This window comes from Jiangella alkaliphila, from assembly GCF_900105925.1.
GTDB classification, from domain to species: domain Bacteria; phylum Actinomycetota; class Actinomycetes; order Jiangellales; family Jiangellaceae; genus Jiangella; species Jiangella alkaliphila.
In genome coordinates this window covers 3,573,290-3,630,522 of sequence record NZ_LT629791.1, presented here as the reverse complement: position 1 = coordinate 3,630,522, position 57,233 = coordinate 3,573,290, and the positions used below count along the sequence as shown (strand labels likewise).

50 protein-coding genes (2 of these 50 running past the window's edge) are annotated in these 57,233 nt (G+C 72.3%); 25 read left to right on the top strand and 25 right to left on the bottom strand.

What is annotated here, in order from left to right; translation table 11 throughout:
* Both BLV05_RS16545 and BLV05_RS16540 read right to left on the bottom strand, forming a co-directional pair.
* A protein-coding gene (locus BLV05_RS16545) for a family 78 glycoside hydrolase catalytic domain (protein WP_046768093.1) crosses the window boundary here: on the bottom strand, positions 1-560 show its 5' portion. 2,143 nt of this gene lie to the left of the window's left edge; the window shows 560 of its 2,703 coding nt (coding positions 1-560); its start codon is at positions 558-560; the stop codon falls past the left edge of the window.
* Positions 561-836: 276 nt separating this feature from the next.
* Complete coding sequence (locus tag BLV05_RS16540; RefSeq protein WP_046768092.1) at positions 837-1,910, bottom strand: sugar phosphate nucleotidyltransferase; 1,074 nt, start codon at positions 1,908-1,910, stop codon at positions 837-839.
* A 160-nt stretch (positions 1,911-2,070) separates the two neighbouring features.
* On the opposite strand from BLV05_RS16540, the gene BLV05_RS16535 reads away from it, so the two are divergent.
* Positions 2,071-3,534, top strand: a complete 1,464-nt coding sequence (locus BLV05_RS16535; protein WP_197683689.1) for a transcriptional regulator — start codon at positions 2,071-2,073, stop codon at positions 3,532-3,534.
* A 36-nt stretch (positions 3,535-3,570) separates the two neighbouring features.
* On the opposite strand, the gene BLV05_RS38220 is transcribed toward BLV05_RS16535, so the two are convergent.
* Together BLV05_RS38220 and BLV05_RS38215 are read right to left on the bottom strand one after the other, a co-directional pair.
* Positions 3,571-4,314 (bottom strand): AraC family transcriptional regulator, encoded by a 744-nt coding sequence (locus BLV05_RS38220; protein ID WP_052762326.1) that lies wholly within the window; start codon positions 4,312-4,314, stop codon positions 3,571-3,573.
* Positions 4,305-4,553, bottom strand: coding sequence for an AraC-like ligand-binding domain-containing protein (locus BLV05_RS38215; protein WP_052762325.1), 249 nt, complete (start codon positions 4,551-4,553; stop codon positions 4,305-4,307). The genes BLV05_RS38220 and BLV05_RS38215 overlap by 10 nt, the downstream gene beginning before the upstream one ends.
* Positions 4,554-4,807: 254 nt before the next feature.
* Between BLV05_RS38215 and BLV05_RS16520 the strand changes: the two genes are divergently transcribed.
* On the top strand, positions 4,808-6,217 hold the full coding sequence (locus BLV05_RS16520; RefSeq protein ID WP_197683688.1) for a tryptophanase: 1,410 nt from the start codon (positions 4,808-4,810) through the stop codon (positions 6,215-6,217).
* On the opposite strand, the gene BLV05_RS37035 is transcribed toward BLV05_RS16520, so the two are convergent.
* Entirely contained in the window at positions 6,150-6,626 is a 477-nt protein-coding gene (locus BLV05_RS37035; RefSeq protein ID WP_197683687.1) for a helix-turn-helix domain-containing protein, read from the bottom strand. The genes BLV05_RS16520 and BLV05_RS37035 overlap by 68 nt on opposite strands.
* 16 nt (positions 6,627-6,642) lie before the next feature.
* Here BLV05_RS37035 and tsrT point away from each other — a divergent pair, with 16 nt between their 5' ends.
* Complete coding sequence (gene tsrT, locus BLV05_RS16510; RefSeq protein WP_046768189.1) at positions 6,643-8,301, top strand: tryptophan 2-C-methyltransferase; 1,659 nt, start codon at positions 6,643-6,645, stop codon at positions 8,299-8,301.
* An 88-nt stretch (positions 8,302-8,389) separates the two neighbouring features.
* On the top strand, positions 8,390-9,934 hold the full coding sequence (locus tag BLV05_RS16505) for an MFS transporter (RefSeq protein WP_046768090.1): 1,545 nt from the start codon (positions 8,390-8,392) through the stop codon (positions 9,932-9,934).
* Positions 9,935-9,943: 9 nt separating this feature from the next.
* On the opposite strand, the gene BLV05_RS16500 is transcribed toward BLV05_RS16505, so the two are convergent.
* The 3 genes from BLV05_RS16500 to BLV05_RS16490 all read right to left on the bottom strand — a co-directional run bounded on the left by BLV05_RS16500 (position 9,944) and on the right by BLV05_RS16490 (position 12,168).
* A complete protein-coding gene (locus BLV05_RS16500) occupies positions 9,944-10,147 on the bottom strand; it encodes a cold-shock protein (protein ID WP_046768089.1) in 204 nt (67 codons plus the stop codon).
* A gap of 109 nt (positions 10,148-10,256) precedes the next feature.
* Entirely contained in the window at positions 10,257-11,213 is a 957-nt protein-coding gene (locus BLV05_RS16495; RefSeq protein WP_046768188.1) for a DNA polymerase domain-containing protein, read from the bottom strand.
* Between the two features lie 28 nt (positions 11,214-11,241).
* A complete protein-coding gene (locus BLV05_RS16490) occupies positions 11,242-12,168 on the bottom strand; it encodes an aldose 1-epimerase family protein (protein ID WP_046768088.1) in 927 nt (308 codons plus the stop codon).
* 154 nt (positions 12,169-12,322) lie between these two features.
* Between BLV05_RS16490 and BLV05_RS16485 the strand changes: the two genes are divergently transcribed.
* The 5 genes from BLV05_RS16485 to BLV05_RS16465 are packed head-to-tail and all read left to right on the top strand — an operon-like array spanning position 12,323 to position 20,288.
* Positions 12,323-13,015, top strand: a complete 693-nt coding sequence (locus BLV05_RS16485) for a ThuA domain-containing protein (protein ID WP_046768087.1) — start codon at positions 12,323-12,325, stop codon at positions 13,013-13,015.
* The gene (locus BLV05_RS16480) at positions 13,000-14,118 is read left to right on the top strand and encodes a Gfo/Idh/MocA family protein (protein WP_046768086.1); all 1,119 of its coding nucleotides are present in this window, start codon (positions 13,000-13,002) and stop codon (positions 14,116-14,118) included. Before BLV05_RS16485 ends, BLV05_RS16480 begins: the two co-directional genes overlap by 16 nt.
* Before the next feature lie 9 nt (positions 14,119-14,127).
* Entirely contained in the window at positions 14,128-16,173 is a 2,046-nt protein-coding gene (locus BLV05_RS16475) for a M3 family metallopeptidase (RefSeq protein ID WP_046768085.1), read from the top strand.
* 39 nt (positions 16,174-16,212) lie between these two features.
* Positions 16,213-17,028, top strand: a complete 816-nt coding sequence (locus BLV05_RS16470; RefSeq protein WP_046768084.1) for a serine hydrolase domain-containing protein — start codon at positions 16,213-16,215, stop codon at positions 17,026-17,028.
* Between the two features lie 35 nt (positions 17,029-17,063).
* Entirely contained in the window at positions 17,064-20,288 is a 3,225-nt protein-coding gene (locus BLV05_RS16465; protein ID WP_063932525.1) for a BTAD domain-containing putative transcriptional regulator, read from the top strand.
* Here BLV05_RS16465 and BLV05_RS16460 read toward each other — a convergent pair.
* Positions 20,278-21,072, bottom strand: coding sequence for an ABC transporter permease (locus BLV05_RS16460; protein WP_046768083.1), 795 nt, complete (start codon positions 21,070-21,072; stop codon positions 20,278-20,280). The two genes, BLV05_RS16465 and BLV05_RS16460, sit on opposite strands and share 11 nt — an antisense overlap.
* Entirely contained in the window at positions 21,069-22,079 is a 1,011-nt protein-coding gene (locus BLV05_RS16455; protein ID WP_046768082.1) for an ATP-binding cassette domain-containing protein, read from the bottom strand. The genes BLV05_RS16460 and BLV05_RS16455 overlap by 4 nt, the downstream gene beginning before the upstream one ends.
* 146 nt (positions 22,080-22,225) lie before the next feature.
* Between BLV05_RS16455 and BLV05_RS16450 the strand changes: the two genes are divergently transcribed.
* Genes BLV05_RS16450 through BLV05_RS16440 form a run of 3 tightly spaced genes read left to right on the top strand, consistent with a single transcriptional unit; the run spans position 22,226 to position 25,217 of the window.
* On the top strand, positions 22,226-23,446 hold the full coding sequence (locus tag BLV05_RS16450; protein WP_152690685.1) for a hypothetical protein: 1,221 nt from the start codon (positions 22,226-22,228) through the stop codon (positions 23,444-23,446).
* Entirely contained in the window at positions 23,443-24,087 is a 645-nt protein-coding gene (locus BLV05_RS16445; RefSeq protein WP_046768080.1) for a hypothetical protein, read from the top strand. Before BLV05_RS16450 ends, BLV05_RS16445 begins: the two co-directional genes overlap by 4 nt.
* Positions 24,084-25,217 carry a hypothetical protein gene (locus tag BLV05_RS16440; RefSeq protein ID WP_152690684.1) on the top strand — a complete coding sequence of 378 codons (1,134 nt, stop codon included), beginning with the start codon at positions 24,084-24,086 and terminating at the stop codon, positions 25,215-25,217. The genes BLV05_RS16445 and BLV05_RS16440 overlap by 4 nt, the downstream gene beginning before the upstream one ends.
* Before the next feature lie 46 nt (positions 25,218-25,263).
* On the opposite strand, the gene BLV05_RS16435 is transcribed toward BLV05_RS16440, so the two are convergent.
* The 3 genes from BLV05_RS16435 to BLV05_RS16425 all read right to left on the bottom strand — a co-directional run bounded on the left by BLV05_RS16435 (position 25,264) and on the right by BLV05_RS16425 (position 26,762).
* Complete coding sequence (locus BLV05_RS16435; RefSeq protein ID WP_046768078.1) at positions 25,264-25,677, bottom strand: hypothetical protein; 414 nt, start codon at positions 25,675-25,677, stop codon at positions 25,264-25,266.
* Positions 25,674-25,931, bottom strand: a complete 258-nt coding sequence (locus BLV05_RS16430; protein ID WP_046768077.1) for a hypothetical protein — start codon at positions 25,929-25,931, stop codon at positions 25,674-25,676. Before BLV05_RS16430 ends, BLV05_RS16435 begins: the two co-directional genes overlap by 4 nt.
* 87 nt (positions 25,932-26,018) lie before the next feature.
* Positions 26,019-26,762: a GntR family transcriptional regulator gene (locus BLV05_RS16425; protein WP_046768076.1), complete on the bottom strand. Its 744-nt coding sequence runs from the start codon at positions 26,760-26,762 to the stop codon at positions 26,019-26,021.
* Between the two features lie 181 nt (positions 26,763-26,943).
* Here BLV05_RS16425 and BLV05_RS16420 point away from each other — a divergent pair, with 181 nt between their 5' ends.
* From BLV05_RS16420 to BLV05_RS16400, 5 genes are read left to right on the top strand one after another with little or no spacing between them, the layout of a single operon-like run.
* Positions 26,944-28,365 carry an extracellular solute-binding protein gene (locus tag BLV05_RS16420; RefSeq protein WP_046768075.1) on the top strand — a complete coding sequence of 474 codons (1,422 nt, stop codon included), beginning with the start codon at positions 26,944-26,946 and terminating at the stop codon, positions 28,363-28,365.
* Positions 28,340-29,299: a carbohydrate ABC transporter permease gene (locus BLV05_RS16415; RefSeq protein ID WP_082155112.1), complete on the top strand. Its 960-nt coding sequence runs from the start codon at positions 28,340-28,342 to the stop codon at positions 29,297-29,299. Before BLV05_RS16420 ends, BLV05_RS16415 begins: the two co-directional genes overlap by 26 nt.
* Positions 29,296-30,117, top strand: coding sequence for a carbohydrate ABC transporter permease (locus BLV05_RS16410; protein WP_046768074.1), 822 nt, complete (start codon positions 29,296-29,298; stop codon positions 30,115-30,117). The genes BLV05_RS16415 and BLV05_RS16410 overlap by 4 nt, the downstream gene beginning before the upstream one ends.
* Positions 30,117-31,211: an ABC transporter ATP-binding protein gene (locus tag BLV05_RS16405; RefSeq protein WP_046768073.1), complete on the top strand. Its 1,095-nt coding sequence runs from the start codon at positions 30,117-30,119 to the stop codon at positions 31,209-31,211. Before BLV05_RS16410 ends, BLV05_RS16405 begins: the two co-directional genes overlap by 1 nt.
* Positions 31,208-32,416, top strand: coding sequence for a CehA/McbA family metallohydrolase (locus BLV05_RS16400; protein ID WP_046768072.1), 1,209 nt, complete (start codon positions 31,208-31,210; stop codon positions 32,414-32,416). Before BLV05_RS16405 ends, BLV05_RS16400 begins: the two co-directional genes overlap by 4 nt.
* Positions 32,417-32,424: 8 nt before the next feature.
* On the opposite strand, the gene BLV05_RS16395 is transcribed toward BLV05_RS16400, so the two are convergent.
* Both BLV05_RS16395 and BLV05_RS16390 read right to left on the bottom strand, forming a co-directional pair.
* Positions 32,425-33,147 carry a hypothetical protein gene (locus BLV05_RS16395; protein ID WP_046768071.1) on the bottom strand — a complete coding sequence of 241 codons (723 nt, stop codon included), beginning with the start codon at positions 33,145-33,147 and terminating at the stop codon, positions 32,425-32,427.
* 182 nt (positions 33,148-33,329) lie between these two features.
* Complete coding sequence (locus BLV05_RS16390; RefSeq protein ID WP_046768070.1) at positions 33,330-33,893, bottom strand: TetR/AcrR family transcriptional regulator; 564 nt, start codon at positions 33,891-33,893, stop codon at positions 33,330-33,332.
* Between the two features lie 79 nt (positions 33,894-33,972).
* Here BLV05_RS16390 and BLV05_RS16385 point away from each other — a divergent pair, with 79 nt between their 5' ends.
* Positions 33,973-35,769, top strand: coding sequence for an ABC transporter ATP-binding protein (locus tag BLV05_RS16385; protein WP_046768069.1), 1,797 nt, complete (start codon positions 33,973-33,975; stop codon positions 35,767-35,769).
* A 238-nt stretch (positions 35,770-36,007) separates the two neighbouring features.
* Entirely contained in the window at positions 36,008-37,270 is a 1,263-nt protein-coding gene (locus BLV05_RS16380; protein ID WP_152690683.1) for a trypsin-like serine protease, read from the top strand.
* 4 nt (positions 37,271-37,274) lie between these two features.
* Here the strand turns inward: BLV05_RS16380 and BLV05_RS16375 are convergent, their stop codons facing one another.
* From BLV05_RS16375 to BLV05_RS16365, 3 genes are read right to left on the bottom strand one after another with little or no spacing between them, the layout of a single operon-like run.
* Positions 37,275-39,983 (bottom strand): glycoside hydrolase family 38 N-terminal domain-containing protein, encoded by a 2,709-nt coding sequence (locus tag BLV05_RS16375; RefSeq protein ID WP_046768067.1) that lies wholly within the window; start codon positions 39,981-39,983, stop codon positions 37,275-37,277.
* Positions 39,980-41,140 (bottom strand): Gfo/Idh/MocA family protein, encoded by a 1,161-nt coding sequence (locus tag BLV05_RS16370; RefSeq protein WP_160312727.1) that lies wholly within the window; start codon positions 41,138-41,140, stop codon positions 39,980-39,982. Before BLV05_RS16370 ends, BLV05_RS16375 begins: the two co-directional genes overlap by 4 nt.
* Positions 41,137-42,048: a sugar phosphate isomerase/epimerase family protein gene (locus tag BLV05_RS16365; RefSeq protein ID WP_197683686.1), complete on the bottom strand. Its 912-nt coding sequence runs from the start codon at positions 42,046-42,048 to the stop codon at positions 41,137-41,139. Before BLV05_RS16365 ends, BLV05_RS16370 begins: the two co-directional genes overlap by 4 nt.
* A gap of 240 nt (positions 42,049-42,288) precedes the next feature.
* On the opposite strand from BLV05_RS16365, the gene BLV05_RS16360 reads away from it, so the two are divergent.
* Both BLV05_RS16360 and BLV05_RS16355 read left to right on the top strand, forming a co-directional pair.
* Entirely contained in the window at positions 42,289-43,269 is a 981-nt protein-coding gene (locus BLV05_RS16360) for a sigma-70 family RNA polymerase sigma factor (protein ID WP_046768065.1), read from the top strand.
* Positions 43,270-43,347: 78 nt separating this feature from the next.
* Entirely contained in the window at positions 43,348-44,328 is a 981-nt protein-coding gene (locus BLV05_RS16355; protein WP_152690682.1) for a fibronectin type III domain-containing protein, read from the top strand.
* Here BLV05_RS16355 and BLV05_RS16350 read toward each other — a convergent pair.
* Genes BLV05_RS16350 through BLV05_RS16320 form a run of 7 tightly spaced genes read right to left on the bottom strand, consistent with a single transcriptional unit; the run spans position 44,309 to position 52,869 of the window.
* Positions 44,309-45,748 (bottom strand): mannitol dehydrogenase family protein, encoded by a 1,440-nt coding sequence (locus tag BLV05_RS16350; protein ID WP_046768063.1) that lies wholly within the window; start codon positions 45,746-45,748, stop codon positions 44,309-44,311. The genes BLV05_RS16355 and BLV05_RS16350 overlap by 20 nt on opposite strands.
* A gap of 5 nt (positions 45,749-45,753) precedes the next feature.
* Complete coding sequence (locus tag BLV05_RS16345; protein ID WP_046768062.1) at positions 45,754-47,256, bottom strand: CoA-acylating methylmalonate-semialdehyde dehydrogenase; 1,503 nt, start codon at positions 47,254-47,256, stop codon at positions 45,754-45,756.
* Entirely contained in the window at positions 47,253-49,160 is a 1,908-nt protein-coding gene (gene iolD, locus BLV05_RS16340) for a 3D-(3,5/4)-trihydroxycyclohexane-1,2-dione acylhydrolase (decyclizing) (RefSeq protein WP_197683685.1), read from the bottom strand. Before iolD ends, BLV05_RS16345 begins: the two co-directional genes overlap by 4 nt.
* On the bottom strand, positions 49,160-50,035 hold the full coding sequence (gene iolB, locus BLV05_RS16335; protein ID WP_046768060.1) for a 5-deoxy-glucuronate isomerase: 876 nt from the start codon (positions 50,033-50,035) through the stop codon (positions 49,160-49,162). Before iolB ends, iolD begins: the two co-directional genes overlap by 1 nt.
* A complete protein-coding gene (locus tag BLV05_RS16330; protein ID WP_046768059.1) occupies positions 50,032-50,919 on the bottom strand; it encodes a Cgl0159 family (beta/alpha)8-fold protein in 888 nt (295 codons plus the stop codon). Before BLV05_RS16330 ends, iolB begins: the two co-directional genes overlap by 4 nt.
* Positions 50,909-51,874, bottom strand: a complete 966-nt coding sequence (gene iolC / locus BLV05_RS16325) for a 5-dehydro-2-deoxygluconokinase (RefSeq protein ID WP_046768058.1) — start codon at positions 51,872-51,874, stop codon at positions 50,909-50,911. The genes BLV05_RS16330 and iolC overlap by 11 nt, the downstream gene beginning before the upstream one ends.
* Complete coding sequence (locus BLV05_RS16320) at positions 51,871-52,869, bottom strand: Gfo/Idh/MocA family protein (protein WP_046768057.1); 999 nt, start codon at positions 52,867-52,869, stop codon at positions 51,871-51,873. Before BLV05_RS16320 ends, iolC begins: the two co-directional genes overlap by 4 nt.
* Before the next feature lie 127 nt (positions 52,870-52,996).
* On the opposite strand from BLV05_RS16320, the gene BLV05_RS16315 reads away from it, so the two are divergent.
* The 4 genes from BLV05_RS16315 to BLV05_RS16300 form a co-directional block, all read left to right on the top strand.
* A complete protein-coding gene (locus BLV05_RS16315; RefSeq protein ID WP_046768056.1) occupies positions 52,997-54,040 on the top strand; it encodes a LacI family DNA-binding transcriptional regulator in 1,044 nt (347 codons plus the stop codon).
* 312 nt (positions 54,041-54,352) lie between these two features.
* A complete protein-coding gene (locus BLV05_RS16310) occupies positions 54,353-55,504 on the top strand; it encodes a Gfo/Idh/MocA family protein (RefSeq protein WP_046768055.1) in 1,152 nt (383 codons plus the stop codon).
* A gap of 56 nt (positions 55,505-55,560) precedes the next feature.
* Positions 55,561-56,655: a DUF993 family protein gene (locus tag BLV05_RS16305; protein WP_046768184.1), complete on the top strand. Its 1,095-nt coding sequence runs from the start codon at positions 55,561-55,563 to the stop codon at positions 56,653-56,655.
* Positions 56,655-57,233 carry the 5' portion of a sugar phosphate isomerase/epimerase family protein gene (locus BLV05_RS16300; protein ID WP_046768054.1) on the top strand. 240 nt of this gene lie beyond the right edge of the window, so 579 of the gene's 819 nt are visible here — the first part of the coding sequence; it begins with the start codon at positions 56,655-56,657; its stop codon lies beyond the right edge, outside the window. Before BLV05_RS16305 ends, BLV05_RS16300 begins: the two co-directional genes overlap by 1 nt.

Below are 57,233 nucleotides of genomic sequence, written 5' to 3'. Positions count from 1 at the left end.
CGGAGCATCGCGCCGACGTCGAACGTCTGGACCTGCACCGTCGAGGAGTAGCTGGTGAAACCGGGTGTCAGCTCGACGTCACCGACCCGGCGACCGTTGAGGTACACCTCGTAGAGGCCGTGCGCGGTGACGTGCAACCGCGCCGTTTCGACCGGCGCGTCCAGCGTGAACTCGCGCCGGAGCAGGTAGGCCGGATGAAGGATCTGGGCCCGTACGGATGCGGCTTCGGCCGGCTCGATCCAGTCCGCTGTCCAGTCGCCCTCGTCGAGCAGGCCCATCTCCCAGATCGCCGGGCCGGACCAACGGCTCTCACCGGCGTCGGTCCAGACCTTGACGCGCCAGGTCACCCGCTGGCCGGAGGCGAGCTCGGGTCCGCCGTACGGCACCAGCACCGACTGCCGCGACTCGACTCTGCCTGAGTCCCAGGCCCCGGCGCGGATGCGGTACGCCACCTGCTCGGCCGCGTCCAGCGGCAGCAGCCAGGACAATCGCGGCCTTCGCACGTCGAGACCGAGGGGTTCACTGAGGTGTTCGACACGAAGCTGGGTCGGCTCGTTCATAGAGGCTCCTCGCAACGCGTATCGGCCGAGGAGTGCACGGCCGATCTCAGTACGCGTCAAGCCACGTGACCACCGACAACGAATTCATCAAATGGCGACGGTGGGAAGCCACGGTAAGACAAGGGTCGCACATGCCTCCGCCAGGACGCTATGCGGAAGTCTTCAACAGCAACGACGTCACAGCATGCGAATACTGATAGATCAACAGGTCAACTGTGGCTGAAGACTATGAGTATCAGCTGCCGGCGTCAAGCTGTTCGGTGCGCGCGGCTCCGCTCAGGCGGATTCCCGTGACAGACCCCTGGCCTGAGCCAGCTCGTGCGGACGGCCGATGTCCTGCCATCGATCGGAGATCGGCCAGAGCCCGACCGACTCACCACGGCTCAGGCAGTCGTCGAACAGCTCGGTGATCGGATACAGCACCCCCTGCGGCACCCGCGGCAGGAGTTTCGGCGACAGCACGTAGATTCCGGCGTTCACCGGCCAGGACCTCGTCGGCTTCTCGATCATGCGAACCAGTCGCCCGTCGCGCGACTCCAGGACCCCGAAGGGCACCTGGTGCTCGTACTCGCTCGTCGCGATCGTCGCGGCGGCGCCGCTGCCGGCATGTGCGGCCAGCAGCTCCCCGACCGAGAAGCCGGTGACGAGGTCTCCGTTCATCACCAGGACGGGGTGCGTCGCCCGCCCGCCCACGGCACCCAGCAGGCCGAGAGCACCACCCGTACCCAGTGGCCGATCCGGAGTCTCGCGCAGATATTCGATGGCGCATCCATACGCGGAACCGTCACCGAAGTAGTGCTCGATCAGCTCGCCCAGATAGTTGACCGAAAGGAAGATGCGCCTGATTCCGGAGCCGACCAGATGCAGGACGATGCGCTCCAGAATCGGCCGTCCCGCCACCGGCAACATCGGCTTCGGAATGTCATCGGTCAACGGTGCGAGTCGCGTGCCGCGACCGCCGGCCATCACGACCGCCCAGTTCTCCAGCGGCTCCGCTCCGACGATCTCTCGCTCGATGTGAACGCCGACGACACGACCGTCGCCGTCGACGATCGGGATCTCGGCGACGCCGAGGGCATGCATGACGTCCAGCACCTCGGCCCTGCCTTCGCCTGGCGACGCGGTCGCGGCCGGCGCGGCGATCAGCTCACCGATGGTGTCGTCGACCCCGGCGCCGCTGACCAGAGCCCTCCTGATGGCCCGGTCGCTCACGGCGCCGTCCAGGCGGCCACCGGCGTCGACGACGAAGATCGTCGAGACCGCGTGCTTGTCGATGATCGTCAGACATTCACGAATCGACGAATCCATGGTCGTCAGCATGTCTTCGAGTCGCATGTACTGCCCGGACATAGTCACACTCCATGCAATGGACGTTTCACATGACGACACTGACAGATCGCAATCCGTCGCACCAGGGGGCGACTTTCCGGATCGCGGATTCGCAAAGTGGACAAGGACTGTCGCACAATGCACCGACTTTGGGACATAGGCCGACGTACGCTCATTGAGAGTGCCGTCGAAAACCCCCGGACGACGGCATGGAAAGAGGTGTCCAAAAGTGAATCGTGAATTTCACGAGAGCGCCGGTCAGCCCCCCATCGGTCAGCTCATTCGCTCAGCCCGCCAGCAGCTCCACCTCAGCCAGTACGCCCTCGCGGACCGTCTCGCCCGGGTCTCCGGCCGGCCCACTGTCGGCCGTGACCGGGTCGCCCGCTGGGAGCGCGGCCGCCAGGTGCCGCGACGTGAATGGCGACGATGGCTCGCGGTGGTCCTCGAGATACCGCCGGACCGCCTGGACGCCGGTGCCGTGGCGGCACGTCAGCAGAACCGCCTGGGCCAGGCGGTCGCCACGACGCGCGGAACGGAGCACTCGGGCACCCGGCGCCAGCAGGGCACACCAGCGCTGTTGCCCGTCTTCCGCTCACGGGTCCAAGCAGGGATCCTGGCCGCCACCCTCCTCAATCCGCATCGGGCCTTCAGCCTGACGGAACTGGCCGACCACGCCGGCGGTTCGCTGGCGTCGGTCTCCAAGGAGGCGAAGCTGCTGGAGGAGGCCGGCATCCTGGTCACGCGCCACGAGGGCGCCATCCGGCTGATGCGTGCGGCGAGCGACAAGCCGACCATTGGACCGCTGACCGAGCTCATCCGTGTGACCTACGGAGTACCGCAGATCATCGGCGAGGAGTTCAGCCGGGTCGCGGCGGTGGCCCGCATCGCACTGGTCGGCACGTGGGCCGAGCGGTTCGCCGGCGTGCTCGGACCGGAGCCCGACGCCATCCAGTTGCGGCTCACCGCGCGGCCGGACGCGACTCCCGACCCGGCCGAGCTGCACGCCGCCGCCACGCGGGCGCGACGCCGCCTTCATCGTCCCGTGCAGTTCAGCGTGGCGCCCACCCGCGACCACACGCGGCTACCGCACCGCAGGGCGGCAACGGGCACGCTGGCGCTGCCGCGGCAGCGCAGCGCCACCGCCGTCGTGCGCATCGCGCCGTTCGAGGAGTCGGCCGCCCCTGTGGGTGATGCCTGGAAGGCGGGCGCCGACGTCATCGCCCGGCTGCTGTCCAGCGGGCAGCTCGAGCTGTTCAGCGGACCCGGAGCCGACGGCCGTCCCTACTTCGACGCGGCCCAGCGCCATCTGACCGCCGCCGTGGAGGTCGCGCCCGGCTCGCCGAGGTCCGCGTTCATCCTCGTGTGCCAGGCGGCGCACACCATCGGCTGCGGGCTGCTGGCCGCGCAGGGACTGCGTCCAGCTGCCGGCAGCAGCGGCGACGTCGTGAGCCAGAGCACGATCGCACAGTTCGGCGAGCAGTTCGAGCATCTCGAACTGCTCCGGCAGCGCCAGGCCACCCTGAACTACCCCACCGGGCGCGACAACACCGTCACCGCCGAAGACGTGGACGGTGCGCTCCCCGCGATCGAGGCGCTTCTGTCCACGGCACGCGACATCGCCCTCAGGCTCGATCTGTTCGTGTGACGCCGGGTGACCCGGCCCGCTGGCGCAGTGATGCGGTCAGCGGGCCAGGGTCTCCGACGGCAGCTCGCCGTATCGCTCGCGATAGAGAGCAGCGAACCGGCCGGGGTGACCGAGGCCCCATCTCGAGACCACCTGGCTCACGGTGAGCGTGTCGCGCTGCGCGGCCAGGAGCTCCTGCCGGGCGCGCTGGATCCGGACCGACTGCAGGTACTCGCGGGGCGTGGTGTCGAGATGCTGCCGGAACCCCAGTTGCAGGGTGCGCACAGCCACCTGCGCCGCCGCGGCCAGACTGCGGACCGTGTGCTCCCACTCAGGATGGTTCTCGATCATCTCGCGCACCAGCGTGACGGCTCGGTTCGGGATGGCGGACTGCTCGGAGTCGTCCAGCATGTGCGAGTAGTTGTGTGGTTGCGCGAGCAGCAACGCCGTCATGAGCCCGTCCTCGAACTCAGTGGCGAACAGCCGATTGTTGATCAAGCTGCCATCGGTCCGGTCCAGCTCCCTGACCAGCCCACGGAGATACCTCGCCCAGCTGCGCGCGTAGTCGCTGCGCAGGTCCATGCCCAGTTCGAACCGCACCGGTTCGGGCAGCGGCGCACCGATGAGGTCGCGTAGATGCGCCTCCAGCGCCGGCCGTTCCAGCCGGAGGATCAGCTGACCACAGTCCGCCGACCAGCGCTGGGTCAACGCGATCGTGGGCGAGACCACCGAGGCCATCTCAGGGGTGGAGAGCAGCTCCTGGCCGCCGTAGCTGACCATGCTGCGACCGGTCAGCGGCACCTGGACGACGAAGAACGAGCCCAGTTCGCCGCGGGCTCGATCAATACTTCGCCGCCATAGGCGACGTAGTTAGCCGCTATGCGCTCGATCCGTTTGGTGTTCATGCGAGCGTGTAGTTCGGTAGAGCCGCCGACCAGGTTCAACCGATGAGGAACGAACACCTGGCCGACAAGGTCCCGCGCGTCGTCCAGATCGTCGGTGTGGAACAGCTCGTACCGCTCGAGTGGTGTAGTCGTCATCAGGCGGTTTCCTCCGCGGATGCGGCCCGGCCTCTCTGCGACCTCGGTAGCGCCAACGACGCCTCGGGGGTTTCTGACCGGGGAAGATCAACCACGATAGCGCCGGCACGTGCAACGATCACCCCCGCGAATGTCACAGAAGCCCGCCGATTGTCACAATCTGGTTCAGCCCGGCGAAACTGGCCCCTGCCTGCGGCCATGCCCTGCGCACAGACTTGATGACATCGAGTCGCATTGCCGGAAGGGAGCCGCTCGTGCCGGCCTTCATGGAGCCGTTCCGCATCAAGGCCGTCGAGCCGATCCCATTTCCGGTGCCGCTGGAGCGCCGACGCGCGCTCGCCGACGCCGGGTACAACCTCTTCCGAGTGCCGGCGCGAGCGATCACCATCGACCTGCTCACCGACTCGGGCACCAGCGCGATGTCGGCCGCTCAGTGGTCGGCGCTGCTCTCGGGCGACGAGTCCTACGCCGGCGCCGCGTCGTTCGAGCGGTTCGAGGCCGTGGTGCGCGAGCTCACCGGGTACGACCACGTCATCCCCGTCCACCAGGGTCGTGCGGCGGAGCGCATCCTCCTCGGGAGTCTCCTGCAGCCCGGTGACGTCTCCGTCTCCAACACGCACTTCGACACGACGCGAGCCAGCGTCGAGGCGGCCGGCGCCTCTGCCCTCGACCTGCCCGTCGACCTCCCGGCAGCCGCGCCGGCGCCGTTCGGCGGCGACATCTCCCTCCCGCAGTTGCAGAACCTGCTCCAGGGTCCCGACGGCAGCAGCGTGCGGTGTGTGATCCTCACCATCACCAACAATGCCGGCGGCGGCCAGCCGGTCTCCTTGGACAACATCGCGGCCACCCGCGAGCTGTGCGACCGCCACGGCGTGACGCTGCTGCTGGACGCGTCGAGATTCGCGGAGAACGCCTACCTCGTCACCGAGCGGGACCCGGGCCACGCCGGCCGCAGCCCGCGCGACGTCGCCGAGATGACGTTCGCGCTGGCCGACGGTTGCTGGGCGAGCCTGAAGAAGGACGGGATCGGCAACATCGGCGGCATGATCGGGCTCCGCGACGCGGGCCTCGCCAGGCGGTGCCGTGAGCAGCTCATCGCTGTCGAGGGCTTTCCCACGTACGGCGGCCTGGCCGGCCGCGACCTCGACGCGCTGGCCCGCGGCCTCCAGGAGGTGACCGACCCCGACTACCTGCGCTATCGCGCCCAGTCGGCCCGGTGGTTCGGAGCCCAGCTACTCGACGCGGGCATCCCCATCCTCGAACCGACCGGCTGCCACGCCGTCTACGTCGACGCCGCCGTCCTGCTGCCACACGTGCCGCCGCACCGGCTCCCGGCGACGGCGCTGGCCAACGAGCTGTACCTGGCCGGCGCCGTACGAGTGTCGGAGCTGGGCACGCTGGTGTTCGGCCGGCGCTCGCCGCATGGCGGCCCGGACATCCCCGCACCCCGCGAGCTCGTCCGGTTCGCTCTGCCTCGACGGGTCTACACCAAGAGCCACCTGGAGTACGTGGTCGAGGTGGCGGCCTCGGTGGCGGCGAAGGCGGCGGACGTGCCTGGGTACCGCATCGTCGAGCAGGCGGCGACGCTGCGGCACTTCACCGCCGTGCTAACGCCGGATGCGTCAGGGGACGATGAGGAGACGTCGAGCGAGCCGCTCGGCTGACCCTCGCGGCCGCGACCAGCTCGCCCATCGGGACGTCGAGAACGCTGCTCAACCAGCGTCGCCAGTACGGGCCGGGGATGCGCCGGCCGCGCTCCCAGCGGGCGAACTCCTCGCGCGTCAGCGAATCGTTGCCGGACACGCGAGCCAACTCAGCAGCGATCTCGTACTGGCTGAAGCCGAGCCGGCCACGAGCTCGCCGGATCAACTCTCCGACAGGCTCCTGGCCAACGGTCATCGTCCCACTGCGTTCGAACGCTCTCATCACTCCCAGCGTTGCGGCGGACCAGCGCCCGTTCCAGGACAGGTTGCGAATGATCTTGTCCACTTTGCGAAGGCCAGGGTAGCCGGGTCCGATCTTGGCCCCTGCCCATCGGCCGGCCCGGCTGTAAGGCTGGATGATCGACTCCATCCCCGGGGAGGCGTACGTGAACCGCCCGCTCGTGACCTTGGTGAACCCGAACCTGGTCCATCCGCCCATCACCCCATATGCGCTCGACATCCTCACGACGTCGCTGGAGGCGGCCGGGTTCGAGGTGGACGTGATCGACCTGACGCTGGTGCGCGACCGCTGGCGGCACAGCGTCGCGACGTACTTCGCCGAGCGCCGGCCGCTCTTGGTCGGCGTGACGTTCCGGAACACCGACACGATCTACCCGCAGGAGCAGCGCGTCTTCCTCGACTCGCACCGCGACATCGTGCGCGAGGTCCGGCGGTGGACGTCGGCGCCGATCGTGGGCGGCGGGGTCGGGTTCTCGTCGATGCCGTTCGCGCTGGTGGACTGGTTCGGCATCGACTACGGCGTCAAGGGGCCGGGCGAGGTGACGGTCGTCGAGCTGGCGACGATGCTGGCCAACGACGACTCGCCGGCCAAGGTGCCGGGACTGATCATCAACCTCGGCAAGGGCGACGTCCGGCAGATACCGCACCGCACGCCGCTCATCGCCGAGGGGCGGGCCGACCTGGTGAACCGGACGACGCCGTACACGCGGCGCTCCGGCGTGCCGTTCAAGGTCGACAACGGCGCGTACTACCGCCACGGCGGACTGGGCAACATCCTGACGAAGAACGGCTGCACGTTCGCGTGCGCCCACTGCGTCGAGCCGGACGCCAAGGGCAACCGGTTCGCCCGCCGCGCCGAGACCGCCGTCGTCGACGAGATGGAACTGCTGACGGAACAGGGCGTGCACGACCTGCACACCACGGACAGCGAGTTCAACCTCAACATCGCGCACAGCAAGGCGGTGCTGCGCGAGATCATCCGGCGCAAGCGCACCGACCGCTACTCGTCCCTGCACGACCTGCGGCTGTGGATCTACGTGCAGCCGGCGCCGTTCGACGAGGAGTACGCGGAGCTGCTGGCCGAGGCCGGCTGCGCGGGCATCAACGTCGCGCCCGACCACGTCCGCGAGGACGTGCTGAACGGCTGGAAGGTGACCGGCCGCGGCACCCGCTTCTACGGCTACCCCGACCTCGTGCGGCTGTGCGACCTGGCGAACCAGTACGGCATGCTGACGATGGCCGAGGCGCTGCTCGGCATGCCCGGCGAGACCGCCGAGACCATGCGCGACTGCGTCGACGGCCTGCTCGCGGTCGACGCGACGGTGGTCGGGTTCACCCTGGGGATCCGCGCGTTCCCCTACTCCCCGCTGGGCCGCGACCTCGCCGCCCGCAGCGGCGGCACGCGCGCCGTCCCCGGCGTCCAGTCCAACACGGCGACGGCGCCGATCCTGCTGTCGACGCTGGAGCAGTGCCACAGCCGGGTGGAGTACGAACGGCAGTTCATGTTCGACCCGATGGGCGGGTTCCGGCCGGTGTACTTCTTCTCCCCGTCGCTGCCCGAGGGGTCGCGGAACACCCACCCGGGCGACCGCTGGCTGACCAGCCTGGAACTGCTGTGGGAATGGGTGCCGCTGCAGGACCGCCCGCGGGTGATGCTGCCGACGGCGCCCGGACTGTCGCCGGAGGACAACAACTACGCGGACAACCCCTTCCTGCTGCGGCTCACCGAGCTCGGCTACAAGGGCGCCTACTGGTCACACTGGCCGCTTCGCACGGAGATCATGGGCGGCTCCGTCCCCGCATGAGCCCCAGCGGAACCGGACCCCTGGGATGGCGCCGACGCCATCCCTACCGTCGCCTCATGGGATCCAGCACCCGCACCAAGCCCGCCCGATGACGCAGGCACCCACCGCCCCCGCCGCGGCGGGGCCCGCCGCACTGACGCCGCGCGGGTCCCGCGGCCAGATCCTGCACTCGCTGTCAGGCCTGCTCCTCGCGGCCTTCGTCGCCTCGCTGTCCGGGACGATCGTGTCGAACGCACTGCCCCGCATCCTCGACGACCTCGGCGGCAGCCAGAGCCAGTACGCCAGGGTGGTGACCTCGACGCTACTCACGGCGACCGCAACCGCACCGATCTGGAGCAGGCTGGCCGATCGGAGGAGCAAGAGGTTGCTCTTCCAGGCCGCGGCGGCGTTCTTCGCCGCCGGTTCCGTGCTGTGCGGAGTCGCGCCGAACACGGAGCTGCTGTTCGTCTTCCGGGCGATCACGGGTGTGGGGATGGGTGGAATCGGGGCACTGGTCTATGTCGTCCTGGCAGCACTGATCAGCCCGCGCGAACGGGGGCGCTATGCAAGCTATGTCACGGCGGTCTCCGCGACAGCGACGGTCTGTGGCCCGCTCCTGGGCGGGCTCATTGTCGACGCGCCGCTGCTGGGCTGGCGCTGGTGCTTCTGGGCCCTGGTGCCGCTCGCCATCGGCGCCATGCTGCTGCTCCAGCGGACGTTGCAACTGCCTGCCTCGGCGGCCGCAGCGAAGATCGACTGGATCGGTGCGGTCATCATACCCGCCGCGATCGGTGTCTTCTTGGCCTGGGTGACGCTGGCGGACCGACAGTTCGGCTGGCTGTCCTGGCCGAGCGCCGCGTTCGTGACCGCGACCGGCCTGCTGATCGTCGTGGCCGTCACCGTCGAGCGGCGGGCGGCGGACCCGTTCCTGCCGCCAAGGCTGCTCCGCCGGAGGACGATGCTGCTGGCGCTCGCCGCCTGTGTGGTGATCGGCGGCGCCGAACTGACGGCGTCGGTGTACCTCCCCCAGTTCTTCCAGATCTCCATGGGCCACACCCCTACCGCGTCGGGCCTCATGCTGCTGCCCATGGTGGCCGGTGTGGTGTCGGGAACGATCCTCTCCGGCCACCTCGTGAGCCGCCTGGGACGCTACAAGCGCCACCTCGTCGTCGGTGCGGTCCTCGCCACCATCGGACTTGCCCTGCTCGGCACCATAGACCGGACGACTCCGCTCGAAATCATCGCCGGGTACATGGTCGTCCTTGGGCTGGGCCTCGGCATCTGCTTGCAAAACCTCGTGATCGCCGTGCAGAACGAACTCGCCTACGACGAGCTCGGCGCGGGCACGTCAGTCGTGCTCGCGTTCCAGACGCTGGGTGGGGCGATCGGCATCGGAGTCCTGGGGTCGGTCCTGGCGGCACAGGTGGCCGGCCCGGCCGGGCAGTCGCGAACGATCCTGAGCGGCGACGTGCTGATCCAGGAGGCCTACGGTGACGCCACCGCGCTGATGTTCCGGCTCGCCGCTGTCGGCGCTCTCGTCGCGCTGGGTGCGGTCCTGCTGATGCGCGACACGCCGCTGCGGACGACCGTCGACGGTACTGGTGGGAGTACCGAGCAAGAACGACCAGGCCCCGCCGGAACCGGCGGGGCCTGACGTGACGACTCAGATGGGGCGGACGTTCTCCGCCTGCGGGCCCTTCTGACCCTGGGTGATGTCGAACTCCACCCGCGCGTTGTCCTCGAGCGTGCGGAAGCCGCTGGAGGCGATCGCGCTGTAGTGGACGAAGACGTCCGCGCCGCCGCCGTCCTGCTCGATGAAGCCGAAGCCCTTCTCGCCGTTGAACCACTTCACAGTGCCCTGCGCCATGCTGTGTTGCTCCTCTTCCTGGATGGTCTAGAGCCGCCGCGAACCTTAGCATGCCGCTGACCGGCCGCAACTTTCATGAGGGACTGACGTCAGACCTCGCGGCCGGCGGCTACCGCTCCTGCCGCTCCCGAGCGCGTCGTTTGCCCTCGTGCATGGCGACGACTCTGGCGACCGGAATCGTGTGCCCTTCCTCGACGAGATCGGCCGGCAGCCGCTGCGGCGCGGGCATGGCCGCAGCCCACGGATCGGTGTCGCCGAGGAGGGCGGGGGCGGTGTGGACGGTGAAGTCGAGCGGTGTGACGGAGTCGAGGTCGTCCCAGGCGACCGGGTACGACACCGGCAGGCCGGGCCGCAGCCGCGGGCTGTACGCGGCGACGACGGTGGCGCCGCCGGAGCGGGTGGAGTCCAGGAACACCTTCCCGCCGCGGTCCTCCTTGATGTACGCGGTGGTGGCCAGCGCGGGGTCCAGCCGCTCGGCGCGGGCAGCCAGCGCGCGGGTGGCAGCGGCGACGTCCTCGTGCGACTGCGGCTCCAGCGGCACGAAGATGTGCACGCCCTTGGAGCCGCTGGTTTTGACGGCGCCGGCGAGGCCGTCGTTCTCCAGCGCCCGGCGGACGAGCTGGGCGGCGGCCGCGGCGACGGCGAACGACTCGCCCTCGGGCGGGTCGATGTCCATGATGAGGTGTGTCGGCACGTCCCACTGCTCGGCCAGCACCAGCGTCGGGTGGTACTCGACGGCACGCTGGTTGGCGAACCACAGCAGCGTGCGGCGGTCGTTGCACAGCGCGTACGACACCTCGCGCTTGGACGCCTGCGCCCACAGCTGCACGGTCGGGATCCAGGACGGCGCGTACTTGGGGACGTTCTTCTGCATGAAGCCGGGCTGGCCGGGCCGGACGCGGACCACCGACAGCGGCCGCCCCTGGAGCCCGGGCAGGATCCGCTCGCGCACGGCGTCGAGGTAGTCGACGAGGTCGCGCTTGGTGGCGCCGTCGCCGTCGGACAGCGGCTGGTCGAGGTGGGTCAGCGGGACGCCGTCGCGTTCCTCGTCGGCCGCAGCGCTCATCGACATCTCCTCACACGTCCAGCCCAACCTATCCCTGGACGAGCCGCAGGCCCCAGGTGAGCGTCCACGTCTCGTCGGGCAGCAGCCAGCGCAGCGCCTCGCCGGTGCGCAGCGCGTTGGGCGGCGCCGTCATGGGCTCGACGGCGACGGCGTCGGCCGGGCCGCCCGGGCCCGGGAAGTAGTCGGTGACCCACATCTGCACGTAGCCGAAGGCGGGCTCCTGCCACAGCTCGACGACGCGGCCGTCGGGGGCGCGCAGGGAGCTGGTGACGACGCCGCCGGTGACGTCGAGGTCGGTGAAGCAGGCGTGCTGGGGACCGTCACCGACCCGGACGCCGGCGCGCAGGTCGTCGCCGGTGCCGGTGAGGTCGTAGGTGCCGGTCGGGATGTTGCGCTCGTCGATGCGGAACGCGCGGCGGCCGGGGACGGTGAGGGTGAGGTCGCGGGCCGGGACGTCGCCGACGCGCAGGTACGGGTGGATGCCCAGGGCGACCGGTGCGGGGCCGGCGCCGGCGTTGCGCAGGCGGTGCCGCACGACGACGCCGTCCGGCGTGAGCTCGTACTCGACCGAGGTGTCGAGCGTGAACGGGTGGCCCGGCTGCGGCGTGACGGGGGCGGCCAGCGTGACCGACGCGGCGGTGCTGGATCCCCGCGCGTACCGGGTGCGCAGCAGCAGGCCGTGCACCGCGTGCCCGGCCGCCGGCTCGGTCACCTCGAGCCGCTGCTCGACGCCGTCGTGCGTCCAGCGGCCACCGTCGACCCGGTTGGGCCAGGGCACGAGGACGGCGCCGGCGGCCAGCGGCGGCGGGCCGTCGGCGGTGTGCGGCTCGATCAGCTCGGTGCCGGCGACGGTCAGCGAGCGCAGCGCGGCGGCGTACTCCGAGACGACGGCGCGGGTGGTGCCGAGCTCGAGCGCGTGCGTGGTGCGCTGCGCCGTACCGGAAGTGGTGTCCACGGGCTCTCCTCGCGCCGGCTGTCCGCGGGCCGGCGGTGGTCACTGTAGCGGGACAGGCGCAGGTAGCCTGCCCGCGACGCCATCGACGCCACTCGACGCCATGGAGGAGCCGCATGCCGCTGATCGACGCACACCAGCACGCCGGGACCCGGCGATGAGCCGGGCGCTGGTCGTCCGGGGCGGCTGGGCCGGCCACGCGCCGGTCGAGTCGACCGACCTGTTCGTCCCGTTCCTGCGCGACGCCGGGTTCGACGTGCGGGTCGCGGAATCGCTGGACGCCTATGCCGACGCTGCCGCGATGGCCGCCACCGACCTCGTCGTGCAGTGCTGGACGATGGGCGAGATCAGCACCGAGCAGCTGGCGGGGCTGACGGCGGCGGTGCGGGCCGGCACCGGGTTCGGCGGCTGGCACGGCGGCATCGTCGACGCGTTCCGCAGCAGCTCCGACTACCTGCACCTGGTCGGCGGCCAGTTCGCGACGCACCCGAGCCGGCCGGCCGAGCAGTGCGTGCCGGGCGCGCAGGAGAACAACTACCTGCGGCACCGGGTCGAGATCGTGCCGGAGCGGGCGGATCACCCGATCGTCGCGGGGCTGACCGACTTCGAGCTGGAGACCGAGCAGTACTGGGTGCTCACCGACGGCTACAGCGACGTGCTCGCGACCACCAACCACCCGGCCCGGCCGGACCAGCCGTGGCGCCGCCCGGTCACCTGCCCGGCGGTCTGGACCCGCGAGTGGGGCGCCGGCCGGGTGTTCGTCGCGACGCCGGGCCACCAGCCGGACGTCCTGGCCGACCCGAACGTCCGGACCATCGTCGAGAGAGGACTGCTGTGGGCGGCGCGATAGGGATCGGCATCGTCGGCACCGGGGCGATCTCCGGGCAGTATCTCGACACGCTGCGCCGGCTGAGCACCGTCCGCGTCGTCGCCGTGGCCGACCTCGACCAGGACCGGGCGCGGGCTGCCGTCGCCGGCCTCGACGCGGTGCGCGCGCTCACCGTCGACGCGCTGCTCGCCGACCCGGACGTCGACGTCGTCCTCAACCTCACGCCCCCGGCCGGGCACGAGCCGATCGCGCTCGCCGCCGTCGAGGCCGGGAAGTCCGTCTACACCGAGAAGCCGCTGGCCGCGACGGTGGCCGGCGGACGGCGGGTGCTGGCGGCGGGCGAGGCCGCCGGGGTGCGGGTCGGCGGCGCGCCCGACACCGTCCTGGGGACCGGCGTGCAGACTGCGCGCCAGGCGATCGACGCCGGGCTGATCGGCACACCGACGGCGGCGACGGCGACGTTCGTCAGCCCGGGCCACGAGCGCTGGCACCCGAACCCGGACTTCTACTACGCCGCCGGCGGCGGGCCGCTGCTCGACATGGGCCCGTACTACGTGACGACGCTGGTCACGCTGCTCGGGCCGGTGACGTCGGTGCTGGGCGCCGGCAGCACGGCACGGCCGGCGCGGACGATCGGCAGCGGGCCGCGGGCCGGCGAGGAGGTCCCGGTCGAGGTGCTGTCGCACGTCACCGGCGTGCTCACGCACGCATCCGGCGCGCTGTCCACCGTCACGATGAGCTTCGACGCCGTCGCGACGCGGGCCGAGCCGATCGAGGTGCACGGGCCGGACGGGTCACTGGTCGTGCCCGACCCGAACCGGTTCGACGGCGACGTGCTGCTGCGGCGCCTGGACGGCGACGGCTGGGAGCCGCTGCCGGTCTCGGCCGGGTACCGCCACGGCGGCCGCGGCCTGGGCGTCGCCGAACTGATGACGGCGCCGACGGCGGGCGCGGCGCGGGCGTCCGGGACGCTGGCGCTGCACGTGCTCGACGTCATGGAATCGATGCTCCGGTCCGCGGCGACAGGCGGCGGCAGCGTCGCCGTCGAAGCGCAGGCCGAACGACCGGCGGCGGTCCCGCTGGCGGACGAACCGGGCAGCGATCCGTCGTCGCTGCTCGGGTAGCGTGCGACCATGCAGACTCCTGGCGCGGAAGCGCAGAATCCGTTCGACGCCATCAGCGAGCTGCCGTACCGGCTGCCACCGTTCGAGCGCATCGAGAACGCCCACTACGGTCCGGCGTTCGAGCGGGGCATGTCCGAGCAGCTCGCCGAGGTCGAGGCCATCGCCACCGACCCCGAGCCGCCGACGTTCGAGAACACCCTCGTGGCGCTCGAACGGTCCGGGCAGCTGCTGCAGCGCGTGGCGGCGGTGTTCTTCAACCAGGCGTCGTCCGACGCGGACGACGAGATCCAGGCCATCCAGGCCGAGATCTCGCCGAAGCTGGCCGCCCACTCCGACGCCATCCACCTCGACGGACGGCTGTTCGCGCGCATCGAGGCGCTGCTGCCGTCGGCCGGTGACCTCGACCCGGAGTCGCGGCGGCTGGTGGAGCGCTACCACCTCGACTTCGTCCGCGCCGGCGCCGGGCTGACCGACGGGCAGCAGGCTCGACTGCGCGAGATCAACGAGGAGCTGTCCGCGCTCCAGACGGCCTTCCAGAACAAGCTGCTCAACGACACCAACGCGACGGCCGTCCTGGTCGACGACGCCGCCGAGCTCGACGGGCTGGCCGCCGACGCCGTCACCGCCGCGGCCGAGACCGCCCGCGAGCGCGGCCTCGACGGCCAGTACGTCATCACGCTGGGGCTGCCGAGCGGCCAGCCGGTGCTGACGTCGCTCACGAACCGGGCGCTGCGCGAGCGCATCCACCGCGCGTCGATCAGCCGCGGAGCGCACGGCGACGAGAACGACACCCTGCCGACGGCCGCGCGCATCGCGACGCTGCGGGCCGAGCGGGCGGCGCTGTTCGGCCACCCCGACCACGCCACGTACGTGCTCGAGGACAGCACCGCCAAGACGCCCGCCGCCGTCCACGACATGCTCGGCAAGCTGACCCCGGCCGCCGTCGCCAACGCGCACGCCGAGGCGGCCAAGCTGCAGGCGGCCATCGGCGACGAGTTCGAGCTGCAGGCGTGGGACTGGGCGCACTACTCCGACCAGGTCCGGCGCCAGACCTACGACATCGACGCCGCGCAGCTGCGGCCGTACTTCGAGCTGGACCGGGTGCTGCGCGACGGCGTGTTCTACGCGGCCGGGAAGCTGTATGGCCTGTCGTTCACCGAGCGCACCGACCTCGTCGCCTACCACCCCGACGCCCGCGTCTTCGAGGTGTTCGACGAGGACGGCAGCGGGCTCGGCCTGTTCGTCGGCGACTTCTTCACCCGCGACTCCAAGCGCGGCGGCGCCTGGATGAACTCCTTCGTCGAGCAGTCCGAGCTGCTGGGCACCAAGCCCGTCGTCATCAACAACCTCAACATCGTCAAGCCGCCGGCCGGCGAGCCTGCGCTGCTGACGTTCGACGAGGTCAACACCATGTTCCACGAGTTCGGCCACGCCCTGCACGGCCTGTTCTCCGACGTCACCTACCCGACGTTCTCCGGCACCAACGTGCTGCGCGACTTCGTCGAGTTCCCGTCGCAGGTCAACGAGATGTGGGCGGTCTGGCCCGAGGTGCTGGCCAACTACGCCGTTCACCACGAGACCGGCGAGCCGCTCCCCCAGGAGCTGGTCCAGCGGCTGCTCGACTCGCAGCTCTGGGGCGAGGGCTTCGCGACGACGGAGTACCTGGCGGCGACGCTGCTCGACCTCGCGTGGCACGAGATCGCGCCGGGCACCGTCGTCGAGGACCCGCTGGCGTTCGAGGCGGCCGCGCTCGAGCAGGCCGGCGTCGCGCTGGAGTCGGTGCCGCCGCGCTACCGGACGTCGTACTTCGCGCACGTCTTCTCCGGCGGCTACAGCGCGGGCTACTACTCCTACATCTGGAGCGAGGTCCTCGACGCCGACACCGTCGAGTGGTTCAAGGACAACGGCGGCCTGCTGCGCGCCAACGGCGACCACTTCCGCCGCGAGCTGCTCTCGCGCGGCGGCAGTATCGACTCGATGCTGGCGTTCCGCAACTTCCGCGGCCGCGACCCGCAGATCGAGCCGCTGCTGGTCCGCCGTGGCCTCACCCACTAGCCGCGACCGGGCGGTCCGGCGACGCGTAATCTCGGGCTCATGGACAGCGTGCGCATGGTGGAGCAGTGGCCGGTCGACAACGCGGCGACGGCCGTGGTGCGGGCCGGCGGCACGGTGGCGGGGACGCACGGCGACCAGCACCGCGCGTTCCGGCTGGCGTCGGTGACGAAGCCGCTGACGGCCTACGCCGTGCTCATCGCGGTGGAGGAGGGCGCCGTGCACCTCGACGACCCCGCCGGGCCCGAGGGCTCCACCGTCGCGCACCTGCTGGCGCACACGTCCGGCCTGGCCTTCGACGAGCACAAGGTCGCCTGGGCGCCCGGCCGGCGCCGGTTGTACTCCAACGCCGGCTTCGAGCAGCTGGCCGACCACGTCGCGAAGCGGTCGGGCATCCCGTTCGCCGACTACGTCCGCGACGGCCTGCTCGGCCCGCTCGGCATGACCGGGACGGTCTACGAGGGGTCACCGGCGTCGGGCGCGCGGTCGACGGTGGCCGACCTCGCCCGGTTCGCCGCCGAGCTGCTCTCCCCCGCCCTGCTTGACCCGTCCACCCTCCAGCAGGCGACCACGGTGCAGTTCCCTGGCCTGGTCGGCGTGCTGCCCGGCTTCGGCATGCAGAGCCCCAACGACTGGGGCCTCGGCTTCGAGCTCCGCGACGGCAAGTCCCCGCACTGGACGGGCGCGACGAACTCGCCGCGCACGTTCGGCCACTTCGGCCAGGCCGGCACCTTCCTCTGGGTCGACCCAGAGCTGGACGCCGCCTGCGTCGCGCTGGCCGACCGCGACTTCGGCTCCTGGGCGGCCGAGAACTGGCCCGTGTACAGCGACGCCGTCGTCGCCGAGCTGCGGGCGTAGCCGGAGGACGGCGGCGCTGAGGCACAATGCCTCCGGTGCGCATCGGGATCCTGGGACCGCTGGAGGTCCGCGACGACGACGCGCCGGTCTATGTGGCCGGCGCGCGGCTGCGCACACTGCTGATCATCCTGGCGATCGCGCCGGGCCGGCTGGTACCGGCGGCCCAGCTGGTCGACGGCATCTGGGGCGACGACCCGCCGGCCGGGGCCGCGAACGCCCTGCAGGCGCTGGTGTCGCGGCTGCGGCGGGCGCTGCCGGGGCTGGCGGTCGAGTCGCACCCGGCCGGTTACCGGCTGGCGCTGGACCCGGACGCCGTGGACGCCGCGCGGTTCGAGCGGCTGGTCGCGGCCGCCCGGTCCGCGCCCGACGACGCCGCGCTGGAGGACGGGCTGCGGGCGGCGCTGGCGCTGTGGCGCGGGCCGGCGCTGCTCGACGTCGCGGAGTCGGAGTACTTCGAGGCCGCGCGGGCGCGGCTGGAGGAGCTGCGGCTGACGGCGACGGAGGACCGGGTCGACGCGGCGCTGCGGCTGGGCCGCGGCGCCGGGCTGACCACCGAGCTGACCACGCTGGTCGCCGAGTACCCGCTGCGCGAGCGGCTGGTGGGCCAGCTGCTGCGCGCGCTGGTCGCGGCCGGCCGCCCGGCCGCGGCGCTGGCGGCGTACGAGCGGACCCGCGAGGCGCTCGCCGACGAGCTGGGCACCGACCCGTCGGCCGAGCTGGCCGCGCTGCACACGAGCATCCTGCGCGGCGAGCTCCCGCCGGCCGCCCCGGCCGCGGCGGCGCCGCCGCCCGTACCTGCAGCCGCACCGGCGGAGCGGCCCGCGTCGCGGACCAACCTGCGCGCCGGACTGACCAGCTTCGTCGGCCGCGACGCCGACGTCGCCCGGGTGCGCGACCTCGTCGGCGAGTACCGGCTGACGACGTTGACCGGGCCGGGCGGGTCGGGCAAGACCCGGCTGGCCGGCGAGGCGTCCCGCGCGCTGGTCGACCGCATGCCCGACGGCGTGTGGCTGGTCGAGCTGGCCCCGGTCGCCGACGGCGCGGACCTGCCGGCCGCGCTGCTGGGCGCGCTGGACCTGCGCGACCAGACGTTCGGCATCACCACCGACGACCCTGCCGGGCGCCTGGTCGCGGCGCTGCGCACCCGCACCGCACTGCTCGTGCTGGACAACTGCGAGCACGTCATCGACGCCGCCGCAGCACTGGCCGACCGCCTGCTCGGCGAGTGCCCCGACCTGCGGATCCTCGCCACCAGCCGCGAGCCGCTGGGCATCACCGGCGAGGCGGTCTGGCCGGTCGAGCCGCTGGCGCTGCCGCCCGAGCACGACGGCGACGCCGGCGACCTGCTGCGCTTCGACGCCGTCCGGCTCCTGGTCGACCGTGCCCGCGCCGTCCGTCCCGGCTTCGCCCTGACCGACGCCGACGCGCCCGCCGTCGCCCGCATCTGCCGGGCGCTCGACGGCATGCCGCTGGCCATCGAGCTAGCCGCGGCCCGGCTGCGCACGATCACGGTCGAGCAGCTGGCCGCGCGGCTGGACGACCGGTTCCACCTGCTCACCGGCGGCAGCCGCACCGCGCTCCCCCGGCACCAGACGCTGCGCGCCGTCGTCGACTGGAGCTGGGAGCTGCTGCCCGAGCCCGAGCGCGTCGTGCTGCGCCGCCTGGCCGTGTTCGTGCACGGTGCGACGGCCGAGGCGGCGGCGCGGGTGTGCGGCGACGGCGCCGACGTCCTGGACCAGCTGATCTCGCTGAGCGACAAGTCGCTGCTGGTGGTCGACGACGACGGCGACACGCCGCGGTACCGGATGCTGGAGACGATCAAGGCGTACGGCCGGGAGCGGCTGGTCGAGGCCGGTGAGCTCGAGACCGCGCGCCGGGCGCACATGAGCTGGCTGATCGAGCTGGCCGAGACCGCCGAACCGTACCTGCACCGGGCCGAGCAGCTGGAGTGGCTGCGCCGGCTGCGCGCCGCGCACGACGACATCACGGCGGGGCTGCGTCGCGCCATCGCGGCCGATGACGCCGAGAACGCCATCCGGCTGGTGGTGGCCTGCGGCTGGTACTGGTGGCTCGGCGGTCACAAGGCCGAGGGGACCGAGCTGGCGATCCAGGCGCTGTCCGTGCCCGGCGACACCGACCGCGAGGCGCGGGCGACCGCCTGCGCCGCCGTCGCCTTCCTGATCACCAGCGGGGTGGGCGACCTCCGCGACGCCGCGAAGTGGGTCCAACAGGCCCGGAACCTCACCGTCGGCATCGAGAGGCCCGGGCCGTTCCTGCGGTTCATGGCGCCGCTGAGCGTGATCCTCGATCCCGAGCACGATCCGCGGGCGACCCTCGCGGCCGCCCTGGAGCCGCTGCTGAACGACCCCGACCCGTGGTTCCGTGCGCAGGCGCGGATGACCCGGGCGCAGATGCTCGGCTCGAAGGACCGCGAGGCCGACGTCAGCACCGCCCTGGCGGAGTTCCGCGCCGCCGGCGAGCGGTGGGGCATCTCGTACGCGCTCACCATGCTGGCCGACCTGCACGCCCGGCGCGGCGAGCTGGACCTCGCCATCGAGCGCTACGACGAGGCCATCGTCGTCATCACCGAGATCGGCACCATCGACGACGTCGTCATCATGCGCAGCCGGCTGGCCCAGCTGCGCTGGCTGGTCGGCGACCACGCGGGCAGCGCGGCGGCGGTCGCGCAGGCCGAACGCGACGCCGAGCAGGTCACCTGGGCCGACGGCCTGGCGATCATGGCGCTCAACCGGGCCGGCCTCGCCACCTGGGCCGGCGACTCGGCGACCGCGCGCCAGCAGCTGGAGCGGGCGCAGGCGCTGCTGCGCGACGTCCCGGTCCACCCGGTGTTCCAGGCGGTCGTGCTGGAGACGCAGGCCCGACTGGACGCCTCGGAGGGCCGGTGGGACGCTGCGGCCGAGGCCCGCGCGGAGGCGCTGGGCGCCGTCATGACCGGTGAGGCCGACGAGGAGTCGGTCGGGCACGTGCTGGCCGGCATCGTCGAGCACGCCCTGCGAGCGGACCGGCCGGCCGACGCCGTCCGGCTGCTGGCCGGCATCGACGTGCTGGCCGGCGGGCTGGACCGGTCCGTGCCCCAGGCCGTACACGCCGAAGAAGCCGCCCGCGCCGCACTGGGCGACGGGGCGGCCTCGGAGGTGCTGGCGGCGACGAAGCGCGAGCTCCTCGCCGTGGACGGCGACGCGGCCGGCTCGCGGGTGCGCGAGCTGGCCGCGTCGGTGCTCGGCCTCCCTATCCCTTGACCGGCGGGCGGCGGAACAGCTTGAGCGACCAGAAGTAGCCGAGCACGCCGAGCGCGACGGTCCAGCCGAGCGCCAGGGCGACGTCGCGACCCGCCAGGCCGCCGAGCAGCAGCCCGCGGACGGTCTCGATCACCGGGCTGAACGGCTGGTACTCGGCGAACCAGCGCAGGCCGGCCGGCATCGAGTCGGCGGGGACGAACCCGCTGCCTAGGAACGGCAGCAGCACCAGCAGCGTCGGCACGTTGCTCGCGGTCTCCACGCTCTTGGCCTGCAGGCCCATCCCGACGGCCAGCCAGGTCAGCGCGATGGCGAACAGGCTGAGCAGGCCGATCGCGCCGAGCCACTCTGCCGCGTTGGCGTTGGTCCGGAAGCCGATCGCGAAGGCGGTGCCGGTGACGATGACCATGCCGACCAGCGTCTGCAGGAAGCTGCCGATCACGTGCCCGGTGAGCACCGCGCCACGGGAGATCGCCATGGTGCGGAACCGGGCGATGATGCCCTCGTGCATGTCCATCGCGACGGAGATCGCGGTCCCCTGGACCGAGGCCGACACCGTCATGATGATGATGCCGGGGACGAGGTAGTTGATGTAGTCGCCCCGGTCGCCGGCCGGGCCGCCGAGCCCGGCGCCGAGAGTCTCGCCGAAGACGTAGGCGAACATCAGCAGGAAGATGACCGGGATGCCGATCAGCTGCAGCGTCATCGCGGGGTAGCGGGCCCACCGGCGCATGTTCCGGCGCAGCATCGTGCGGGAGTCGCGGGCGGCGTAGGCGAGGGTACTCATCGGACGGTCTCCTTCTCGGACGACTCGGAGGAGTCGGCAGCTTCATTTCCGGCCTCGACTGAGGAGCGTGTCTCGGCCGGGTGGCCGGTCAGCGCCAGGAACACGTCGTCGAGGTCGGGGGTGTGGACGGTGAGCGACGCGACCTCGATGGAGGCGACGTCGAGGTGGTCGAGGACGGCCCGCAGCGAGCGGACGTCGCCGTCGCTGGGGATCTGCAGGGAGAGCGCGGCGTCGTCGCGGGTGGAACCGGCGAACGTGCGCGCGGCCTGGTCGAGCTCCTCCGGCTCGGTGAACTGCAGCCGGATGTGCCCGCCCGGGATCAGTCGCTTGAGCTCCTCGGCCGTGCCCTCGGCGACGATCTTGCCGTGGTCGAGCAGCGCGATCCGGTCGGCGAGCTCGTCGGCCTCCTCCAGGTACTGCGTGGTGAGGAAGATCGTCACGCCGCCGGCGACGAGGTTGCGGATGGCGTCCCACATGATGCGCCGGGTGCGCGGGTCCAGGCCGGTCGTCGGCTCGTCGAGGAAGATCACCCTGGGGTCGCCCATCAGCGTCATCGCCAGGTCGAGCTTGCGCCGCATGCCGCCGGAGTAGGTCATCGGGTTCTTCTTCGAGGCCTCGACCAGGTCGAACCGCTCCAGCAGCTCCGCCGTGCGGCGCCGGCCCTCGTCGCGGTCCAGGTGGTGCAGGTCGGCCATGAGGAGCAGGTTCTCCTCGCCGGTGAGCAGGTTGTCGACGGCGGAGAACTGGCCGGTCACGCCGATCGCACCGCGGAGGCCGTCGGCGTCGGTCGCCAGGTCGTGGCCCGCGACGCTGATGCTGCCGCCGTCGGCCTCGATCAGCGTGGAGAGGATCTGGACGGCGGTGGTCTTGCCGGCGCCGTTCGGGCCGAGCAGGGAGAAGATCGTGCCCTCGGGGACGGTGATGTCGATGCCGTCGAGGACGGTCTGCTCGCCGTACGACTTGCGCAGGCCGGTCGCGGCGATGGCCGTCGGTCGGTCGAGTGTCATGGTTCCTCGCTTCGGTTGTCGCGGTGCTGATGCGACAACAGTCGTCGAGGCCGCTGACGCCGGCGTGAGGCGCCGCTGACACGGCGCTGACACGCGCTGACGTGCCCGCTGACGGGCGTATGTGCCGAGGTCAGTAGGCTGTCCCGGTGCCCGTCCTCCCCGCAATGGCCGTGACCGCGCTGCTGCTGGGAGCACCGGCATCCGCCGCCGAGCCGCCGGCTCACACCGTCGGCGAGATGGTCGAGCAGCTGCGCGACGACCCGATACTGGTGCAGCCGTCGATGGGCATGGGCGACTCCGCCCGCGCGCACGACGTCCTGACGTCCGCCGCCGACGGCCTCGACCTGCCGGTCTACGTCGTCCTGGCCGACGTGCCCGACGACCTCGCCGGCACCGACCTGCCCGCTGAGGCGGCCGCCGCGCTGCTCCGCGCCGAGCTGGGCGACGGGCTGTACCACGTCGAGTTCCGCGACGAGATCTCGTACACGAGGTCCTGGGGCGGCGGCGAGCTCGACGACGCCTACCTGGCGCCTGTCACACAGGCGCTCGAACGCGCGGAGTCGAACGCGGCGGGCGAGTACCCGCGCGCGTCGGCGCTGTTCGAGGCAGTGTTGACGGTGCGCTGGGCGGCCGCGCCCGAGGAGGCGCTTCCCAACGCCGTCGTCGACGAGTACGCGGCGCAACCGTGGGCGTTCGTCGCCGACTCCGACCGCAGCCGCGCCGACGCCACGTCCGCGCGCTGGGTGACGCTGCTCGCGACGGTGTCCGGGCTGGTCGTCGCCGGCACGATCATCACACTGGTGGTGGCCCGCAGATCTCGCGGCGACGCGAGGGTGCCGGCCCGGACGCGCCGAGGCAGGCCATCCTCCACGTCCGTGGTGCCGGACGACATCGCGACCACCGCGCAGCGACGGCTCGACGACGCCCGGGAACGGCTCGCGAAGCTCCCGGCCGCGCAGGTCAGCGGCGTTCACGGCGAGGCGGCGGCGACGGCGATCGAGGCCGGCGACCGCGTCCTGGCCACCGGCGACCCGCTCGACGCCGTCGGGGCGACGGTGCTGGCGGCGGTCGCCGTCCGGGAGGTCGAACGGGCCGGGTCGCCGAAGCGGCAGCCCTACCGCCCCTGCTTCGTCAACCCGCTGCACGGCGAGGCCCGCGACACCGCCCGCATCGACGGCTCGTCCATCGACGCGCCGGTGTGCCGCGACTGCGCCCGCACGCAGGGCCGGTTCCTCGCCGCCCGGCGGCGGCTGCGCGGCCCGGCGCCGTACACCGACACGTCCACCGTCTGGGCCCGGACCGGGTTCGGCGCGCTGGTCGGCGACCTCGCGGCGCAGGTCCTCGACGATCGGAGCGCGCGCCGATGACCAGACGGATCGTGGGCCTGCTGATCACGCTGGTCGTCGCGGCGGCCGGCGGCGCCCTCGCGTGGTGGCTGGCGACGCCAGAGGTCACACCGGAGCGCCCGGTGACGGAGCGGGCGCGGGCCGCGGCCGCGGTGCTCGGCGACGGGCACGTGTACGTCGACCCGAGCGCCGCCGGCACGTTCACCGACGCCGACCTCGCCCGGATGGACGCCGCTGCCGCCGCGTCCGACCCGCAGGTCTTCCTCGTCGTGTGGCCGGCCAGCCGCGAGGCCGGCTACGGCCCGGCGTCCGACGCGATGCACGAGATCGGCGACCTCACCGGCCGGCCCGGGCTGTACGTCCAGGTCGACCCCGGCGTGGACCTGGACGCCACCGACGTCGGCATCGAGGGCGAGTACTTCTCCGCGTATGGCGGGATGGACGACGAGGCGCCGACCGCGGCATCCGCGGTGCTGGAGCTGATCGACGAGAACGACGGGCGGGAGTACGAGGTGGGCGAGGACACCAGCAGCCCCTTCTGGGGCGGCACCGGCACGATGATCGCCGGCGGCCTGACCATCGGCGCGCTCAGCGGCGTGTGCGCCGGACTGCTGGGGCTGGCCGGGTGGGCGCTGGCACGACGGCGGCGGGCGGCGGCATGAGCGAGGCGGTCTACGAGCCGGATCCGGCGGTCATCGCGGCCGACCTGGCCGACGACGGCATCCACGTCGACCCGACCCTGGCCGAGCTGGTCTCCGCCGACGACCTCGCCGCGCAGGTCGACGGTGCCGATCCGGCGGTGTTCGTGCTGGCCGTGCCGCTGGACTACAGCGTTGACGTGTCGGCCAACCAGCTGGTGGCGCTGGTCCGCGAGGAGCTGCCGGCCGGCGGCGACGGCGTGTACTTCGTCTCGGCGGGCTCGGTCGAGTCCGGCTGGCGCACCGACACGACGAGCTATGGCGTGTCGACGAACAACGAGAACGCGCTGGCGACCTACGTCGCCGGCGATCTCTACCCGAGCAGCCTGGGCGATCAGCTGGCCGAGACCGTCGAGATCTTCACCAGCGGCGACGCCGAGGCCGTGTACGAGGAGCAGTTCCCCGAACGGGCCACCTCCGGCAGCGGTTCGGACAGCGACGACGGCGGGGTGGGGCCGGTCGTCCTCGGAGTGGGGTTGGCGGTGGCCGCGGTTGCCGCCGTCGTCGCCCTCCTGCTGCGCCGGCGCGGGCCGCGCGGCGACGTCGAGCTCAAGCGGCGGGCACTGCAGCGCATCTCGTCGGCGCAGACCCGCGAGTGGCGCCGCCGGGCCGAGACCGAGACGGCCGCGCTGGGCGAGCGGATCCGCGCGCTCGAGATCGAGCGCGGCGACGACAGCGCGACGTGGGCGGCCGCCCTCGACCACTACCAGGCGGCGACGGCGATCCTGGACCGCTCCGACGCGGCGGCCGACGCGATCGGCGCGCTGGTGCTGGCCCGCCGTGGCGACGACGCCCTGGGGCACGCCGCCGACGGCAGCTCGTGGACGCCCGCGGTGGCCTGCTTCTTCAACCCGCTGCACGGTCCGGCGACGACGAAGGCGAAGTGGCGGACCGCGGCCGGCAACCGCGACGTGCCCTGCTGCGAGGCGTGCCGGCGCGACATCGGCAAGCGCCGCGAGCCGGAGATCCTCGACCTCCCCACCGGCGACACCGTCGTGCACTACATGGACTCAGGTGCCGAGCCGTGGGCGTCGACGGGGTTCGGCGCGCTCGCGCCGGACCTGCTGGACCGGCTCCAGGAGCGACCCCGCTAGGTAGTTGGGTGCGTCAGGTGCCCTGAGGAATCGGCTGCGGCCACGGTCACGCGCGCAGGGTGAAGGCCTCCTGATCCGCCAGCATCTGGCTGACCCGTTGTTTGGTCAGACCCACGGCTTCACCGATGAGTCGCTGGGAGAGACCAGCGCCACGGAGCACGTCGAGTGCAACGCGGACTGCTTCCTCCCGCTCGCGCTGTGCGCGCTCAAGTCGTTCGCGGGCTAGAGCTGCTCCCAGGATCTGGGCGGTGACGTCCTTGCCGGCGATCTCGTAGTGCCAGCTGATCGTGACGTCGCTGGGGTCCGAGCCGGCGAGATCGGCGATCAGTTCGGGCAGGTCTGTGTGAAGCTCCGCAAGCGTCGGGTAGTCGGCAGCGCCGATGACGCTCGGCGGCAGACCCTCGATGTCGGCCACCCACAGGTCCTCGTCGCGAACGACCTTCACTGCGTACGTGGTCATCGGTTCTCCATCCATTTCTCGCCGAACAAGTGCGCCAACCCGGCCTCGATCTGGCCAAGCACCTTCCACGAGACGTCCTGAGTGTGGTTCGTGAGCGTGAACCGAGCGACCTCCTCGGCATCCTTCATGACGAGATAGATCGCGTGCGATCCCTTGCCCCGTTTCGGTAGCAACTCGATCTTGAGTCCATTGGCACGCGCCGCTTTACGAGCCAACTGGAGGACCGCCGCGGCCTTCATACGTTTGTTCACCACGATGGTATGTCTAATCCACTAGACGAACAAGCGTCAAATCGACTAGACAACGTCGCGAAGCAGCGCCTGCGGCACCAGCAACACTCATCAGGTGGTGGTGAGGGTGAGCTCGAAGGTGTACATCGACGCGCGGTAGAGGTGCGAGCCGTACTCGACGGCGCGGCCGGTCTCGTCGTAGGCGACCCGGGTCATGGTGAGCAGCGGCGCGCCGGGGTGCTCGGCGAGCAGCCTCGCCTCGGCCGCCCGGGCGGCCCGGCCGCCGATCGTCTGGGTGGCGATCTTCAGGTTGACGCCGGCCGCGCGGATCATCGCGTACAGGCCGGTCCGCTCCAGCCCGCGGGCGTCGAGGCGGACGAGGCCGGCGGGGACGTAGTTGCTCATGATCGACAGCGGCTCGTCGCCGGTGAACCGCAGCCGCCTGATCGCGTACACCTGGGCGCCGTCGTCCAGCCCGAGCGCCTCGGCCACGATCTCGCTGGGCTCCTGCAGCTCGAAGGAGAGGATCTGCGTGCGCGGCTGCTTCCCGGCCGCGGCGAGGTCGTCGTAGAGGCTGGACAGCTCGACCGGGCGGCGCACCTTGGGCCGGACCACCTGGGTGCCGACGCCGCGCTTGCGGACCAGCAGGCCGCGGTCGACCAGGTACTCGATGGCGCGCCGCATGGTCGGCCGCGACAGGCCGAGCTGGTCGGCCAGCTGGATCTCGTTGTCCAGCCGGGTGCCGGGCGGATAGGCCCCGGACTCGATGAGGTGCTCCAAGTGCTGGGCCACCTGGAAGTACAGCGGCACCGGGCTGGTGCGATCGACCACGAGCTCCGGGATCCCCTCGGCCACGCCGAACCCCCTCCTCCTGGCTGATGCGTACGTCAGTATGTTAGGACATTTGCTCGCCGGTCCGTGTGACCAGGCATATGAGGTACCAGTGAGGTCACAGCTCACGGAAGGTCTAGACCTCGTCAGAAAGTCATGACAATCTGACAGCCGGACATCGAGGTTCGGTTGCTCTGGAGGATCGATGAGGATCAACACCGGGCTCGGCGGCATGGCCGGCCTGCTTGCTGCGGCGCTCGTCCTGGCGGCGTGCGGAAGTGACGACGACGGCGGCTCCGCGGGCGGCGACGCCTCCCAGAACGCCGACGCCACCGAGGTCACCCTGACCATCACCGACAACGCCATCGCCGGCGGCAAGAACTCCGAGGGCGCCGCCTGGATCACCGACTACGTGATCCCCGAGTTCACCGCCATGCAGGAGGAGCAGGGCGTCGACGTCACCATCGAGTTCGAGGAGAACGGCGTCGACGACGAGGACTACAAGACGAAGATCGCCCTGGACCTGCAGTCCGGCGCCGGTGGCGACATCATCAGCATCGACGGCATCTGGACCGGAGAGTTCGCCGAGGCCGGCTACATCGCGCCGCTCACCGACGTCGCCGGCGACGCCGTCGAGGACTGGGACGGCTGGGAGCAGATCCCCGAGGCCGTCCAGCAGGCCATGTCGTTCGACGACCAGGCCTACGGCATCCCCGTCGGCACCGACGGCCGCGTCATCTACTTCAACAAGGACCTGTTCGCGCAGGCCGGGCTGCCTGAGGACTGGCAGCCCACCAGCTGGGACGAGATCCTCGAGGCCGCTCGGGCGCTCAAGCAGCTCGACGGCGTCACCCCGCTGCAGGTCAACGCCGGCGTCCCGATGGGCGAGGCGACGACGATGCAGGGCTTCCTGCCGCTGCTGGCCGGCACCGGCGAGGAGATCTGGGCGGACGACGCCTGGACCGGCGCGTCCGAGGGCGTCACCGAGGTACTCGACTTCTACGGCCAGGTGTACGGCGACGAGGCGCTCGGCGACCCGCTGCTGCAGCAGGAGGCCCAGGGCCGCGACACGTCGTTCCAGCTGTTCGCCAGCGGCCAGCTCGGCATGCTGATCGAGAGCGACTACCTGTGGCGCTCGGTGATCAACCCCGACGGCGGCATCGCGCCCATGACCAACCGCGACGAGGTCGTCGGCTGGGCGAGGATCCCGGCCCGCGAGCCCGGCGCCGGCCTCAACGGGCAGGACTTCGTCAGCATGTCCGGCGGCACCGGCCGCGTCATCAACCCGAACACCGAGTTCCCGCAGCAGGCGTGGGAGCTGATGATGTTCATGAACTCCCCCGAGGCGCTCCAGGCGATGATCGAGATCGGCGGCGCGCGCATCACCCCGCGCGACGACGTCAACGCCGACGCGCTGGCCGGCGACCCGCTGATGGCCTTCATCGCCGAAGAGGTGCTGCCGATCACCGCGTACCGGCCGGCGCTGGCGGTCTACCCGCAGGTCTCGGTGGCGCTGCAGAACGCGACGGCGGCGGTGTCGTCCGGCACGTCGGCCGACGACGCGGCGGCGGACTACCAGAGTGAGCTGGAGGGCATCGTCGGTGGCGACGGTTCCATCGCCGACTGAGCTCGACACCGGGCCGGCGGGCGCGCCTCCGGGCGGCGCCCGCCGGACCCGTCCCGTCGACGACGGCGACGCGGCCGGCCTCGGCCGCTGGCGGGCCACCGGGTTCGTCGCGCCGGCGCTGCTGGTCGTCGCGATCTTCCTGGTCTTCCCGGCGATCTGGACGCTCTACCTGGGGCTGACCAACTGGCGGCTGACCGGGCTGGCCGCGGCCGAGCCGGAGTTCGTCGGCACCGAGAACTACACCGACGCGCTCAGCGACCCGGCGTTTCGCAACTCGCTGCTGCTGACGCTGGTGTTCGTGTTCTTCTCCGCGATCATCGGGCAGTCGATCCTGGGGTTCGCGCTGGCCTGGACGGCGCGGCGGCTGCGGCCCGCCGTCCGGTCGGTGCTGGAGACCGTGGTCCTGCTGGCCTGGATCATCCCGGCATCGGTGGTGGCGTTCCTGTGGCTGGCACTGCTGGACCGGCGCGAGGGCACGCTGAATGCACTGCTCGGCAGCGACGGCACGGCGTGGCTGCTCGAGTACCCGATGCAGTCGATCATCATCTTCAACATCTGGAACGGCACGGCGTTCTCGATGCTGCTGTTCAGCTCGGCGCTGGCGTCGGTGCCGCCGTCGCAGTTCGAGACCGCCCGGATGGCCGGCGCCGGCACGTTCGCCACGCTGCGCGACGTCGTGCTGCCGAACATCCGCGGCCACATCCTCACCAACACGCTGCTGATCACGTTGTGGACGTTCAACGTGTTCGCGCCGTACCTGATCACCGCAGGCGGGCCGCAGGGAGAGACCGAGATCCTCGGCATCTACATCTACCGGGTGGCGCTGCGCGACGGCGCGCTCGGGCAGGGCGCCGCGCTGTCGCTGATCATGATCATCATCAACCTGATCGTCGCGTCGGTGTATCTGCGGTTGCTGAGGGAGCGGCGCCCATGACGGTCCGTGGCGCGTTGGGTGTGGTCGGCCGGTACGTCTTCGTCGGTTTCGTCTTCGTGTTCTTCGCGCTGCCGCTGCTGTGGCTGCTGACGGCGCCGTTCGACACCGCGCCGACGGTGCAGGTGTCGCTGCCGGACTTCACACTGGAGAACTTCCGCACACTGTGGGACAACCCGTACGCGATGCGGTCGCTGGGCAACTCGGTGATCATCGCCGCCGGCACGATGGCGATCACGCTGGTGCTGGCCGCGCTGGCGTCGTACGCACTGTCGCGGGTCCGGATCCCCGGCCGCGACACCCTGCTCTACCTGCTGCTCCTGCTCTCGTCGATCGTGACCGGGACGGCGGCCATGGTGCCGACGTTCCTGCTGATGACCGAGCTCGGGCTGATCGACCGGCAGCTCGGCGTCGTGCTGGTGCTGACCGGCGGGCTGCTGCCGACGGCGATCTTCATCCTCAAGGACTTCATGGACTCCACGCCGCGCTCCTACGAGGAGTCGGCGCGGGTGTTCGGCGCGTCGTCGCTGCAGATCCTGCGCCACGTCGTCGTCCCGATCGCCCGGCCCGGGCTGGCCACCATCGCCGTCTGGGCGGTGGTGCAGGTGTGGGGCAACTTCCTGGTGCCGTTCATCCTGCTCCGCTCCCCCGACCGGCAGCCGGCCGCCGTCGTCATGTTCACCTTCTACACCGAGGGCGGGCAGCCCAACCTCGCCCTGATCTCCACGTTCTCCCTGCTGTTCTCCATCCCGGTCGTGCTCATGTATCTGTTCGTGAACCGCCGGTACGGCTTCCGCTTCCACGGAGGGATCAAGCGCTGATGGCGGCGATCACCACGCACCAGCTGGTCAAGGAGTACCCCGGCGGCGTCCGCGCCGTCGACGGACTCGACCTCACCATCGAGGACGGCGAGTTCTTCGCGCTGCTCGGCCCGTCCGGCTGCGGCAAGACGACCTTGCTGCGCACCATCGCCGGCCTGGAGACGGCGACGGAGGGGCGGCTGTCGATCGGGCCGCGCGACGTGACGACCTTGCCGCCCGGCCAGCGTCGCGTGGCGATGGTGTTCCAGGACTACGCGCTGTTCCCGCACATGACGGTGGCCGACAACATCGCGTACCCGCTGAAGATCCAGAAGGTGGACCGCTCGTCGCGCCTGGCCACGGCCGAGGAGGTGGCGGGTGGGCTGTCGCTGGCCGGGCTGACGGCGCGGCGGCCGGGTCAGCTGTCCGGCGGGCAGCAGCAGCGCGTGGCCCTCGGGCGCGCCGTCGCCAGCAAGCCCGACGTGTTCCTGTTCGACGAGCCGCTGTCCAACCTCGACGCGCGGCTGCGGCTGGAGGCGCGGACCTTCCTCAAGCGGCTGCAGCGCGACCTCGGCGTCACGACGGTATTCGTCACGCACGACCAGGCGGAGGCGCTCGCGCTGGCCGACCGGATGGCGATCATGCGGTCGGGGCGGATCCAGCAGATCGGGTCGCCGCGCGAGGTGTTCCGCCGGCCGGCCAACACGTTCGTCGCCGGGTTCGTCGGGTCGACCCCGATGAACCTGCACGCCGGTTCCGTCGTCGATGGGCGAGTTGCCGTAGCCGGGGCGTCGCTGCCGCTGCCGCCGGGACTGTCCGTGGGCGATGGGGCGTCGGTGATCTGGGGCGGCCGGCCGGAGTACCTGCGCTGGTCGACGTCGGCCCCGTCCTCGCCCGGCTCCATCGGCGGCACCGTCACCGTCGTCGAGAACCTCGGCGCGTCGGTGCTGGTCACCGTCGAGGCCGGGGACGGCGTTCAGGTGCAGGTGGTCGTCGACGAGGACGACGAGCCGGCGCCCGGCACCGCCGGCTGGGTGGCCGTCCGGCCGGAGCGGACGCTGCTGTTCGACGCCGAGAGCGAGGAACTGCTGGAGCCGGTGGCGGCCGCGGCATGACGACGCTGCTGTCGCGGCGGCTGCTCCCGGCCGACCGCGCGGCGTCGCCGTACCTGGAGGTGCCGTTCGAGGTGCCTGCCGGGACGCGGTCGGTCTCGGTGTCGTTGTCGTACTCGGGTGCCGGCGCGGTGATCGACCTCGGGTGCTTGGGCGTGGACGGCTGGCGCGGCTGGTCCGGCGGCGCGCGGCGGCGTTTCACGGTGACCGCTTCGGCGGCGACGCCTGGGTACGTCGCGGGGCCGCTGGAGCCGGGCGAGTGGTCGGTCGTGCTCGGGCTGTACCGGGTGCCTGGCGAGGGGGTGCCCGTGACCCTTTCCCTGTCGCTGGACGATCCGTCGGCGCCGCTGGACCCGGAGCCCCCGGGACCCCCTGTTCCTGAGCGCCCGCCGCGCCGCTCGCTGCCCGCCGACGCCGGGCTGACCTGGCTGGCCTGCGACTTCCACGCCCACACGCTGCACTCCGACGGCTCGCTGCCGGTGGCCGGGCTGGCCGCTCTCGGCGTGGAGGCGGGGCTGGACGTGCTCGCCGTCACGGACCACAACACGGTGTCGCATCACGCTGTGTTGCCGTCGGTGGGTGCGGCTTACGGGATCACCTTGCTGCCCGGCCAGGAGGTGACGACCGACCGCGGCCATGCCAACGCGTTCGGCCCCATCCCCTGGGTCGACTTCCGTCAGCCGCCGTCGTCGTGGGTGTCGGCGGTGGAGTCGGCCGGCGGGCTGCTGTCGATCAACCATCCGCTGGCCGGGGACTGCTCGTGGCACCATCCGCTGGAGAAGCGGCCGCCGCTCGCGGAGATCTTCCACCACTCCTGGATGGCGCACGAATGGACCGGGCCGCTCGCCTGGTGGACGGCGTGGGGTCTGTCCACCGTGCCGATCGGCGGGTCGGACTTCCACTCCCCCGCCGACGGCCGGCCGCTGGGCCGCCCGGTGACCTGGGTGGCTTCGTCGTCGCCTGCCGTCCCGGACGTGCTGGACGCGCTGCGGGCCGGCCGGACGGCCTTGTCCTGGTCGGTCGCCGACCCGGTGCTGTTGCGCGTGGACGGCGAATTGCTCGCGGTGGGCGCCGACGGCCTGCTGCTCGCCGACGTCTGGGGGCGGCGTCAGGTGGTCCGCGGGGAGGTCGCTCGCTTCCCCGGTGCCCCCGGCCCGCATCGCCTCGAGACCGCCGCCACCGCCGCCGTCGTCGCCCTTACCCCGTAGCCAGCGCCTTATCGTCCTGACACCTGGCGCCCGACAGCGCCTGGGTGAACCTCGAACCCGAACACCACACCAGTCTCGCCAAGTGCGTGGTTCCGCCCGCAAACTGCGACCATGGTCCACAGCTGCTCGACGGCCAAGGCAATCCGCTCGTTGAGACCTGCGACAAAGTCCGCCCAGATGTCGTTGTCGCCGACATTCGTCGTCGTCGCGCTGTACAGGGTTGCGACTGCGGGATCGGCGAGGGCCGCACTTTCGATCTTCTGCCACGCGGCGTCAGGGCCAACCCATGATTGCGGTTTCTCACCGAGAAGGTCGAGAAAGAAGAACCGACCCCTGCGTCCGTACATGTCGAGGGCCTCGATGACCGGCTCGACTACGGGATCGGCCTCGACCCCGGCGAACCGCGCCCGCACGTGTTCACTCGTGTCGGCAGTGCGTACGCGCAGCTCGGCCATGACAGCCTCGTGCATCTCATCGAGTTTGTGCCCCCACGCCATCGTCTCCTGGGCGGACGGCCACGCTTGGTCTCGATCCAGGGCCACGATGCCCAGGGTCAGTTTGTAGAGCTTCTCAACTCCGATGGACAGCATCGTGAGGATCGGATCGCGGGTCGTCTCGACGAACGCGGCAGTCCGCAAGACCCGCAGGCCGTATGCGAGCAGGTTTCGAGTCGAGTTCATCTCCGCGATCAGGGCGAAGCCCCGTTCACGATCGAGACCGACGATGGGCATGAAGTGAAGCTAGTCCTCGGGTCCGACACATCGATCGTTGCCTCGCGCACGAACTGATGGGTGAGGGATGTGGGCAGCTATGGGAACCCGGATCCCTCACCCATTGATGTCCCTGGCCGATGTGGCGGTTTGGTGGGGCTAGGGCGCCACCAAACCGCCACAGTCTCGCCGGGCCGGGCACCTCAGACGCGGGGCGAGAGGCCGTGGCGGAAGATGCGGATCAGCGTCTCGGTGGCCTTGTGGCGGGGCAGGGTGCCCATGGCCACCGACTCGGCGGTGACGTAGATGAGGGCGTACATGACGCCGATGACGAACTGGGGGGCGATGTCGGCGTCGAGGTCGCCGTCGCGCTGGGCGGCGCGGACGAGGTCGGGGAGGGCCTCGTCTTCTTCGTCGCTCCAGTGGGGGTTGCCCTCGAAGCGGACGGGGTCGCTGAACAGGAACAGGATCTGGTCGGCGAGGTCGACGATGGCGGCCATGATGTTCTCGACCGTCTCGACCGGGGTGGTGGAGGCGTCGACGGCGGCGTTCCAGGCCTCATCCAGCCGGGCCTGCGACTCGATGAGCAGGGCGTCGACGAGGGCTTGGCGCTCGGGGAAGTAGCGGTGCAGGGTGCTGCGGCTGACCTCGGCGCGGTCGGCGATGTCGCCGAGGGACGCGGAGTAGTCGCGGGCCCACACGGCGGCGGCCGCGTCGAGGATGGCCCGCCGGGTCCGTTGGCGCACGCCGGAGTCGATCGTCGTCACGCCGCCTCATATTACACAGCTCCACCATAATAGAACATCAGGCCTTGAAAATGGGACAGCAGTGTGTCATTGTGCGACCATGAGCGCCCCATACAGCCCGCCCGCCGAGGAGCGGCCCACGCCCGATCTGCCCACCGGCGCGAAGATCCGGCTGCTCTGGTCCTACGCGCGCCCGCACAAGCGCATCCTGATCGTCGGCCTGCTGCTGGGGCTGGTGGCGACCGGCGCCGAGCTGGTGACGCCGCTGGTGACGCGGGCGGTGCTCGACGGGCTCGAGGTCGACGCGTCGTTGCGGGGACCGGTGACGTTGCTGGCCGTGCTGCTGGTCGCCGGCGCCGTCATCGAGCTGGTGCAGACGATCCTGCTGGGCACGCTGGCCGAGCGGATCATCCTGGCGGCCCGCACCGGCATGGTCCGCCAGCTGCTGCGGACGAAGGTGACCGAGCTCGGCACGCGCAGCCCCGGCGAGATGGTCACCCGGGTCACGTCCGACACGATGCTGATCCGCGAGGCGACCACCTCCAGCATCGTCAACGGAGTCAACGGCCTGGTCGGGCTGGTCGGCGCGCTGGCGCTGATGGCCTACCTCGACGTCGTCCTGCTCGGGACCACCCTGGGCGTCATCGTCCTCGTCGGCATCCTCGCCGGGCTGCTGATGCCCAAGCTGGCCAAGGCGCAGCAGGAGGCGCAGGAGGAGGTCGGCGCGCTCGGCGGACGGCTCGAGGGTGTGCTGCGCGCGTTGCGCACGGTGAAGGCGGCCCGGGCCGAGGCCCGCGAAACCGCCCGGATCTCACTGCACGCCGAGCGCTCGGCGGAGAAGAGCATCCGCGCGGTCCGGCTCGAGGCGTGGGCGTGGACCATCACCGGCGGCGGCATCAACCTCGCCATCATGCTGATCCTCGGCGTCGGCGCCTACCGGGTCGCGGCCGGCGAGATGACGGTGACCACGCTGGTCGCGTTCCTGCTCTACGCGTTCCAGCTGATGATGCCGGTGATGCTGCTGACGATGAGCATGACGTCGGTGCAGTCCGGGCTCGCGGCGGCCGCCCGCATCGGCGAGATCGACGCGATGGCGACGGAGTCCGACGCGGCGACGGCGGTTCCGGCGGCCGCGACGACGATGGCCGACGACGCCGCGCTGGAGCTGCGCGACGTCGAGTACCGCTACTCCCCCGAGTCAGCGCCGGCGCTCGACGGCGTCAGCCTGACCATCCCTCGGCACGGGCACACGGCGATCATCGGGCCGTCCGGCGCCGGCAAGACGACCATCTTCTCGCTGCTGCTGAAGTTCCTGCAGCCGCAGCGCGGCGAGATCGTGCTCGACGGCCGCCCGTTCGCCGACTGGCGCCTGGCCGACCTGCGCAGCCGCATCGCCTACGTCGAGCAGGACACCCCGCTGGTCCCCGGCACCCTGCGCGAGAACCTCGCCTACGCCGCGCCGGACGCCACCGAGGACGAGCTCTGGGCGGCGCTCCGGACGGTCCGGCTGGACGACCGCGTCCGCGACCTGGAGCACGGCCTCGACACCGAGCTGTCGCCGACGACGATGTCCGGCGGCGAGCGGCAGCGGGTCGCGCTGGCCCGCGCGCTGGTCACCGACGCCGAGCTGCTGCTGCTCGACGAGGCCACGGCGCAGCTGGACGGGCTGAGCGAGGCCGCGGTCGCCGAGGGCATCCGCCGCCAGGCCGCCACCGGCGCCGTCGTGACCATCGCGCACCGGCTCTCGACCGTCGTCGACGCCGACCAGATCGTGCTGCTGGAGGCCGGCCGGGTCCGCGCCGTCGGCACCCACCAGGAGCTGCTCCAGGCCGACGACCTCTACCGCGAGTTGGTCGCCGCACTACGCATCGCCACCACTCCGCAGCCGGTCAGCTGACCGGCTCGTCTCCCGGCGCGCCAAGCGCCACCTAGATCAGCGCGCCGCCGAGCTGCCCACGGGAGCCCGGCGGCGCGCTTGACATCGACGTCGAATTCGGGTCGGTCACCGAACCCCATGATCGACATGCGGTCCGGACCGGTATCTCTTATTCTCAGATCCCGCTATTTCCGAGATCATCACTATCTGTCACGATTCGTGCAGGGCTCGTGGCTCTGAGTAGAGAGAGCAGCCCCCCGTGAATCGACGACGCCCATTCGCCGTCGCCTGCGCCGCTTTGGCCATCACCGGCCTGTTCGGCGCGGCATCCGCCACCACTACTCCGTCCATCGCCGCACCGCCGCGGCTCACCGGTCTCGAGCAGGCCGCCGCCATCGAGGCCTTCCAACAGGCCTTTCCCGGCGTCAGCGACGCCGAGGCACTGCGCCGCATCGACGCCGAGGACGAACGCGTCGAGTTGATCGAGCAGCTCGCCGCCGAGTCGCAGGACACCTACGGCGGCGCCTGGTACGACGGCGCCACCGACACCCAGCACCTGCTGTCGACGACGCCGGCGGCCGCGGCCAGGTTCACCCGCGCGGCGACCGCCCGCGGCATCGACGTCGCCATGCACGACGTCGACTTCAGCCTCGCCACGCTGATCGCCGAGCGCGACGCCGTCAACGAGGGCACGCGCCGCGGCGTGCCGGCCGGCGCCACCGCCGGCGTCGACCTGAAGACCAACCGGGTCGTCGTCGAACTGCCGGCGAGCACGCTCAGCAGCGTGCGCCGGGGCGCGCTGACGCTGCCGGCCACCATGCGGGCGACGGCGCAGACGGCGCAGACGACCGGCCCGGAGGCGTGCACCACCCACCGCCGCTGCGACCCTCCACTGCGCGCCGGGGTGCAGCTCTGGCGTGGCCCCGAGAAGAACTACTCCTGCTCGGCCGGGTTCACCGCGAACTCGACCACCAGCGGCGGCCGGTGGGTGCTCACCGCCGGCCACTGCGGCGCCATCGGCAGCCGGTGGGGCAACGGCACGCAGACCGTCGGCACCCTGCGGGCCAGGTACAACTGGAATGACGTCGACGCGGCGGCCATCCGCATCGACAACACGTACTGGCTGAACAGCACCACGTGGGGCTGGATGTACCACGAGGACGCCACCAACCAGCGGCTGGCCGTGGCCAGGCGGATCACCTCCGAGACGAGCATGCAGCCGGGCCAGACGCTGTGCATCGCGGCCCAGTCCGCCGCCTCCGGGATCCGCTGCGGCGTCCTCGCCGACGTCAACGACGCCAGCGCCCGCAACCTGGCCCGCGTCAACGGCATCGACACCTGCCCCGGCGACAGCGGCGGCGCCTGGTACCGGTACACCAGCACCGGCCGCATCGCCTACGGCATCCACCACGGCGGCAAGATCGTGCCGTCGACCTGCCACGGCAAGGACGTCTCGCTGTTCACCACACTGCCCGACATGACCGAGCAACTCGGCTTCACCGTGCACACGCGCAGCCGGTAGGAAGCTAGGAGACGCGGATCGTCGCGATCTCCCAGGGTCCGAGCTCGACGTCGACGCGGTCACCGTCCACGGGGAGCGGCTCCAGCGCCCGGCCGAGCAGGTCGGTCCGCCAAGCCGTGACGAACGCCCCGGTGACGGTGGCCGTCGTCGGCGCGGCTGACATGGCGACCAGCCGCACCTCGGTCTCGTCGCCGCGGGTTCGGATCGACGACGCCACCACGCCCGGCCCGCTCACGCCCAGACCCGACGACGACGGCGGCAGCTCACCGCCCGCGGCGGCCAGGCCGGGCGCGACCAGGGCGTCGTGGCGGAACTCCTCCGCGAGCCGTGGCGCCGACGCCGGACCCCATCCGCCGGCCCGCGGCACGACCGCCAGCCGCGCCCGCACCGGCACGCCGACGTACTGCGCGCCGGGCACCGGGAACTCCGACCCGGCCGGCTCGTCGCGCAGCGGGTGCAGGTTGACGCTCATCCAGCCGACCGCGCGCAGCAGGGTCAGCGCCAGTTCCCCGCCGTCGCCGGCCAGCTCGTACTCGGTGACGTGGTCCAGCAGCACCGTCGCGGGTCCGGCGGACACGAACGACGACGCCGGGAACGTCGGCAGCGGGTACTCGCCCCAGCCGCCCTCGGACGTCAGCCCGCGCACCGTCACCGCGAACTGCCCGTCGGCCGCGGACTCGGTGACCGGCGCGGGCAGCGGCACGTGCAGCCGGACCCGGTGGTCGCGCGCCGGGTTGACGAACGACACGTCCAGCCGGACGAACGGCTCGCCGGCCCGCAGCTCGACCAGGGTCGTCACCTCGACCGGCACCGTCTCGGCGGCCCGCACGTCGACGTCGTCGGACAGTGACACCGGCCAGTCGTAGCGTCGGACGACCCGCAGCACGCCGCGCAGCGGGCCGGACTCGTCCACCGTCACGGTCACCGACGACGGCGCGTCGACCAGCACGTCGGCGGCGGGCGGGCCGTAGTTGTAGCTGTCGCCGCGGTCGCCGCCCGACACCAGCCGGCCGACGCCGGTCAGGACGGTTCCGTCGGCGCCGCGGACCGTCAGCGTGCCGTCGCCGGCGACGTCCACCCGGACGTCCGACGAGGTCAACGACCGCTCCGTCACCTCGACGCCCGGCGCGCCCGCCGAGGACCCGCCCTGCGACGTCCGCACCGCGACCTGCCCGGACGCGTCCAGCGGCACGGCGACCAGCACCCGGCGCCGCTGCTGTGCGACCGTGCGGACCCGCCACTCGCCTGAAGCCTCGGCGACGGCCGCCGCCAGCTCCGCGCGCAGGGCCGCGAGGTCGAACTCCGGCGCCGCCGGCACCCGGGCCACCTCGACGTCCAGCGAGCCCGGCGCGACGACGTACGACTCGATCTGCTGGCCGAACAGCTCGCGGCCGTGGATGCGCCGGATCACCTTCTCCAGGTCGGCGGCGGCCAGCTTCTCGTCGCCCAGCACGGTCGCGGAGCGGCTCAGCTCCTGCACCGGCAGGGCGGTGCCGTCCGGCAGTTCGGCGACGACCGGGCGCTCCGCGTCCGGCGCGGCGACGTCCAGCTCGGCCAGCACGGTGCGGGGCCACGGGACGGTATTGACGACGGCGTGCGCGTCGGCCGGCACGCGCGCCGCGACCGACCGGAGCACCGCGGAGCGGACGGCGCGCCCGGCCTGCTCTGCCTCGGCCAGCCGGGCCGCGACCTGGGCGGCGGTCTCGTCGACGCCGCAGCCGGTGACGGAGTCGTGCGCCGTCGACTCGACGATCTTCCGCCAGGCCAGCAGGAACGCCTCGCGGTAGTCGTCCGCGGGCCGGAACTGCGCCGCGAGCGCCTCGGCCTCACCGACGACGCGCTCGGCCCGGGCCATGGCCTGCTTGAGGCCGACCCGGATCGAGATGACGCCGGGCAGGATGTTGCCGCGCGCGTGGCTGCGCAGCTCGCCCACCACGACCGGCAGGCGCGGGTCGTCGGGCCGGAACCGGGTGACGTACTCGGCCAGCCCGGCGATCGTCAGCCCGGCGCCGCCCGGGCCGCGGATCAGCTCCATGAGGTCCGGCCGCGGCGCGGAGTGGTCGGTGCCGAGCATGCCGAGCACCGGGTCGTCGCCGTACCAGGACCGCGTCTCCTCGCGATACGCCTCGACCGCCGAGCCCAGCCGGGCCGGGATCGCGAACAGGTCCAGCGCGTTGCCGTAGCCGTCGAACAGGTACTCCACCCGCACGGTGCTGCCGTCGGGCGCCTCCCAGCGGAAGGCGTGCTGGTGCAGCGCGCCCGGCGCCCCGCGCCACAGGCTCGCGTGCTCGATGCCGGCGCGGGCCAGCAGCTGCGGCATCTGCGCGGTGTGGCCGAACATGTCCGGCAGGTAGCCCACCGGCATCGCACCGCCGAGCGCCTCGGCGCCCTGCCAGCCCAGCTCGAGGTTGCGCACGATCGTCTCGCCGCCGCACAGGAACTCGTCCAGCAGGATGTACCAGGGGCCGACCGACAACCGGCCCTGCCGGACCATCTCGGCGACCCGGTGCCGGTTCTCCGGGCGCAGCTCCAGGTAGTCGACGACGGCGGCGAACTGGCCGTCGAGGGTGAACCGGAAGTCCGGGTCGGCCTCGGCCCGCGCCAGCACGTCGTCGAGCACGTCGGCCAGCTTGAGCCGGAACACCTGGAACGGCTCGTACCACTCGCGGTCCCAGTGGGTGTGCGGCACCAGGACGATCTCGGGCTCGGTCATGCGTGTGCCGCCTCTCCGCCCAGCGGCTCGTCGCCGGCCAGCAGCCGGACGATGCGCTGGCTGGTCAGGACGTCCGTCCGGCCTTCGGCGACGCCTGCCCGCGGCCGCTCGCCCGCCATCACCATGCGGTGGAAGTCGGTCAGCTCGTTCTCGAACGACTCGCCGGTGGACGTGAACACCGAACGGACCTCGCCGCCCGCGGCCAGGCCGGCCGGCGGCGCCTCGACGACCTCGAGGCGGGTCGGGTTGTTCAGCACGTACGGCGTCCCGAACGTCACCCGCAGCGAGCCGCGGCCGTGGTGCACCGTCAGCGTCTCGGTGTACGCCGGGTAGTCGGGCAGGTAGTGCCAGCTCATCCGGGCGCGGACGGCTCCGGGCAGCTCGCCGGTCACCTCGACCGAGCGCGCGTCCCAGCCCTTCCGCGCCGCGGCCGGCCACTCCCGCGCGCCGTCGACGACGGTCAGCCCGCCGAACACCGCCCGCAGCAGCGACGTGTTGTGCACGAGGCTGCCGAGCACGACGTTCGCGTACAGCTGCCGCAGCCGGTCGGACGTTCCGGCGCCGAGCGCGGCGTCCAGCAGCCGGCCCGACTCCGCGGCCAGGCGGCTGACGGCGTCGGGGTCGACGTCGCCGAGCGGGTTGGGCCGCAGGTTGGCGAAGTCCAGCTGCGACTCACCGCTCGGGTGCAGCACCTCGACCTCGACGGCGCGGACGTCGTCGATGCCGGCCAGCCGCTCGCTCAGCTGCCAGACCGCCTCGTCGTGCTCCTTCATGTAGGCCAGCAGCAGTGCCGGACGGCCCAGCTCGCGCTCCGCGTCGGCCAGCGCGTCGGCCTCGGCGACCGTGTACGTCAGCGGCTTCTCGCAGAAGACGGCGACGCCGGCCCGCAGCGCCCGCAGCGCGACGTCTCCGTGCGAGCCTGACGTCAGCAGCACGACGCCGTCGGCGCCGCTCTGCTCGATCATCGCGCCGGCGTCGGCGTAGCGGTGCTCCTCTGGGACGCCGTACTGCTCGCCGATCGCGGTGCGCAGCGACGGCGCCAGGTCGCAGACGGCGACCAGGTCGAACAGGTCCCAGCGGCGGGAGATCAGCGGCAGGTGGACGGACTGCGCGACGGCGCCGAGGCCGGCGACGGCCAGCCGGACGCGGTCGCTCACGGCAGCCACCGGCGCAGCGCCTCGCGGTTGGCGCGCTGGTCGTCGATGACGCGCCCCGGCGGGTCGGACGGCGACGGCACGACGTCCTGCTCGACCACCAGCCAGCCGTCGAAGGCGCTCTGGAACACGGCGTCCATGAACCCGTCGACGTCGAGGTCGCCGGCGCCGAGCTCGACGAACGCGCGCCGCTCCCACACGTCGCGCATGCCGCCCTTCTCGCTGAGCACCTGGTCGAGCACGGCGGTGCGGGCGTCCTTGAGGTGCAGGTGGTTGATCCGCGACCCCCAGCGCCGCCAGCCCTCGACCGGGTCGCCGCCGCCGATGAGCAGGTGGCCGGTGTCGAACGTCAGGCCGACGTCGGTGCGGGCGAGGAACTCGTCGATCTCGGCGGGCGTTTCGACGTACGTGCAGGCATGGTGGTGGAACGTGGGCTCCAGACCGGCGGCGCGCACCCGCGCGGCGGCGGTCTCGACGTTGCGCGCCAGCCGCTCCCAGCCGGCGTCGTCGAGCGCGAGTCCCGGCGCGGCGCCGCCCGGGTTGGCGCGGCGCAACTCGCTGCCCCGGTCGGCCAGCGTCGGCAGCGGCGGGCGCGACGGGTCCAGCTCGGCCGCCGCCACGAAGATCTCCAGGGCGTCGTCGAGCTCGGGCAGCGCCCGGCCGAACGCTTCGTCGTCGGTGAACGGCAGGTCGACCCAGCCGCCCACCAGCACCAGCTCGTGCTCGCGCAGCCGCCGGCGCAGCGCGTCGCCGCGGCCGAGCCAGCCGACCGGGCCGAGGTCGACGCCGTCGTACCCCAGGTCCTGGAGCGGGCCGAGGATCTCCTCGGGGTCCGGCAGCGGCTGGTCCGCCGTCAGCTCGAAGACGCCGAAGCTCACCGGTGCCCCGGCAATGCCCTTCATCGCCACCATTCCCCCATCGTCCGCGCTGACTTTGTCCTGACAACAGTACGTACGGTCAGCCTGCCATGTCCGGCGGGGTCCGCGATTCGGGCGCCGCGACGGCCCGGGCTGCCCGTAGGGGCGTCATTATCATGAGATTTCTCTCCTGCCCAGAGGGTCCTGGAATCTTTGTCAGGGCCCGTGCGTTGTGAACGTATGTTCGCTGATCGTGCGGGTACGGTCCGGACGAGTCGACCTCGAGGGGGACCCATGGCAGTTGCACCAAAGGCCACCAACGCGACGCCGCGGCGTCGTCAGGCGCGCTCCGAGGGCGAGCCCGACCTCGTCGGTCGCTACCTCGCGCAACTGGGCTCAACGCCGCTGCTCACCGCGGCCGAAGAGGTCGATCTGGCCAAGCGCATCGAGACCGGTGTGTACGCCGAGCAGTTGCTGGCCGGTGCCGTGCCCTCCAAGCGCAAGCTGACCCCGTCCCACAAGACCCAGCTCGAGGTGCTGGTCCGCGACGGCGACGCCGCCCGCGACCACATGATCCGGGCCAACCTCCGCCTCGTCGTGTCGGTCGCGCGCAAGCTGTCCGGCCGCGGCCTGCCGTTCCTCGACGTCATCCAAGAGGGCAATCTCGGCCTCATTCGCGCCGTCGAGAAGTTCGACTACGCCAAGGGCTTCAAGTTCTCCACGTACGCCACCTGGTGGATCCGCCAGGCCATCCAGCGCGGCCTCGCCGAGCAGACCCGCACGGTGCGGCTGCCGGTGCACGTGTCCGAGACCGTGGCGAAGCTGCACCGCATCGACCGCGACCTGCAGCGGCTGCTCGGGCGCGACCCGACGGTCGAGGAGGTCGCCGAAGAGGCCGGCATCCCGGTCGAGAAGGTCGTCGAGCTGCGTCGCGTCGCCCGCGACCCACTCAGCCTCGACACACCCATCGGCGACGACGGCGAGTCCAGCATCGGCGAGCTGATCGAGGACGACGACGCCGTCCAGGCCTCCGACCTGGTCGAGCGGCGGGCGCTCAGCGAGCAGCTGCGCAACGTCCTCGACTCGCTGCCCACGCGCGAGGCGAAGATCATCGGCATGCGCTACGGCCTGGTCGACGGCCACGAGCACACCCTGCAGGACGTCGCCGACGAGGTCGGCGTGTCCCGCGAGCGGGTGCGCCAACTGGAGAAGCACGCGCTCATGCTGCTGCGCGACCCGCGCCGCAACGAGTCGCTGATGGCCTGGGCCAGCTGACCGACTCGTCCGCAATCCCTTCTGCGGATCCGCCCGTACACACACACGGGGGTCCATCCGCAGAAGGGACCGTGACCGATGACGCGACACGCACTGCTACGGGCCGGAGCGACAATCGCCGGCGCCTTCACCCTCGTGACCGCGGCACTGGTGGGCCAGTCCGCGGCAGCGGCAGGCGCCGGCAGCTCGGTGCCACCCGCGCCGACCGGCCTGGGGGTGGTCGACCACGACGCGACCAGCGTCGAGCTTGCCTGGAGCTCCACCGAGCCGCAGGACGGGTACACGACGTTCAACGTGTACGCCGACGGCATCCGGGTCTACCTCACCCCGGCGACGACGGCGACCGTCCACGGCCTCACGCCTGGGTCGACCGTGGAGTTCACCGTGACGGTCAAGCGGCCCGACATCGGCGACCGGATCGGCGCCGAGTCCGCGCACAGCGCCCCGGTCCGGGTGACGCTGGACGCCGACACCACGCCGCCACCGACCCCGGAGAACCTTCGGCTCACCGGCCGGCAGACCCAGCCCGAGCGCCTCGGCCTCTTCTGGACGGCGACCCGCGACGACACCGGCGGCGTCCGCCGGTACGAGGTGACCGGACCGCTCGGCAGCACCCTGACCGACCAGTGGCGCACGTGGCACATCGAGGACGTCTCCGGCCTGGACCTCAGCCCCGGCAACTCGTACACGTTCGAGCTGCGCGCCGTCGACGCGGCCGGCAACCGGTCGCTCGTCCCCGCGACCTTCGTCTTCGAGACCACGCCGCCGGGGGTGGCGACCGGGTTGCGCCAGGTCAGCACGCGCTCGGGCTACCCGGCCCTGATCGAGTGGACGGCGGCGCCGGACAACGCCGCGATCATGTCGTACGAGATCTTCCTCGACGGCGAGTCCCTCGGCAGCACGGGCACCGCCGCACCGCGCGTCGACCTGTTCGAGCAGATCTTCAACGTCGCCTGCGTCCCGCCGCCCAGCGGACCGGCGACCGTCCAGGTCCGGGCGACCGACACCTCGCTGAACACCGGCGCGCTCAGCGCACCACTCACTGTCGTCTTCCCCTGACGCCGTGGCGGGACAGGTCGTCGAGGTATCGGACGACGTCGGCCCGCCAGGCGTCGTCGGCGACCAGGTCGGGCGGGACGACCGCGGCGGCGTCCAGTAGCCGCTCGACGTCCGAGGCGGGGACGGCGCGCAGGGCGTCGCGCGCCGGGTCGTTCACCGTCAGCGGACGGCCGTCGTCGGACCGGCCGGCCAGGACGAAGCGCAGCCAGGCGGCCACCACCAGCGTCGCGGCGGCGGACGAACGACCTGCCGCGCGGGTGGCGAGGATCGTCGGCACCACCCGGACCGGGAGCTTCTGCGAACCGTCGGCGGCGACCTGGTCGCAGCGGTGCCCGAGCGCGGAGTTGGCGAACCGCTCCAGCACCGAAGCCGCGTAGGCCCGCAGGTCCCACCCGGGCGGCGCGTCGATCGTCGTCAGCACGTCGCGGTGCAGCGCCTCGACGGCGGCACGGATCGGCGGGTCGGCGACGGCGGCCGCGATGGTCTCGTGCCCGGCCAGCGCACCGAGGTAGGCGATCATCGAGTGCGCCGCGTTCAGGACGCGCAGCTTGGCCGTCTCGTGCGGCCCGACGTCGGCGACCAGCTCGGCGCCGGCCAGTTCCCACGGCGGACGCTCGCCGGCGAAATCGTCCTCGATCACCCACTGGGTGAACGATTCGGCGGCGACCACCGCGTCGTCGGCGAAACCCGTCAGCCGGGCCGCGTCTGCCCGATCGGCGGCCGTCGTGGCGGGCACGATCCGGTCCACCATCGACGACGGGAACCGGGCCGACGCCGCGAGCCACGCCGCCAGCCCATAACCGGGAGCGCCCGGCAAGCGGGCGGCGAACTCCCCCACCAGCCGGCCCAGCCGCGCGCCGTTGCCGACCAGGTTGTCGCAGGACAGCACCGTCACCGGGCCCGCGTCGGCCACCGCCCGCCCGCGCAGCCCGGCGACCAACAGCCCGAGCCCTGTCCTCGGCCGCTCCCCGGCGGCGACCGCGGCGACGTCGGCCCGGACCGCATCGTCGTCGAGCAGGGCGCCGGTGACCGGGTCGCCCAGGTAGCCCTTCTCGGTGATGGTCAGCGTGACGACCGAGATCCGCGGGTCGGCGAACCGGGCGGCCACCTCCGTCCACGACGACGGCGCGTGCCAGGCCTCCGCGACCGAGCCGACCACCCGCGCCGTCACGTCGTCGCCGGACCGCTCCAGCACCGTGAACAGGCCGTCCTGCCGGCGCAGCGCGTCGACGACGTCGGCCGAACGCGGCGCCACCTCGACGATTCCCCACCGCGGGTCTCCGGTCGCCGCCATCGCGCGATCGGTGTAGACGGCCTGATGCGCGCGGTGGAACGCGCCCACGCCGAGATGCACGACGCCGGGCCGCGGCGCCGGCCCGCCCAGCACCGAGCGGGACACCGAGGGGGACGCGTCGGCCACGTCCGTCAGGTCGTCGTCGGGAAGTGGTAGCTGGCCGCGATCGGGTGGTCGACGCGCGGCCAGCGCGCCGTCACGACCTTGGCGCGCGTGTAGAACGCGATCCCCTCGGGGCCGTGGACGTGCGACTGGCCGAACAGCGAGTCCTTCCAGCCGCCGAAGGAGTAGTAGGCCATCGGGACCGGGATGGGCACGTTGATGCCGATCATGCCGACGTGGACGCCGCGCTGGAACCGCCGCGCCGCCTCGCCGGAGCCGGTGAAGATGGCCGTCCCGTTGCCGTACGGGTTCGCGTTGATCAGCGCGATCGCCTGGTCGACGTCGGAGGCGCGGACGACGGACAGCACCGGGCCGAAGATCTCGTCGCGGTACACGTCCATCGACGTCGTGACGTGGTCCAGCACGGTCGGGCCGACGAAGAAGCCGTCCTCGTGGCCGGGCACGACCAGCCCGCGGCCGTCGACGGCGAGGGTGGCGCCCTGTTGCTCACCGGAGTCGATGTAGCCGGTGATCCGGTCGCGAGCGGCGGCCGTGACGACCGGCCCCATCTCGCTGGCCTCGTCGCGCCCGGGGCCGACGCGGACGGCGGCCGCCTTCGCCGCGACGGCCTCGACGAGCCGGTCCGCGTCGACGCCGCCGCCGACCGCCACCGCCGCGGAGATCGCCATACACCGCTCCCCCGCCGAGCCCATCGCCGCCGCGACCAGGTGGTCGGAGGCGAAGTCGAGGTCGGCGTCGGGCAGCACGACGGCGTGGTTCTTGGCCCCGCCGAGCGCCTGCACCCGCTTGCCGTTCGCGCTGGCGCGCTGGTGGATGTACCGCGCGATCGGGGTCGAGCCGACGAACGACACCGCCGCGACGTCGGGGTGGTCGAGCAGCGCGTCGACGGCGGTCTTGTCGCCGTTGACGACGGTGAACACGCCCTCGGGCAGCCCCGCCTCGGCCCACAGCCGGGCCACCAGCTGCGACGCCGACGGGTCGCGCTCGCTCGGCTTGAGCACGAACGCGTTGCCGCAGGCGATGGCGACCGGGTGCATCCACATCGGCACCATGACCGGGAAGTTGAACGGGGTGATGCCGGCGACGACGCCCAGCGGCTCGCGGAAGCCGTACACGTCGACCCCGGTGGACACCTGGTCGGAGTAGTCGCCCTTGAGCAGGTGCGGGATGCCGCAGGCGAACTCGACCACCTCGAGGCCGCGCTGCACCTCGCCGAGCGCGTCGGACACCACCTTGCCGTGCTCGTCGGCGATGACCTCGGCCAGCTCGCGGGCGTGCCGGGCGACCAGCTCGCGGAACGCGAACAGCACGTTGGCGCGCTTGGTCAGCGACGTCTGCGACCAGCTCTCGAACGCCTTCGCGGCGGCCGACACCGCCAGGTCGACGTCCGCGGCCTCGGCCAGCAGCACCTCGGCCTGCTGCTGCCCGGTCGCCGGGTTCCACACCGGCGCCGTGCGGGTGGAGCCGGCCCGCGTCGCGGCGCCGCCGATCCAGTGCTCGATCGTCCTCATGCCTCGTTCTCCTCCGTGCCGCTCGCCGGGCCGACCAGCGGCCGCTGTGCCTTCTTCTGCCGCTCGTACTCCGCGCGCGCCGCGCGCGTGGTGTCCAGCGCCGCCGTCTCGCTGACGGGGACGTCCCACCACGACTCGCTGTCCGGCGCACCCGCCAGCGGGTCGGTCTCGACGTGGATCAGGACCGGGCCGCCGTCGGCCGGCGCCGCCTTCGCGTCGCTCAGCGCGGCCCGCAGCTCGGACACCGTCGCGACCCGGACGACGTGGACGCCCAGGCTGGCCGCGTTGGCGGCGAGGTCGACCGGGAGCACCTCGCCGTCGAGCCGGCCCGAGCCCGACCGGAACCGGTACGCCGTCCCGAACCGCTGCGACCCGAGCGACTCCGACAGCGAGCCGATCGAGGCGAACCCGTGGTTCTGCACCAGCACCACGACGATCTTGATCCGCTCCTGGACGGCGGTGACCAGCTCCTGCGCCATCATCAGGTAGGAACCGTCGCCGACCAGCACGAACACGTCGCGGTCGGGCGCGGCCATCCGCACGCCGACGCCCGCGGCGATCTCGTAGCCCATCGTCGAGTAGCCGTACTCGACGTGGTAGCCCTTCGGGTCGCGCGTGCGCCAGAGCTTGTGCAGCTCGCCGGGCATCGACCCGGCCGCGTTGACGACGACGTCGCGCGGCGCGCTGACCTCGTTGACCGCGCCGATCACCTCGGTCTGCGCCGGCAGCGGGCGGTGCTGCGCGGTGTAGGCGGCGGTGACGACGGCGTCCCACTCGCGGTTCGCGGCCGCGGCCGCCTCGCGATGCCCGTCCGGGACGGACCAGGCGGCCAGCGCCTCCGTCAGCGCCTCCAACGCCGCGCGGGCGTCGGCCACCACCGGCAGCCCGGCCTGCTTGGCGCCGTCGAACCCGGTGACGTTGACGTTGACGAACCGCACGCCGGGGTCCTGGAACGCCGTCCGCGACGCCGTCGTGAAGTCGCTGTACCGGGTGCCGATGCCGATGACGACGTCCGCCTCGCGGGCGACCCGGTTGGCGCCCGGCGTCCCCGTCGCCCCGACGGCGCCGAGCGCGAGCGGGTGATCGTACGGAAGGCTGCCCTTGCCGGCCTGGGTCTCAGCGACGGGGACGCCCGTGGCCTCGGCGAACGCTCGCAACGCGTCGGTCGCCTCGCTGTAGATGACGCCGCCGCCGGCGACGATCAGCGGCCGCCGGGCCGTGCGCAGCAGCGCCACGGCACGGGCCAGCGCGCCCGGCTCGGGGACGGCCCGCGGCACGTGCCACACGCGCTTCGCGAACAGCTCGGCCGGCCAGTCGTACGCCTCGGCCTGCACGTCCTGCGGCATCGCCAGCGTGACGGCGCCGGTCTCGGCCGGGTCGGTGAGCACCCGCATCGCACCGAGCAGCGCGGCCGGCAGCTGCTCGGGCCGCCAGACGCGGTCGAAGAACCGCGACACCGGCCGGAACGCGTCGTTGACGGTGACCTCCGGCGCGTGCGGCATCTCCAGCTGCTGCAGCACCGGGTCGGCCACCCGCGTCGCGAACACGTCGCCGGGCAGCAGCAGCACCGGCAGCCGGTTGATCGTCGCCAGCGCCGCGCCGGTCACCATGTTCGTCGCGCCCGGCCCGATGGACGACGTGCAGGCCAGCGTCGACAGCCGGTTGCGCATGCGGGCGTAGCCGACCGCCGCGTGCACCATGCCCTGCTCGTTGCGGGCCTGGTGGTACGGCAGCGCCGCCGGGTCGGCCAGCTCGGCCTCCAGCAGCGCCTGCCCGAGGCCGGCCACGTTGCCGTGCCCGAAGATGCCGAAGCAGCCCTCGATCAGCCGGTGCTCGACGCCGTCGCGCTCGGTGAACTGCGCGGCGAGGAACCGGACCGTGGCCTGTGCGACCGTCAGCCTCATCATCGCTCCTTCCCCATGGGCAGGCGCGGGTCCGGCGCTTGCGCGGCCCACTCGTCGCGGACCCAGGCGTGCGCCGGGTCGTCGCTGATCAGCCAATCGCGAGTGGCACCGGGACCGGCCATGACGTTGAGGTAGTACAGGTGGTAGCCGGGCGCGGCCACCGACGGGCCGTGCCAGCCGTGCGGCACCAGCACGACGTCGCCGGTGCGCACCTCGGCCAGCACGTCGATCGGCCGGTCGTCGGTGCCGTAGACACGGTGGTAGCCGAAGCCACGCTCGTCGCTGACCTCGAAGTAGTAGATCTCCTCCAGCTCCGACTCCGCGCCGGGCACGTCCACGTCGTGCTTGTGCGGCGGGTACGACGACCAGTTGCCGGCCGGGGTGATCACCTCGACGGCGATCAGCCGGTCCGCGTCGAAGCCGTCGGCCGAGCCGAAGTTGTGCACCTGACGGGTGCTGCTGCCGGCGCCGCGCAGCTCGACGGCGACGTCGTCGACGCCGACGTAGCGGGCGGCGAGACGGCGGCCGCACGGCCCGGCCGGCAGCGCGAACCGGGCGCCGTCGGCGTCATGCCCGGCGGCGGTGACGGTGACTGACGCGTCGCGCGGCACGTAGACGGTGTCGGTCGGGCCGCTGAAGACGTCCGGGCGGCCGGTCAGCTCGAACCGCTCGCCGTCGGCGACGACCGTGCCGCCGCCGCTGAGCGGCAGCACGAACAGCTCCTCGTCGCCGGACTCGAACGCGTGGGTCTCCCCCGGGCCCAGCTCGAGCACGCGGATCGACGTCCACCGCCAGCCCTCGACGGTCCCCGGCGTCAGCTCGACGGCGTACGGCCCGCGGCCGGCGCTCCCGGCCGGGCGATACCAGCGGCTCACAGCAGGCTCACCGCCGTGTCGACCGCCGCCGCGACGTCGCCGTCCGGCGGGTACAGCAGCGTCCGCCCGACCACCAGGCCGAGCGCCGTCGGCAGCCGCAACACCTTCTCCCACTGGCGGAACGCGGTGTCCGGGTCGTCCGGCACCTCGCCGCCGAGCAGCACCGCCGGCAGCGTCGACGCGGCCAGCACGCGCTCCATGCCGGCCGGGTCGTCGTCGACCACCGGCAGCTTCAGCCAGGTGTAGGCCGACGTGTTGCCCAGGCCCGCGGCCACCGTCACCGACCGGATCACCGCCTCGGTGGACAGGTCGTTGCGCAGCCGGCCGTCGACGCGGTGCGAGATGAACGGCTCGACCAGAGCGATCTTGCGGCGGGCGGCCAGCCCGTCGACGGCCTGGCCGCAGGCCGCCAGGGTGGGCGCGGTCGCCGGGTCGTCGGGGTCGATGCGCAGCAACATCTTGCCCATCTCGAACCCCATGCCGTCGATGCCGGCCGGGTCGTAACCGGTGAACCGGTCGTCGATCTCGAAGACGGTGCCGGCCAGGCCGCCGCGGTTCATCGACCCGACGACGACCTTGCCGTCCAGCGCGCCGAGCAGCAGCAGGTCCTCGAGCACGTCGGCGGTCGCCAGCACGCCGTTGACGCCGGGCCGGCCGAGCGCGACGACCAGGCGGTCGAGCAGCTCGCCGCGGTCGGCCATCGCCAGCGCGTCGCGCCCGGCCCGCAGCGCACCGCGCGCGGGGTGGTCGGCCGCGATGACCATGAGCTTGCCGCTCGGCCCGAGCAGCGAGTCGGGGCGGCGGCGCGCGGCGGCGGCCGCGGCGATCGCCTCCGGCCGGTGGATGCGCGTCTCGACGAGCGAGCGCAGCAGGTCAGCGGACATCATGACCCTCCATTGGCCCCTCCAGGAACGCGGCCACCTCGGCCGTCGTCGGCATGGCGTCGGAGCAGGCCAGCCGGGTCGCGACGATCGCGCCGGCGGCGTTGGCGAACCGGACCGCGTCGCCCAGCGGGCGCCCGTCCAGCAGCTGGTGGCACAGCGCGCCGCCGAACGCGTCGCCCGCGCCGAGTCCGTTGAGCACGTCGACCGGGATCGGTGCGACCTCGTGCTCGCCCGTGTCGTCGACGGCGAGCACGCCCTTCGGGCCCTGCTTGACGACGGCGACGGCGACGCCGTGCTCCTCGCGCAGCGCGCGGGCCGCCGCGTGCGGGTCGCTGGTGCCGACCGCCGTCTCGCACTCGTCCAGGTTGCCCACGGCGTGCGTGACGTGCCGCAGCGCCTGCTGGACGATCGGCCGGGCCGCCTCGCGCGACTCCCAGAACATCGGCCGCCAGTCCAGGTCGAGGACGGTGATGCCGTTCCTCCCGCGCGCCTCCAGCGCCGCGAGGGTGGCGGAGCGGCTGGGCTCCTGGCACAGGCCGGTCACCGTCGCCCAGAAGATGCCGGCGCCGCGGACCGCGTCGAGGTCCAGCTCGTCCGTCGCGATCTGCAGGTCCGGCGCGGTCGGCGTGCGGCCGTAGAAGTAGATCGGGAAGTGGTCCGGCGGGAAGATCTCGCACAGCGTCACCGGCGTCGCGAGCTCCGGCACCGCCGTCACGAAGCGGTCGTCGACGCCGTACTCCGTCAGCGCCCGGTGGACGAACCGGCCGAGCGGGTCCGCGCCGGTTCGGGTGATGACGGCGGACCGCCGGCCGTGCCGGGCAGCGGCGACGGCGACGTTCGTGGCGGAGCCACCCAGATACTTGGTGAACGTGGTGACGTCCTCGAGCCCCACGCCCGCCTGGTTCGGATAGATGTCGACGCCCACTCGGCCGATGGTCAGTACCTCGTGATTCATGCCTTGACCTCGGCGATCGTGACGACCCGGCCTTCGCGGCGCGACAGCGTGGCGGCCTCGGCGACGAAGAAGCTCTCCAGCGCGTCGGCGACGGTGCACGGGCTCTCCCGCTCGCCGCGCGCGACGTCGACGAACGCGGCGATCTCAGCCTCGTAGGCGGCCCTGAACCGGGACCAGAACTCGCGGAACGGCGTGCCCTCGGGGAACGTGACGCCGGCCTCGGCCGACGTCAGCGCAGCGTGGTCGTCCAGGCCGACGACGTAGGTGCCGGCCGTGCCCGCGACCTCCATGCGCACGTCGTAGCCGGCGCCGTTGTAGCGCGAGCCCTGCAGCGTCGCCAGCGTGCCGTCGTCGAGCGTCAGCACCGCCGCCGACTCGTCGACGTCGCCGCTGGTGGCGAAGACCTCGGCGCCGCGGTTCGCGCCCGTCGCGTACACCGTCGCCACCTCGCGGCCGGTGACCCAGCGCAGGATGTCGAAGTCGTGGATGTGGCAGTCGCGGAAGATGCCGCCGGACGTCGGCACGTAGGACGGGTGCGGCGGCTCGGCGTCGGCGGTGATCAGGTGCAGCCGGCGGACCTCGCCGAGGCTGCCGTCGCGGACGGCGCGTCTGGCGGCGGCGTACCCGGCGTCGAACCGGCGCTGGAAGCCGATCTGCGTGGCGTTGCCCGCCGCCTCGACCGCGGCCAGGACGGCGCGCGTCCCCGCCACGTCGGCGGCGACCGGCTTCTCGCAGAACGCCGGCACCCCCGCGTCGGCGGCGGCGATCATCAGCTCGGCGTGCGCGGACGTGGCGGCCGCGATGACGACGGCGTCGACGTCCACGAAGGCGTCGGCCGGCGTGGCGACGGCCTCGACGCCCAGCTCGTCGGCGACCTTGCCGGCCCGGACCGGATCGGCGTCGGCCACCCGCACCGCGGTCACCGCCGGATGGTCGCGCACCACCTGCGCATGCGCCGCCCCGATGCGGCCGACCCCGACGAACCCCACCCGCATGCCCGCTCCTTCCACTTTGTCTAGACAAACTAACATGCTGACGTAGTGGGTCCGGCGTCGTCCTGCGATCCGGACGGGCCCGCGAGGTCTATCGTGGAAGCGCATTCCTACGGACGACGGGAGACCCATGGCCGAGCAACCGCGCGGCTCCGTCACGCTGATGGACGTCGCGGCCCGGGCGGGCGTCTCGTTGGCCACGGCGTCGCGCGCGCTGAACGGCAGCACCCGCAGGGTCGGCGACGACCTCCGCGAGCGGGTGCTCGCGGCCGCCCGCAGCCTCAACTACGCCGCCAACGCGCAGGCGCAGGCCATGGCGCGCGGCCGCACCAACGTCGTCGGCCTGGTGGTGCACGACATCGCCGACCCGTACTTCTCCTCCATCGCCGCCGGCGTCATGGAGGCCGCCGAGGGCCACCACGTCCTCGTCACGCTCGGCAGCACGCTGCGCCGTCCCGAGCGCGAGGTCGACTACCTCGTCGCGCTGCGCGGCCAGCGCAGTCGCGCCGTCATCCTCGCCGGCAGCCGCATGGACGACAGCCACGTCGCCGAGGCGTTGCGCCGCGAGATCGACATCTTCGAGAACGACGGCGGCAACGTCGTCGCGATCTCGCAGAAGCAGCTGCCGGTCGACACCGTCGTCATCGAGAACCGGCTCGGCGCCCGCGACCTCGCCACCGAACTCGTCGCGCTCGGCTACCGGCGGTTCGGCGTGCTGGCCGGCCCCGACGCCATGCTCACCGCGCGCGACCGCGTGCACGGGTTCCGCGAGGGCCTCGGCCGCTCCGGCGTCGACCTCGACCCCGCCTTCGTCGTCCACGGCGCCTTCACCCGCGACGGCGGCTACCAGGCCATGCGCGCGCTGCTCGGCCGCATCGGCGAGCTGGACTGCGTCTTCGCCGTCAACGACGTCATGGCGGTCGGCGCGATGGTGGCCGGCCGCGAGCAGGACCTCGAGATCCCCCGCGACCTCGGCCTGGCCGGCTTCGACGACATCAGCACGCTGCGCGACATCAACCCGGCCCTGACGACGGTCCGGCTGCCGCTGGAGAAGGTCGGCGCGTCGGCGTTCGAGCTGGTGCTCAGCGCGGCCGAGCGGACCAAGCCGCGCATCCGGCGCATCAAGGGCGAGGTGGTCCTGCGCCAGAGCACCCGCCCCGCCGCCCCGGGCTGACCGGCAAGCGTGGCGCCGTCGCGATCCGACCGCCGTTGTGTCACCTGATCGTTCTGCCGAAGATGATCAGGTGACGAAGCGCCGGCGAATCGGGGCGTTACGTCACCTGATCGTTTCGGCGTCCCGGGCGACGCGGGACCATACCATCACCAGGTAAGCGCCTTCCCCACCAGCGGCGGATTTGGCCAGGTGGGCCGACTAATTCACCCCGCACCGCCCGCCACCTGGTGACATCCCCGTAACACCAGAGCTTGCGCGCCCGCGCCGCGACACCGTACGGTGTGTGGGCAAGCGCTTTCCACAGGAGGTGGCATGGCAGTCAAGTCGCTCGGTGTCGTGATGAACGGCGTCACCGGCCGGATGGGGTACCGGCAGCATCTGGTCCGGTCGATCCTCGCGATCAACGAGCAGGGCGGGGTCGAGCTGTCTGACGGCTCCCGCGTCACGCTCGACCCGGTCCTGGTGGGCCGCAGCGAGGAGAAGCTGCGCGACATCGCGACGCGGCACGGCCTGGAGCGGTGGACGACCGACCTCGATGCCGCGCTCGGCGACGCCGAGAACGTCGTCTACTTCGACGCCCAGCTGACCTCGGTGCGCGAGGAGTCGATCGTCAAGGCGATCGACGCCGGCAAGCACGTCTACACCGAGAAGCCGGTATCCGAGACCGTCGAGGGCGCGCTGACGCTGGCCAAGCAGGCCAGGACCGCGGGCGTGAAGAACGGCGTCGTGCACGACAAGCTGTTCCTGCCCGGGCTGCTGAAGCTGCGCCGCCTGATCGAGAGCGGGTTCTTCGGCCGCATCCTCTCGGTGCGCGGCGAGTTCGGCTACTGGGTGTTCGAGGGCGACTGGCAGGAGGCGCAGCGGCCCAGCTGGAACTACCGCAGCGAGGACGGCGGCGGCATCGTCGTCGACATGTTCTGCCACTGGGACTACGTGCTGACGAACCTGTTCGGCCGGGTCGAGGCGGTGACGGCGCGCGCCGTCACGCACATCCCGGAGCGGTGGGACGAGCGGGGCCGGCGCTACGACGTCACCGCCGACGACGCCGCCTACGCGATCTTCGAGCTGGCCGGCGGTGTCGTCGCGCAGTTCAACTCGTCGTGGGCGGTCCGCGTGCACCGCGACGAGCTGCTGGAGCTGCAGGTCGACGGCACGCTTGGCAGCGCCGTCGCGGGGCTGCACCACTGCGTCATCCAGCCGCGCACCGCGACGCCGCGGCCGACGTGGAACCCCGACATCGCCGACGAGCGGCGCTACCGCGACCAGTGGCAGGAGGTGCCCGACAACTCGCCGCCGCAGAACGGGTTCAAGGCGCAATGGGAGCAGTTCGTGCGGCACGTGACGGAGGACGCGCCGCACCCCTACGACTTCCTCGCCGGTGCCCGCGGCGTCCGGCTCGCGCAGGCCGGGCTCCAGTCGTCCGACGGCGCGTGCCGGGTCGAGCTGCCGGAGCTGACGCTGTGAGCGGCGCGACGTCCTTGCGGCTGCCGGGCGCGGACGGCGCGCTACGGACGTACACGATGGGCGAACCGCGAGCGTGGACGCGGCCGTCGGCGCCGTTCACGTCCCGGGTCGCGTTCGCCGCCGCGCACGTCGTCGCCGACCCGCTGGGCGAGAACCGGCCCGGCGCGCCCGCCGTCGTCGACTGGGAACACACGCTGGCGTTCCGGCGGCACCTGTGGTCGTACGGGCTGGGCGTCGCCGAGGCGATGGACACCGCGCAGCGCGGCATGGGCCTGGACTGGGCGGCGACCCAGGAGCTGATCCGGCGCAGCGCCGCCGAGGCGCGCGCCGCCGGTGGGCGCATCGCGGCCGGCGCGGGGACCGACCAGCTGACGGCGCCCGCGTCCGGCCTCGACGCGGTCGCGGCCGCCTACGAGGAACAGCTCGAGGTCGTCGAGGGCGCCGGCGCGCAGGTCATCCTCATGGCCAGCCGCCAGCTGGCCGCCGTCGCGTCCGGCCCCGACGACTACCGCAAGGTCTACGACCGGCTGCTCGCCCAGGCGTCGTCGCCGGTGATCCTGCACTGGCTCGGCCCGATGTTCGACCCCGCGCTGGCCAGCTACTGGGGCGACGACGACGTGAACGTGGCAGCCGACCACGTGGTGGCGCTGATCGAGGACCACGCGGCGAAGGTCGACGGCATCAAGGTGTCGCTGCTGGACGCGTCGTTCGAGGAGGCGCTGCGGCCGCGGCTGCCCGCCGGGGTGCGGCTGTACACCGGCGACGACTACAACTACCCGTCGCTGATCCGCGGTTCGTCGGACGCGCTGCTCGGGATCTTCGCGGCCATCGCGCCGGCGGCGTCGGCGGCGCTGCAGGCGCTGGACCGCGGCGACCTGTCCGCGTACGACGACGCGTTCGCGCCGACCGTGCCGCTGGCCCGGCAGGTGTTCGGCGAGCCCACCTATTACTACAAGGCCGGCATCGCGTTCCTCGCCTGGCTGTCCGGCCTGCAGCCGGGGTTCGTCATGGTCGGCGGGCTGCAGAGCGCGCGGTCGCTCCCCCACCTGGTGCGGACGTTCGAACTGGCCGACGCGGCCGGGCTGTTCCCGGACCCGCCGCTGGCCGCTGCGCGGATGTCGTCGCTGCTCGCGACGTCCGGGGTGGCGTGATGGACCGGCTGTCGCTGAACCAGCGGACGACCGAGCGCTGGTCGGTCGCCGAGGCCGTCGACGGCTGCGTCCGGGCCGGTCTCCAGTGGATCGGGTTGTGGCGCGAGCCGGTGCAGGCCTGCGGCGTCGCCGAGGCGGCCCGGCTGGTCGCCGACGCCGGTCTGCGGGTGTCGTCGCTGTGCCGGGGCGGGTTCATCACCGAGTTCCCGGGTGCCGCCCGCGAAGCGGCGCTGGACGACAACCGCCGGGCGATCGACGAGGCGGCCGCGCTGGGCGCGGACTGCCTGGTCCTGGTGGTCGGCGGGCTGCCGTCCGGGTCGCGGGATCTCGCCGGCGCCCGCGCCCGGGTCGCCGACGGCGTGGCCGCGCTGGTCCCGTACGCCGAGGCCGCGGGCGTCCGGCTGGCGCTGGAGCCCATGCACCCGCTCTACTGCGCCGACCGCGGCGTGCTGTCGACGCTCGACCAGGCCCTGGACATGGCCGCACCCTTCGCCCCGTCCTCCGTCGGCGTCGTCGTCGACACCTTCCACGTCTGGTGGGACCCGACGGTCGAGGCGGCGATCGCGCGGTCGGCCGGC

What these genes read in the sequence shown, in the direction of transcription:
- BLV05_RS37035 (WP_197683687.1), bottom strand. Translation starts at nt 6,626, where the DNA reads ATGGAGTCGATCATCCAGCCTTACAGCCGGGCCGGCCGATGGGCAGGG.
- BLV05_RS16420 (WP_046768075.1), top strand. Translation starts at nt 26,944, where the DNA reads ATGAGGATCAACACCGGGCTCGGCGGCATGGCCGGCCTGCTTGCTGCG.
- BLV05_RS16355 (WP_152690682.1), top strand. Translation starts at nt 43,348, where the DNA reads ATGACGCGACACGCACTGCTACGGGCCGGAGCGACAATCGCCGGCGCC.
- BLV05_RS16375 (WP_046768067.1), bottom strand. Translation starts at nt 39,983, where the DNA reads ATGACCGAGCCCGAGATCGTCCTGGTGCCGCACACCCACTGGGACCGC.
- iolC (WP_046768058.1), bottom strand. Translation starts at nt 51,874, where the DNA reads ATGAATCACGAGGTACTGACCATCGGCCGAGTGGGCGTCGACATCTAT.
- BLV05_RS16345 (WP_046768062.1), bottom strand. Translation starts at nt 47,256, where the DNA reads ATGAGGACGATCGAGCACTGGATCGGCGGCGCCGCGACGCGGGCCGGC.
- BLV05_RS16315 (WP_046768056.1), top strand. Translation starts at nt 52,997, where the DNA reads ATGGCCGAGCAACCGCGCGGCTCCGTCACGCTGATGGACGTCGCGGCC.
- BLV05_RS38215 (WP_052762325.1), bottom strand. Translation starts at nt 4,553, where the DNA reads ATGACGACTACACCACTCGAGCGGTACGAGCTGTTCCACACCGACGAT.
- BLV05_RS16505 (WP_046768090.1), top strand. Translation starts at nt 8,390, where the DNA reads ATGACGCAGGCACCCACCGCCCCCGCCGCGGCGGGGCCCGCCGCACTG.
- BLV05_RS16310 (WP_046768055.1), top strand. Translation starts at nt 54,353, where the DNA reads ATGGCAGTCAAGTCGCTCGGTGTCGTGATGAACGGCGTCACCGGCCGG.
- BLV05_RS16475 (WP_046768085.1), top strand. Translation starts at nt 14,128, where the DNA reads ATGCAGACTCCTGGCGCGGAAGCGCAGAATCCGTTCGACGCCATCAGC.
- BLV05_RS16500 (WP_046768089.1), bottom strand. Translation starts at nt 10,147, where the DNA reads ATGGCGCAGGGCACTGTGAAGTGGTTCAACGGCGAGAAGGGCTTCGGC.
- BLV05_RS16485 (WP_046768087.1), top strand. Translation starts at nt 12,323, where the DNA reads ATGAGCCGGGCGCTGGTCGTCCGGGGCGGCTGGGCCGGCCACGCGCCG.
- BLV05_RS16385 (WP_046768069.1), top strand. Translation starts at nt 33,973, where the DNA reads ATGAGCGCCCCATACAGCCCGCCCGCCGAGGAGCGGCCCACGCCCGAT.
- BLV05_RS16440 (WP_152690684.1), top strand. Translation starts at nt 24,084, where the DNA reads ATGAGCGAGGCGGTCTACGAGCCGGATCCGGCGGTCATCGCGGCCGAC.
- BLV05_RS16470 (WP_046768084.1), top strand. Translation starts at nt 16,213, where the DNA reads ATGGACAGCGTGCGCATGGTGGAGCAGTGGCCGGTCGACAACGCGGCG.
- BLV05_RS16305 (WP_046768184.1), top strand. Translation starts at nt 55,561, where the DNA reads ATGGGCGAACCGCGAGCGTGGACGCGGCCGTCGGCGCCGTTCACGTCC.
- BLV05_RS16445 (WP_046768080.1), top strand. Translation starts at nt 23,443, where the DNA reads ATGACCAGACGGATCGTGGGCCTGCTGATCACGCTGGTCGTCGCGGCG.
- BLV05_RS16320 (WP_046768057.1), bottom strand. Translation starts at nt 52,869, where the DNA reads ATGCGGGTGGGGTTCGTCGGGGTCGGCCGCATCGGGGCGGCGCATGCG.
- BLV05_RS16365 (WP_197683686.1), bottom strand. Translation starts at nt 42,048, where the DNA reads ATGGTGGCGATGAAGGGCATTGCCGGGGCACCGGTGAGCTTCGGCGTC.
- BLV05_RS16395 (WP_046768071.1), bottom strand. Translation starts at nt 33,147, where the DNA reads ATGCCCATCGTCGGTCTCGATCGTGAACGGGGCTTCGCCCTGATCGCG.
- iolD (WP_197683685.1), bottom strand. Translation starts at nt 49,160, where the DNA reads ATGAGGCTGACGGTCGCACAGGCCACGGTCCGGTTCCTCGCCGCGCAG.
- BLV05_RS16360 (WP_046768065.1), top strand. Translation starts at nt 42,289, where the DNA reads ATGGCAGTTGCACCAAAGGCCACCAACGCGACGCCGCGGCGTCGTCAG.
- BLV05_RS16495 (WP_046768188.1), bottom strand. Translation starts at nt 11,213, where the DNA reads ATGAGCGCTGCGGCCGACGAGGAACGCGACGGCGTCCCGCTGACCCAC.
- BLV05_RS16400 (WP_046768072.1), top strand. Translation starts at nt 31,208, where the DNA reads ATGACGACGCTGCTGTCGCGGCGGCTGCTCCCGGCCGACCGCGCGGCG.
- BLV05_RS16405 (WP_046768073.1), top strand. Translation starts at nt 30,117, where the DNA reads ATGGCGGCGATCACCACGCACCAGCTGGTCAAGGAGTACCCCGGCGGC.
- BLV05_RS16455 (WP_046768082.1), bottom strand. Translation starts at nt 22,079, where the DNA reads ATGACACTCGACCGACCGACGGCCATCGCCGCGACCGGCCTGCGCAAG.
- BLV05_RS16435 (WP_046768078.1), bottom strand. Translation starts at nt 25,677, where the DNA reads ATGACCACGTACGCAGTGAAGGTCGTTCGCGACGAGGACCTGTGGGTG.
- BLV05_RS16460 (WP_046768083.1), bottom strand. Translation starts at nt 21,072, where the DNA reads ATGAGTACCCTCGCCTACGCCGCCCGCGACTCCCGCACGATGCTGCGC.
- BLV05_RS16330 (WP_046768059.1), bottom strand. Translation starts at nt 50,919, where the DNA reads ATGTCCGCTGACCTGCTGCGCTCGCTCGTCGAGACGCGCATCCACCGG.
- BLV05_RS16540 (WP_046768092.1), bottom strand. Translation starts at nt 1,910, where the DNA reads ATGTCCGGGCAGTACATGCGACTCGAAGACATGCTGACGACCATGGAT.
- BLV05_RS16410 (WP_046768074.1), top strand. Translation starts at nt 29,296, where the DNA reads ATGACGGTCCGTGGCGCGTTGGGTGTGGTCGGCCGGTACGTCTTCGTC.